The 56,799-nt window shown below is 63.4% G+C and carries 52 protein-coding genes and 1 tRNA gene (1 of these 53 only partly in view); 19 read left to right on the top strand and 34 right to left on the bottom strand.

Going from position 1 to position 56,799, the window contains the following annotated elements:
* Both GBJ34_RS02585 and GBJ34_RS02580 read right to left on the bottom strand, forming a co-directional pair.
* Positions 1-165, bottom strand: the 5' end (the start) of a protein-coding gene (locus GBJ34_RS02585; RefSeq protein WP_151717695.1) for an alpha/beta fold hydrolase. 663 nt of this gene lie to the left of the window's left edge; 165 of the gene's 828 nt are visible here — the first part of the coding sequence; it begins with the start codon at positions 163-165; the stop codon falls past the left edge of the window.
* Positions 162-836 (bottom strand): haloacid dehalogenase type II, encoded by a 675-nt coding sequence (locus tag GBJ34_RS02580; RefSeq protein ID WP_151717694.1) that lies wholly within the window; start codon positions 834-836, stop codon positions 162-164. The genes GBJ34_RS02585 and GBJ34_RS02580 overlap by 4 nt, the downstream gene beginning before the upstream one ends.
* Positions 837-1,242: 406 nt before the next feature.
* Between GBJ34_RS02580 and GBJ34_RS02575 the strand changes: the two genes are divergently transcribed.
* From GBJ34_RS02575 to GBJ34_RS02560, 4 genes are all read left to right on the top strand, one after another.
* Positions 1,243-3,036: an ABC transporter transmembrane domain-containing protein gene (locus GBJ34_RS02575; RefSeq protein WP_192931086.1), complete on the top strand. Its 1,794-nt coding sequence runs from the start codon at positions 1,243-1,245 to the stop codon at positions 3,034-3,036.
* A 155-nt stretch (positions 3,037-3,191) separates the two neighbouring features.
* Complete coding sequence (gene lysM, locus GBJ34_RS02570; protein WP_151717693.1) at positions 3,192-3,647, top strand: peptidoglycan-binding protein LysM; 456 nt, start codon at positions 3,192-3,194, stop codon at positions 3,645-3,647.
* 313 nt (positions 3,648-3,960) lie between these two features.
* Positions 3,961-5,847, top strand: a complete 1,887-nt coding sequence (locus GBJ34_RS02565; protein WP_151717964.1) for an acyl-CoA synthetase — start codon at positions 3,961-3,963, stop codon at positions 5,845-5,847.
* 71 nt (positions 5,848-5,918) lie between these two features.
* A complete protein-coding gene (locus GBJ34_RS02560; protein WP_151717692.1) occupies positions 5,919-6,452 on the top strand; it encodes a hypothetical protein in 534 nt (177 codons plus the stop codon).
* 61 nt (positions 6,453-6,513) lie between these two features.
* On the opposite strand, the gene dtd is transcribed toward GBJ34_RS02560, so the two are convergent.
* The 3 genes from dtd to GBJ34_RS02545 all read right to left on the bottom strand — a co-directional run bounded on the left by dtd (position 6,514) and on the right by GBJ34_RS02545 (position 8,961).
* Positions 6,514-6,954 carry a D-aminoacyl-tRNA deacylase gene (dtd, locus tag GBJ34_RS02555; RefSeq protein ID WP_151717691.1) on the bottom strand — a complete coding sequence of 147 codons (441 nt, stop codon included), beginning with the start codon at positions 6,952-6,954 and terminating at the stop codon, positions 6,514-6,516.
* On the bottom strand, positions 6,951-7,874 hold the full coding sequence (locus GBJ34_RS02550) for a carbohydrate kinase family protein (RefSeq protein ID WP_151717690.1): 924 nt from the start codon (positions 7,872-7,874) through the stop codon (positions 6,951-6,953). The genes dtd and GBJ34_RS02550 overlap by 4 nt, the downstream gene beginning before the upstream one ends.
* A 118-nt stretch (positions 7,875-7,992) precedes the next feature.
* Positions 7,993-8,961, bottom strand: coding sequence for a phosphoribosylaminoimidazolesuccinocarboxamide synthase (locus tag GBJ34_RS02545; RefSeq protein ID WP_404811390.1), 969 nt, complete (start codon positions 8,959-8,961; stop codon positions 7,993-7,995).
* 423 nt (positions 8,962-9,384) lie between these two features.
* Between GBJ34_RS02545 and GBJ34_RS02540 the strand changes: the two genes are divergently transcribed.
* The gene (locus GBJ34_RS02540) at positions 9,385-10,503 is read left to right on the top strand and encodes an SPFH domain-containing protein (RefSeq protein WP_151717689.1); all 1,119 of its coding nucleotides are present in this window, start codon (positions 9,385-9,387) and stop codon (positions 10,501-10,503) included.
* Positions 10,504-10,651: 148 nt separating this feature from the next.
* Complete coding sequence (locus GBJ34_RS02535) at positions 10,652-11,755, top strand: primosomal protein N' (replication factor Y) - superfamily II helicase (protein WP_151717688.1); 1,104 nt, start codon at positions 10,652-10,654, stop codon at positions 11,753-11,755.
* A gap of 133 nt (positions 11,756-11,888) precedes the next feature.
* On the opposite strand, the gene GBJ34_RS02530 is transcribed toward GBJ34_RS02535, so the two are convergent.
* From GBJ34_RS02530 to GBJ34_RS02515, 4 genes are all read right to left on the bottom strand, one after another.
* Positions 11,889-12,848 carry a DUF2927 domain-containing protein gene (locus tag GBJ34_RS02530; protein ID WP_151717962.1) on the bottom strand — a complete coding sequence of 320 codons (960 nt, stop codon included), beginning with the start codon at positions 12,846-12,848 and terminating at the stop codon, positions 11,889-11,891.
* A gap of 9 nt (positions 12,849-12,857) precedes the next feature.
* The gene (locus GBJ34_RS02525; RefSeq protein ID WP_151717687.1) at positions 12,858-14,042 is read right to left on the bottom strand and encodes a toxic anion resistance protein; all 1,185 of its coding nucleotides are present in this window, start codon (positions 14,040-14,042) and stop codon (positions 12,858-12,860) included.
* Positions 14,043-14,113: 71 nt separating this feature from the next.
* Positions 14,114-15,037 carry a 5-bromo-4-chloroindolyl phosphate hydrolysis family protein gene (locus tag GBJ34_RS02520; RefSeq protein WP_151717686.1) on the bottom strand — a complete coding sequence of 308 codons (924 nt, stop codon included), beginning with the start codon at positions 15,035-15,037 and terminating at the stop codon, positions 14,114-14,116.
* A 349-nt stretch (positions 15,038-15,386) separates the two neighbouring features.
* A complete protein-coding gene (locus GBJ34_RS02515) occupies positions 15,387-16,766 on the bottom strand; it encodes a pseudouridine synthase (RefSeq protein WP_151717685.1) in 1,380 nt (459 codons plus the stop codon).
* A 143-nt stretch (positions 16,767-16,909) separates the two neighbouring features.
* Here GBJ34_RS02515 and GBJ34_RS02510 point away from each other — a divergent pair, with 143 nt between their 5' ends.
* The gene (locus tag GBJ34_RS02510; protein WP_151717961.1) at positions 16,910-17,347 is read left to right on the top strand and encodes a nucleoside deaminase; all 438 of its coding nucleotides are present in this window, start codon (positions 16,910-16,912) and stop codon (positions 17,345-17,347) included.
* A 172-nt stretch (positions 17,348-17,519) separates the two neighbouring features.
* Entirely contained in the window at positions 17,520-17,900 is a 381-nt protein-coding gene (locus tag GBJ34_RS02505; RefSeq protein ID WP_151717684.1) for a hypothetical protein, read from the top strand.
* On the opposite strand, the gene GBJ34_RS02500 is transcribed toward GBJ34_RS02505, so the two are convergent.
* Positions 17,897-18,805, bottom strand: a complete 909-nt coding sequence (locus tag GBJ34_RS02500) for a hydrogen peroxide-inducible genes activator (protein WP_151717683.1) — start codon at positions 18,803-18,805, stop codon at positions 17,897-17,899. The genes GBJ34_RS02505 and GBJ34_RS02500 overlap by 4 nt on opposite strands.
* Before the next feature lie 169 nt (positions 18,806-18,974).
* On the opposite strand from GBJ34_RS02500, the gene katG reads away from it, so the two are divergent.
* Complete coding sequence (gene katG, locus GBJ34_RS02495; protein WP_151717682.1) at positions 18,975-21,146, top strand: catalase/peroxidase HPI; 2,172 nt, start codon at positions 18,975-18,977, stop codon at positions 21,144-21,146.
* A gap of 159 nt (positions 21,147-21,305) precedes the next feature.
* Here katG and GBJ34_RS02490 read toward each other — a convergent pair.
* The 5 genes from GBJ34_RS02490 to GBJ34_RS02470 form a co-directional block, all read right to left on the bottom strand.
* A tRNA-Glu gene (locus tag GBJ34_RS02490) sits at positions 21,306-21,380 on the bottom strand.
* A gap of 114 nt (positions 21,381-21,494) precedes the next feature.
* On the bottom strand, positions 21,495-23,243 hold the full coding sequence (recJ, locus tag GBJ34_RS02485; protein ID WP_151717681.1) for a single-stranded-DNA-specific exonuclease RecJ: 1,749 nt from the start codon (positions 23,241-23,243) through the stop codon (positions 21,495-21,497).
* Positions 23,244-23,391: 148 nt separating this feature from the next.
* Positions 23,392-23,820: a VOC family protein gene (locus GBJ34_RS02480; RefSeq protein WP_151717680.1), complete on the bottom strand. Its 429-nt coding sequence runs from the start codon at positions 23,818-23,820 to the stop codon at positions 23,392-23,394.
* Between the two features lie 118 nt (positions 23,821-23,938).
* Complete coding sequence (locus GBJ34_RS02475; RefSeq protein WP_151717679.1) at positions 23,939-25,381, bottom strand: tetratricopeptide repeat protein; 1,443 nt, start codon at positions 25,379-25,381, stop codon at positions 23,939-23,941.
* Between the two features lie 40 nt (positions 25,382-25,421).
* Positions 25,422-26,381, bottom strand: coding sequence for a thymidylate synthase (locus GBJ34_RS02470; RefSeq protein ID WP_151717678.1), 960 nt, complete (start codon positions 26,379-26,381; stop codon positions 25,422-25,424).
* 247 nt (positions 26,382-26,628) lie between these two features.
* Here GBJ34_RS02470 and thyX point away from each other — a divergent pair, with 247 nt between their 5' ends.
* Both thyX and GBJ34_RS02460 read left to right on the top strand, forming a co-directional pair.
* The gene (thyX, locus tag GBJ34_RS02465; protein ID WP_151717677.1) at positions 26,629-27,549 is read left to right on the top strand and encodes an FAD-dependent thymidylate synthase; all 921 of its coding nucleotides are present in this window, start codon (positions 26,629-26,631) and stop codon (positions 27,547-27,549) included.
* A 55-nt stretch (positions 27,550-27,604) separates the two neighbouring features.
* Positions 27,605-27,934 (top strand): arsenate reductase family protein, encoded by a 330-nt coding sequence (locus GBJ34_RS02460; RefSeq protein ID WP_151717676.1) that lies wholly within the window; start codon positions 27,605-27,607, stop codon positions 27,932-27,934.
* Positions 27,935-28,001: 67 nt separating this feature from the next.
* Here GBJ34_RS02460 and GBJ34_RS02455 read toward each other — a convergent pair whose 3' ends face one another.
* Both GBJ34_RS02455 and thrS read right to left on the bottom strand, forming a co-directional pair.
* Positions 28,002-28,208 carry a cold-shock protein gene (locus tag GBJ34_RS02455; RefSeq protein WP_151717675.1) on the bottom strand — a complete coding sequence of 69 codons (207 nt, stop codon included), beginning with the start codon at positions 28,206-28,208 and terminating at the stop codon, positions 28,002-28,004.
* A gap of 207 nt (positions 28,209-28,415) precedes the next feature.
* Positions 28,416-30,368 (bottom strand): threonine--tRNA ligase, encoded by a 1,953-nt coding sequence (gene thrS, locus GBJ34_RS02450; protein WP_151717674.1) that lies wholly within the window; start codon positions 30,366-30,368, stop codon positions 28,416-28,418.
* A gap of 179 nt (positions 30,369-30,547) precedes the next feature.
* Between thrS and GBJ34_RS02445 the strand changes: the two genes are divergently transcribed.
* From GBJ34_RS02445 to GBJ34_RS02435, 3 genes are all read left to right on the top strand, one after another.
* Complete coding sequence (locus GBJ34_RS02445; protein WP_151717673.1) at positions 30,548-31,216, top strand: DNA-3-methyladenine glycosylase I; 669 nt, start codon at positions 30,548-30,550, stop codon at positions 31,214-31,216.
* Between the two features lie 58 nt (positions 31,217-31,274).
* A complete protein-coding gene (locus GBJ34_RS02440) occupies positions 31,275-32,030 on the top strand; it encodes an alpha/beta fold hydrolase (RefSeq protein WP_151717672.1) in 756 nt (251 codons plus the stop codon).
* 248 nt (positions 32,031-32,278) lie between these two features.
* Positions 32,279-32,980, top strand: a complete 702-nt coding sequence (locus GBJ34_RS02435; protein ID WP_151717671.1) for an alpha/beta fold hydrolase — start codon at positions 32,279-32,281, stop codon at positions 32,978-32,980.
* Here GBJ34_RS02435 and phaZ read toward each other — a convergent pair whose 3' ends face one another.
* The gene (gene phaZ / locus GBJ34_RS02430) at positions 32,981-34,279 is read right to left on the bottom strand and encodes a polyhydroxyalkanoate depolymerase (RefSeq protein ID WP_151717670.1); all 1,299 of its coding nucleotides are present in this window, start codon (positions 34,277-34,279) and stop codon (positions 32,981-32,983) included.
* Positions 34,280-34,389: 110 nt separating this feature from the next.
* Here phaZ and phaC point away from each other — a divergent pair, with 110 nt between their 5' ends.
* From phaC to GBJ34_RS02410, 4 genes are all read left to right on the top strand, one after another.
* Positions 34,390-36,183 (top strand): class I poly(R)-hydroxyalkanoic acid synthase, encoded by a 1,794-nt coding sequence (phaC, locus tag GBJ34_RS02425; protein ID WP_151717669.1) that lies wholly within the window; start codon positions 34,390-34,392, stop codon positions 36,181-36,183.
* Positions 36,184-36,333: 150 nt separating this feature from the next.
* The gene (locus GBJ34_RS02420; protein ID WP_151717668.1) at positions 36,334-36,783 is read left to right on the top strand and encodes a Phasin; all 450 of its coding nucleotides are present in this window, start codon (positions 36,334-36,336) and stop codon (positions 36,781-36,783) included.
* Positions 36,784-36,936: 153 nt separating this feature from the next.
* Positions 36,937-37,497 (top strand): polyhydroxyalkanoate synthesis repressor PhaR, encoded by a 561-nt coding sequence (phaR, locus tag GBJ34_RS02415; protein ID WP_151717667.1) that lies wholly within the window; start codon positions 36,937-36,939, stop codon positions 37,495-37,497.
* Positions 37,498-37,500: 3 nt separating this feature from the next.
* Positions 37,501-38,451, top strand: coding sequence for a LysR family transcriptional regulator (locus GBJ34_RS02410; protein ID WP_151717666.1), 951 nt, complete (start codon positions 37,501-37,503; stop codon positions 38,449-38,451).
* Between the two features lie 15 nt (positions 38,452-38,466).
* Here the strand turns inward: GBJ34_RS02410 and GBJ34_RS02405 are convergent, their stop codons facing one another.
* From GBJ34_RS02405 to GBJ34_RS02330, 16 genes are all read right to left on the bottom strand, one after another.
* Positions 38,467-39,654, bottom strand: coding sequence for a DegT/DnrJ/EryC1/StrS family aminotransferase (locus GBJ34_RS02405; RefSeq protein WP_151717665.1), 1,188 nt, complete (start codon positions 39,652-39,654; stop codon positions 38,467-38,469).
* Between the two features lie 175 nt (positions 39,655-39,829).
* Positions 39,830-41,128, bottom strand: a complete 1,299-nt coding sequence (locus GBJ34_RS02400) for an NAD(P)/FAD-dependent oxidoreductase (RefSeq protein ID WP_151717664.1) — start codon at positions 41,126-41,128, stop codon at positions 39,830-39,832.
* A gap of 7 nt (positions 41,129-41,135) precedes the next feature.
* The gene (locus GBJ34_RS02395) at positions 41,136-42,491 is read right to left on the bottom strand and encodes a glutamine synthetase family protein (protein WP_151717663.1); all 1,356 of its coding nucleotides are present in this window, start codon (positions 42,489-42,491) and stop codon (positions 41,136-41,138) included.
* Positions 42,492-42,521: 30 nt separating this feature from the next.
* Positions 42,522-43,208, bottom strand: coding sequence for a type 1 glutamine amidotransferase (locus tag GBJ34_RS02390; protein ID WP_151717662.1), 687 nt, complete (start codon positions 43,206-43,208; stop codon positions 42,522-42,524).
* 121 nt (positions 43,209-43,329) lie between these two features.
* Positions 43,330-44,664, bottom strand: coding sequence for a glutamine synthetase family protein (locus tag GBJ34_RS02385; RefSeq protein ID WP_151717661.1), 1,335 nt, complete (start codon positions 44,662-44,664; stop codon positions 43,330-43,332).
* A gap of 223 nt (positions 44,665-44,887) precedes the next feature.
* Positions 44,888-45,715, bottom strand: coding sequence for an ABC transporter permease (locus tag GBJ34_RS02380; protein WP_151717660.1), 828 nt, complete (start codon positions 45,713-45,715; stop codon positions 44,888-44,890).
* Positions 45,712-46,593, bottom strand: coding sequence for an ABC transporter permease (locus tag GBJ34_RS02375; RefSeq protein ID WP_151717659.1), 882 nt, complete (start codon positions 46,591-46,593; stop codon positions 45,712-45,714). Before GBJ34_RS02375 ends, GBJ34_RS02380 begins: the two co-directional genes overlap by 4 nt.
* 63 nt (positions 46,594-46,656) lie before the next feature.
* The gene (locus GBJ34_RS02370; RefSeq protein ID WP_151717658.1) at positions 46,657-47,379 is read right to left on the bottom strand and encodes a transporter substrate-binding domain-containing protein; all 723 of its coding nucleotides are present in this window, start codon (positions 47,377-47,379) and stop codon (positions 46,657-46,659) included.
* A 45-nt stretch (positions 47,380-47,424) separates the two neighbouring features.
* Positions 47,425-48,210, bottom strand: a complete 786-nt coding sequence (locus tag GBJ34_RS02365) for an ABC transporter ATP-binding protein (protein ID WP_151717960.1) — start codon at positions 48,208-48,210, stop codon at positions 47,425-47,427.
* A 284-nt stretch (positions 48,211-48,494) separates the two neighbouring features.
* The gene (locus tag GBJ34_RS02360) at positions 48,495-48,944 is read right to left on the bottom strand and encodes a tellurite resistance TerB family protein (protein WP_151717657.1); all 450 of its coding nucleotides are present in this window, start codon (positions 48,942-48,944) and stop codon (positions 48,495-48,497) included.
* Positions 48,945-49,034: 90 nt separating this feature from the next.
* Positions 49,035-49,943 carry a PhzF family phenazine biosynthesis protein gene (locus GBJ34_RS02355; protein ID WP_226341018.1) on the bottom strand — a complete coding sequence of 303 codons (909 nt, stop codon included), beginning with the start codon at positions 49,941-49,943 and terminating at the stop codon, positions 49,035-49,037.
* Between the two features lie 11 nt (positions 49,944-49,954).
* Positions 49,955-50,734, bottom strand: coding sequence for a 23S rRNA (adenine(2030)-N(6))-methyltransferase RlmJ (gene rlmJ / locus GBJ34_RS02350; RefSeq protein ID WP_151717656.1), 780 nt, complete (start codon positions 50,732-50,734; stop codon positions 49,955-49,957).
* Between the two features lie 86 nt (positions 50,735-50,820).
* A protein-coding gene (locus tag GBJ34_RS02345; RefSeq protein ID WP_151717655.1) for an IS5 family transposase occupies positions 50,821-51,578 on the bottom strand; the annotation gives its coding sequence in 2 pieces (ribosomal slippage) (positions 50,821-51,260 and positions 51,260-51,578; 759 coding nt in all).
* Positions 51,579-51,704: 126 nt separating this feature from the next.
* The gene (locus GBJ34_RS02340) at positions 51,705-53,348 is read right to left on the bottom strand and encodes a CTP synthase (RefSeq protein WP_151717654.1); all 1,644 of its coding nucleotides are present in this window, start codon (positions 53,346-53,348) and stop codon (positions 51,705-51,707) included.
* A gap of 156 nt (positions 53,349-53,504) precedes the next feature.
* A complete protein-coding gene (secG, locus tag GBJ34_RS02335) occupies positions 53,505-53,951 on the bottom strand; it encodes a preprotein translocase subunit SecG (protein ID WP_151717653.1) in 447 nt (148 codons plus the stop codon).
* A 506-nt stretch (positions 53,952-54,457) separates the two neighbouring features.
* Positions 54,458-55,165 carry a pyridoxamine 5'-phosphate oxidase family protein gene (locus GBJ34_RS02330; RefSeq protein ID WP_151717652.1) on the bottom strand — a complete coding sequence of 236 codons (708 nt, stop codon included), beginning with the start codon at positions 55,163-55,165 and terminating at the stop codon, positions 54,458-54,460.
* A gap of 93 nt (positions 55,166-55,258) precedes the next feature.
* Here GBJ34_RS02330 and pdxR point away from each other — a divergent pair, with 93 nt between their 5' ends.
* Positions 55,259-56,716 (top strand): MocR-like pyridoxine biosynthesis transcription factor PdxR, encoded by a 1,458-nt coding sequence (pdxR, locus tag GBJ34_RS02325; RefSeq protein ID WP_151717651.1) that lies wholly within the window; start codon positions 55,259-55,261, stop codon positions 56,714-56,716.
* Positions 56,717-56,799: the final 83 nt, after the last annotated feature.

Below are 56,799 nucleotides of genomic sequence, written 5' to 3'. Positions count from 1 at the left end.
ATAATCCATGCGGATCAGTCGCAAGGGGGGCAGATGCGGTGCCAGATAGTCGAAATCCGCCATGGTGCGGGTCAGGCCCGAAAGGCAAAGCAGCGGCAGGCCCGCACCCTCGTCGCGGTAAGCCAGGCGGGCACCATCGGATGCGGTGAAGACTTGTGTGGTCATGGCAAAAGATCCGTCAGGCTGGAAAGGTCGGCGGCGATATGCTTCGGGCGATGGGGCAGGCGGTCCACAGGTGCTGCCCCGCGGTTGACCCAAAACGTGGTGAAGCCATTGGCCCCGGCCCCCGCAATGTCCCAGCCATTGGATGACACGAACAACACATCGGTGGGTGCCAGGGCAAAACGTTCCAGAACAAGGTCATAGACGCGCGGGGCGGGTTTGTAGGTGCCGACCACCTCAACCGAAATGACGGCGGCAAAGCGGTCTGCAATCCCGGCCGAGGTCAGGCTGCGCCCGATCATCGCGGGGCTTGCATTGGTCAGGATCGCCTTTTCCACCCCACGCGCCTCAAGCGTGTCCAGCAGGGCAGGCACTTCGGGGAACACGGGCAGCGCCTGATAAAGATCCAGCAGGCGGCGGCGCAGCGCCACATCTTCGATGCCCTGCGCCTCCAGAGCCCAGTCAAGGGAATCGGCGGTCAGATGTTCGAAATCCTCGTGCTGGCGCATGATGCTGCGCAGCCAGCTGTATTCCAGTTGTTTGCGCCGCCAGTCGGCCGCAAGGCGCGGCCAGCATTCAGCCAGAACCGGATGGCTGCGCCCGGCCTCTCGCGCGGCGGCCTCGACATCAAACAGCGTGCCATAGGCATCAAAGACCACCGTCCTGATTGTCACGCGCCGCACCCCCATGCCCGGACCCCATCGTGCCAAGCGTGGCACAGGCTGCGGCCGGATTGAACCCCCGACGATATCCGCCCCGACCGCGGCATGGAACTGGCCCGCATGAGTTGGTCTGTTTCTGGCTGCCACGTCTGGCGGCAGAACCATCGGCCTCAGGACAATCTGGGCCATGAAAATCTGCCTGCCGAACAGCCAAACCCAGAATGACTTGCCCAAGGCAGAACGGCCGGGCCCGGCACCAGACCCGTTGCGCGACTGTGGTCAAAGACCCGGTGGCGGCCACAAGACCAAGCGCCCCGACCAATACCCCCGACCAAGGCAGCAGCATCGCGGCGTTCCGTCACGCTTGCCCGAAAGCGCCGCTGCGCCTAAACCCCGGATGCGAGACAGGAGACCCGCCATGGCCAGAGCCCCCGGAATGACCGATCTGCAAGGTGATCGTGCCGCCTCGAGAAAGGTGGGGGCGCTGCGCAGCCTTGGCCCGTTCCTTGCGCCTTACCGGGCGATGGTTCTGGGGGCCCTGGCTGCCTTGACGCTGACGGCGGCAGTCAGTCTGATGCTGCCACTTGCGGTGCGCCGCGTCGTGGATGGCTTCAACAGCGATACGATTGCGCTGCTGGACCAGTATTTCGGGGCGGCCTTGGCGATTGCCGCCGCCCTCGCGCTTGGCACGGGCCTGCGCTACTATCTTGTCACCCGGCTGGGCGAACGGGTCGTGGCCGATATCCGCCGCGCGCTGTTTGATCGGGTTTTGGGGCAATCGCCTGCTTTCTATGAGAAAATCCTGACGGGTGAGGTGCTGTCGCGCCTGACCACCGACACCACGCTGATCCTGTCGGTCATCGGGTCTTCCGTCTCGGTCGCGCTGCGCAACGTGCTGCTGCTGATCGGCGGCATGGGGTTCCTGCTTTGGACCTCGCCCAAGCTGACCGGGCTGGTATTGCTGATCGTGCCGGTGGTGATCGTGCCGATCATCGTGATGGGGCGGCGGCTGCGCCGGCTCAGCCGCGACAATCAGGACTGGATCGCGGCGTCGTCCGGCACGGCGGCCGAGGCGCTGCAGGCGGCGCAGACCGTGCAGGCCTTCACCCATGAGACGCGCACCCGGGCGGCCTTTGCCGATGTGACCGAGAAATCCTACATCTCTGCCAAACAGCGCATCGCAACCCGGGCGCTGATGACGATCATCGTGATTTTCCTCGTCTTTGCGGGGATTGTCGGCGTCTTGTGGATCGGCGCACATGATGTGCGCGATGGGGCGATGTCGCCGGGGGAGCTGGTGCAATTCGTCATCTATGCCGTGATGGTCGCAGGTGCCGTCGGCGCTTTGTCCGAGATCTGGGGCGAGCTGCAACGCGCGGCAGGCGCGACGGAGCGGCTGGTGGAACTGCTGGAGACCCGCGACGCCATCGAGGATCCTGTAGCCCCGCGCACCCTGCCGCGTCCGGTGCGGGGCGAGATCAGCTTTGAAGGTCTGGCCTTCACCTATCCGGCGCGCCCCGACCGTTCGGCGCTGGCCGGGGTGGATCTGCGCCTGCGCCCGGGCGAAACGGTGGCACTGGTCGGGCCGTCAGGGGCGGGCAAGACCACGATGCTGCAACTCTTGATGCGGTTCTATGATCCGCAGGCGGGGCGCATCACGCTGGACGGGATCGACCTTCGCGAGATGACGCGCGATGAATTCCGCAGCGCGCTGGCGCTGGTGCCACAGGATCCGGTGATCTTCGCGACCTCGGCGCGCGAAAACATCCGCTTTGGCCGCCCGGATGCCAGCGATGCCGAGGTGGAGGCCGCCGCCCGCGCCGCCGCCGCGCATGATTTCCTGACCGCGCTGCCCGAGGGCTATGACACCTTCCTGGGGGAGCGCGGGGTGATGCTGTCGGGCGGGCAGAAACAGCGCGTGGCGATTGCCCGCGCCATCCTGCGCGACGCGCCCGTGCTGTTGCTGGATGAAGCAACCTCGGCGCTGGATGCCGAAAGCGAGCGCGCGGTGCAGCAGGCGGTCGAACGTCTGGGTGAGGGGCGCACGGTTCTGGTGGTGGCGCATCGTCTGGCGACGGTGAAGCGCGCCGACCGGATCGTGGTCTTCGATCAGGGCCGGATCGTGGCGCAGGGCCGGCATGAGGATCTGGTGGCAGAGGGCGGGCTTTATGCGCGGCTGGCGCGCCTGCAATTCACGGATGGCAATATCTGACATCCACCTCCGAAGGCGGCATCGGCCATATCCCGCGCCTGCGCGCAGGGGAATTTTGCCGCATATCTTTCACTGGACCCGGGCGGCCATCCCGGCCATTCTGCCCCCGTTACGGGCAGGGCAACGGGCTCTGTCCGCCAGTATGGGAGATTGCCATGGGTGTTTGGTCCTTCGTGAAAGATGCAGGTTCATCGCTGTTCGGTTCCAAGGCCGAGGCGGCAGAGGTCGAAACCACCACGCAGGTGCGTGCACAGGTCGAGGCGCTGCAGAAGGAAATCGACAAGCTGGGTCTTGACGCCAAGGGCGTCGAGGTGAAGGTCGAAGGCGATACGGTGAAACTCGCAGGCTCGGCCGCGACGCCGGAAGAGCAGGAAAAGGTCATCCTGGCCGTCGGCAATGTCGCCGGTGTCGCCAAGGTCGAGGCCGAGATGCCCGCAGGCGTCGAGCCTGTGTTCTACACCGTGAAAAAGGGCGACAACCTGTCGGCCATTGCCAAGGCCACGCTGGGCAATGCCAATCGCTATAACGAGATCTTCGAGGCCAACAAGCCGATGCTGAAGCATCCCGACAAGATCTATCCGGGCCAGAACCTGCGCATCCCGCAAAAGTGAGCGCCGGGTTGATGACGGGGATCGGGGGGCTTTGCGCCCCCCGGGCTCTTTCAGAGCCCGCCCCCCGCAGGATATTTTTCAACAGGTGAAAGAGGATCGGACCCCTTCTTCACCTGTTTCCAAATATCCTCGGGGGTGAATTGCGCCGCAGGCGCAAGAGGGGGCGCGAGCGCCCCATTTCTGTTTGACGCGGCGCGTCGGTCCCCGCAACGTCACGACACATGCGTGATCCTTCCTTGCAGGAAGCCAATACAATCCGCATCTTGAAGGGCAGGAGGCATCCCGGCGAACCGGGGGCAGGGAGGAGTGCATGATGGGAAGTTTTGCCACGCTGGCCGATATTCGGGCCATCGAGTCCGAGATGACATGGGATGCCCGCGATCCGGCGCGCACCATCCATCAATTCCTGTCGCGCACCGCGGCCGCGCATGGGGATCGCCCGGCGGTATCCTACCAACTGACCTCGGGGCCGGGGGATGCGTCCGAGACCCAGAGCTGGAACGAATTGCTGGCCCGCGTTACCCAAAGCGCCAACCTGTTCCGCAGCCTCGGCGTGGGCGAGCGCGATGTGGTGGCCTTTGTGCTGCCCAATTGCAGCGAGACGGTGCATGTCCTGCTGGGCGGCATGGTTGCGGGCATCGTGAACCCGATCAATCCGCTGCTGGAACCCGAGCAGATCAGCGCCATCCTGCGCGAGACCGGGGCAAAGGTCGTGGTGACGCTGCGCGCCTTCCCCAAGACTGACCTCGCCGCCAAGGTGGCAGAGGCGGTGAAACATGCACCTGCGGTGAAAACCGTGCTGGAGATCGACCTTCTGCGCTATCTGAAGCCGCCGAAGAAATGGATCGCACATTTCCTGCGGCCAAAGACCAGCGTCACCCATACGGCCAATGTGCGCAGCTTCCGCAGCGCCCTGCGTGAACATCCGTCCGACCGGCTGACCTTCACCGATACGCCGGTGGACCGGGTCGCGGCCTACTTCCATACCGGCGGCACCACGGGAATGCCGAAGGTCGCGCAGCACAAGGTCTCGGGCATGGTCTATAATGGCTGGCTCGGCCATCGCCTGCTGTTCCGCGAGACCGATACCGTCATGTGCCCCTTGCCGATGTTCCATGTCTTCGCGGTCTATCCGATCCTGATGTCGATGATCGCAAGCGGTGGACATGTCGTGTTCCCGACGCCTGCGGGCTATCGCGGCGAGGGGGTGTTCGACAACCTGTGGAAGCTGATCGAACGCTGGAAGGTGACCTATCTGATCACCGTGCCGACGGCGCTTGCGGCGCTGATGCAGCGCCCGGTCAATGCCGATGTCAGCACCCTTCGTGGTGCCTTCTCCGGCTCGGCCCCGTTGCCGATCGAGCTGTTCAATCGGTTTGAGAAAGCCACCGGCGTCCAGATCATCGAAGGTTATGGTCTGACCGAATGCACCTGTCTGGTGTCCTGCAACCCGCCTTCGGGGGCCAAGAAGAGCGGCTCGGTCGGCATTCCCTTCCCCTATACCCATGTGCGCATCCTGCAAACCGACCGGGCGGGGGGCTTTCGCGAATGCGGGCCCGATGAGGTGGGCGAGATCTGCGTGGCAAATCCGGGCGTCTTTGAAGGATCGACCTATACCGAGGCCGACAAGAACAGGTCGCTGTTTGCCGAAGGGCGGTTTCTGCGCACCGGCGATCTGGGCCGGATCGACCCGGAGGGCTATCTGTTCATCACCGGTCGGGCCAAGGACCTGATCATCCGGGGTGGCCACAATATCGACCCGGCGGTGATCGAAGAGGCGTTGATGGGGCATGAGGCCGTGGGCTTTGTCGGGGCCATCGGCCAGCCCGACAGCCATGCGGGCGAGCTGCCCTGCGCCTATGTCGAACTGGTGAAAGGTGCCACAGCCACGGTGGAACAGCTGATGGACTATGCCAAATCGCATATCCATGAGCGCGCCGCCGTGCCCAAGCATATCGAAATTCTGCACGAGTTGCCGAAAACGGCGGTCGGCAAGGTGTTCAAGCCCGATCTGCGCCGCCTGGCGATCCGCCGGGTCTATGATACGGCTCTGGCCGGGGAGGGGCTCAATGCCCGCGTCGTCGAGGTGGTCGAGGACAAGAAGCGGGGCCTTGTCGCGCTGCTGGCCCCGCGCATAGACGAGGCGAAGGTGGCCGATCTGTTGGGGAATTTCACCAATCCCTGGGACTGGAAGCCCTGACCCCGCGCTTTCCTCTTGTGGGAATCACGCAGCTCAAGAAAAGTTGAACCCTGATTTGGGGGAGACTTTTCATGGCGCTGCGGGGTTTGGCGGGTGCTGTAATGGTGGCGGGTCTGTTTTTGGCCCTTCCGGCGGCGGCAGAGCCGCAATCGGAGCGTATCCTGACCCACAAGAACTGGATGGTGGAGATCGTGGGCTTTGACGATGGCTCCATTTCCTGCGTGGCGCAGGTGGTGGATGGTGGCAATACCTTCTCGATCTGGGCCGATCCGTGGAACGCGGTAAAGCTGCAATTCTACTCGACCGGCTGGAACTTTTCCGAAGGGGGGGCCGCCGATCTGCAGGTGCAGGTCGACCGCCGTTCGCCCTGGTCACTGACCAATGCGGAACTTTACCAGAATTCGGTGCTGTTCAATCTGCCCGGCGGTGACGCAGCGACCCGCTTCCTGATGGAAGTGGTGGAGGGGCGCAATCTGCATCTTGGCAATGACAGCGGCAGCCATGTGCAAAGCTATTCACTGGCAGGGTCTTCTGCCTCGATCAATGCGCTGATCGAATGCGTGAACGTGCTGGAGGATGACAGCGACGGCAATCCGTTCAACTGATCTGCGCCCTTTGGGGGAAATGGCCGTCCACATGGGCGGCCTTTTCCTTTCGGCAGGCGGCTCAGGTCGCGGTATCCATCCATATGGTCACCGGCCCCTGATTGACCAGTTCCACATCCATATCCGCGCCGAAGATGCCATTTGCCGTGGGCAGGCCTTCTTCCCGCAGGCGGGCGGTGAAATATTCGTAAAGCCGTTGCGCTTCGGTGGGCGGGGCGGCGGTGGAAAAGCCGGGGCGGTTGCCGCGCAGATCCGCCGCAAGGGTAAACTGGCTGACCACCAGACAGGCACCGCCGATGTCGCGCACCGACAGGTTCATCTTGTCGGCATCATCCTTGAAGATGCGCAGCTTGGCGATCTTGGCCGCCAATTGATCGGCCTGCGTCTCGGAATCGCCCTGCATGGCGCAAATCAGGATCATCAGGCCTGCGCCGATCTCGCCGGTCACCTGACCATCCACCGTCACCTTCGCGTGCGTGACGCGCTGGACAACCGCCCTCACAGCTCGTGCCGCCAGGGCGGATTGGCGCCTGCACGGCTGACCGTCACGGCGGCGGCCCGCGTGCCAAGGCTGAGGGCTGCATCCAGAACCGCATCGGACAGGGTGCCCAGGGCGGCCTTGGTCAGCACCCCCGCCTCATGGAGCGCGGCCAGCACACCCGCATTGAACGTGTCGCCTGCGCCCACGGTATCCGCCACCGTGACCTTGGTCGCCGCGACAAAGCGGTTTTGCGTGGCGGTCACGGCACGCGCGCCATCGGCCCCTTCGGTGATAAAGACCAGCTTCGGCCCCTTGGCCAGCAGTCTGCGCGCCAGATCCACCACATCGCCCGCACCCAGCAGCCAATGCAGATCCTCATCCGACAGTTTCACGATATCGGCGCGGGCGATCATCCGCTCCACCCTTGCGCGGTATTCAGCCTCTTTGCCTGCGATGAAGCCGGGGCGGATATTGGGATCGATCATGGTCACGCGGGCAGCCGCCTCGCGCGCCTGCAACGCCTCATAGGTGGAGGCAGCAGGATCATTCACCAGGCTGATGCCACCCAGAAACAGCGTATCGACCTCTGCCGGCAGATCGGGCAGTTGATCCTGGGACAGCATCCGCCCGGCGGTGCCCTCATCATAGAAGGCGTAGGTCGCCTGACCCTCCACCAGCTTCACGAAGGCCACAGTGGTCGGGCGGGCGGAGCGCGCCAGATGCTGGATATCGACCTTTGACGCCGACAAAGTCTCGGCCAGAATCTCGCCCAGCATGTCGGTGGAGACGCCCGAGAAGAAGGCCGACGGTGCCCCCAAACGGCCAAGCGCAATGGCGGTGTTGAAGACGGCCCCGCCCGCATAGGGCGCAAAACAGGCCTCGCCCGCCGTGCTTTGGCGCGGCAGCATGTCGATCAGGGCTTCTCCACAACTCAGAATCATTGCTCACCTCCCCGGCATTTGCTCAAGCCTATACGATTTCCGCGCCGTTAGCGCAAACATCACGCAAGACAATCTGCGCTCTCAACCGCTGGCGCGCCTGCAATCCAGGCGCATGAAGTCAGGCGGTGAAAAACGGTGCCAGATTGGCCCGCACCCGCGCAAGCGGCGTCTCGCCGGACTGATCGGGCACAAATTTCTCGCCGGTGATCGCCTCATAGGCCTGAATATAGACCTGTGCGGTCTGTTCGATCATCTCGGCCGGAATTTCCGGGATCGGATCGTGATAGGGATCGCAGCGCGCACCGACCCAGGACCGGATGACATCCTTGTCAAAGCTGGGCGGACGGCTGCCATCGCGCAAAGCCGCCTCATAGCCATCCAACAGCCAATAGCGGCTGCTGTCGGGGGTGTGGATCTCGTCAGCGATCAGGATATTGCCGTCCAGATCGGTACCAAACTCGTATTTCGTATCGACCAGGATCAGGCCGCGCTCAGCCGCCATGGCCTGCCCGCGGGCAAACAGGGCCAGTGCCTTGGCCGAAACCTCATCCCATTGCGCCTGGGTCAGCAGGCCCTGCGCCACGATCTCGGCTGCGGTCAGCGGCTCGTCATGGCCGCCGTCAAAGGCCTTGGAGGTGGGGGTGATGATCGCCTGCGGCAGCGCCTGATTGTCGCGCAAGCCGTCGGGCAGGACGTGGCCATACATCTGGCGCTGGCCCTGCTTGTAAAGCGTCAGCACCGAGGTGCCGGTGGTGCCCGCCAGATAGCCGCGCACCACGATCTCCACCGGCAGGATAGTCAGCCGCTTGCCGATCACCACATTGGCATCCGGATAGGCCAGCACATGATTGCCGCAAATGTCGCCAGTGCGATCAAACCACCAGCGCGCCAGCTGGGTCAGCACCTGCCCCTTATAGGGAATGGCCGCCAGGATCCGGTCAAAGGCCGAAATCCGGTCCGAGGAAATCAGGATGCGCCGCCCCTCGGGCACCTCGACCGTCGGGGGAAGGTCATAGCAATCGCGCACCTTGCCGAAATAGGGATTGGGCAATTCTGGGATACGGGCTTCGGGAAGAACGCGCATCATGGCCTCCACAGGCAAGGGGCTGGTTGCACGCCTCATCGCGCAGGCGGGGGCGGGAGTCAATGAAGCCGATTCTGCAACGGTGACGGTTCAGCAAGTCCGTCCAGGCAGCAACGGGTTGATCTATGCCCCGCGTTGCCGGGGGGCTGTCTGCCCCCCACGGAGCCTGCGGCTCCTCCCCCCGAGGATATTTATGAACAGATGAAGACGGGCACACATCTCATTCATCTGTTCATAAATATCCTCGGGGGGTGAGGCCGAAGGCCGAGGGGGCGCGAGCGCCCCCTTCAAACCCTTCGGAGAAGGGTTTGGCGCGGCTTTGGGCAAATGCGCGCGCGTGCCGGTCTTTCCCCCTTCAAACCGGCGCGGCCTGCGTTATGTTCAGCACGAGTGCGGGCAGTTCCGCGATAGCGAAAGGCATTCTCGATGGTCTTCGATTTCCTCAAGGGCGAATTCATCGACGTCATCTCCTGGCTGGACGATACGCGCGACACCATGGTCTGGCGCTTTGAGCGGCGCGGGCAGGCGATCAAATACGGTGCAAAGCTGACGGTCCGCGAGGGCCAGGCAGCGGTCTTTGTGCATGAGGGGCAGCTGGCCGATGTCTTCGGCCCCGGTCTCTACATGCTCGAGACCAACAACATGCCGATCCTGACCACGCTGCAGCATTGGGATCATGGCTTCAACTCGCCGTTCAAATCCGAGGTCTATTTCGTCAATACCACCCGGTTCAACGATCTGAAATGGGGCACCAAGAACCCGATCATGTGCCGTGACCCGGAATTCGGGCCGGTGCGGCTGCGCGCCTTTGGCACCTATTCGATGCGGGTTTCGGACCCCGCCGTCTTCCTGAAGGAGATCGTGGGGACGGATGGTGAATTCACCGCTGATGAGATCTCGAACCAGACCCGCAATGTGATCGTGCAGGAGATGAGCCGGGTTCTGGCCGGCTCCGGCATCCCGGTGCTGGATATGGCCGCCAATACCGGCGATCTGGCCAAGCTGATCGCCACCGCCATCGCGCCGAAGATCGCGGAATATGGTCTGATCCTGCCGGAATTCTATATCGAGAATATCAGCCTTCCCGAAGAGGTGGAGAAGGTGCTGGACAAGCGCACCTCGATGGGGATCGTGGGCGATCTGAACAAATACATGCAGTTCAACGCGGCCGAGGCCCTGTCCCAGCCCGGCAATGGCGCAGGCGCGATGATGGGCGCGGGCATGGCCGCAGGCATGGGCATGGGTTTTGGTCAGGCGATGACGGGGCAAGGCGTTGCTGGCCCCTGGGGTGCGGCCCCTGCGGCAGCGCCTGCTGCCCCGCCGCCCCCGCCCGCGGCGGCCGTGCAATGGCATCTGGCCGAAAACGGTGTGACCAAAGGGCCCTATTCCGAGGCGGAACTGGCGGCGATGGTGCAAGCGGCCACGCTGACCCGCGCAACGATGGTCTGGTCGGCGGGGATGGAGGGCTGGAAGCCCGCCTCCGACACGGCCTTGTCAAAACTTTTCGCCATGGTGCCGCCACCCCCGCCGCCGGCTGCGGGCTGATCCGGGACTGATGCTGATGACGGAACCGGCGGGCACCGCCGGTTCTGGTGATAGTGTCCCAGTTATCCGTGTGCCGCGCGCATGTTGCGCAGATCGAGACGACGCCAGACACTGACGCCAAACACTGACGAATGCAGGATCATCTCCCGTGACAGCCCAGACGGCAGAGCGCCATTTCCCTTGCGAATCCTGCGGCGCCGATCTGCGCTTTGCCCCCGGCCAGACCCATCTGCGCTGTGATCATTGTGGGCATGAGCAGGATATCCCTGCCGCGCCCGAGGCGCGCGATCTGGCGCTTGGCGAACATGATCTGCACCGCGCCTTGCGCGATGCGCTGCCCCCCGGCGCGATGGAAGAGGTGCGCACCACGCGTTGTCCTTCTTGTGGATCGCTGGTGGAGTTTCAGGGCGCACAGCACGCAACCGAATGCCCGTTTTGCGCAACCCCGGTTGTCGCAGGCACCGGCACCAACCGGCAGATCAAGCCGCAGGCGGTGTTGCCGTTCTTTCTGGATGAGCGCACCGCGCGCCAATCCATGACCAACTGGCTTGGCGGCCTGTGGTTCGCGCCCAATGGCCTTGTCGAATATGCCCGCAAGGGTCGGGCGCTGAACGGGCTTTATGTGCCTTACTGGACCTATGACGCCGCCACCCGATCCGCCTATCAGGGGGAACGCGGCGATCATTACTATGTCACCGAGACCGTGATTGTGGATGGGAAGCAGCGCCAGCAACAGGTCCAGAAGATCCGCTGGTCCGGGCGGCGCGGCTGGGTATCGCGTGTGTTCGATGATGTGCTGGTTCTGGCCTCGGAATCCTTGCCGCGCCGCTATACCGATGCGCTGGCCCCCTGGGATCTGGCAGCCCTGCAGCCTTACCGCGAGGATTACCTTTCGGGCTTCACCGCCGAGGGTTACACGGTCGGGCTGGAAGAGGGCTGGGCGCGGGCACAAGAGGTGATGGCGCAGGTGATCCATCAGGATGTGCGTCGCGATATCGGCGGCGATGTGCAGCGCGTGCATCGGGTTGATACCGAATATTCCGCCGAGACCTTCAAGCATATCCTGCTGCCGGTCTGGATGGCGGCCTATAAATACAATGGCAAAAGTTATCGCTTCATCGTCAACGGCCAGACCGGCCGCGTGCAGGGCGAACGGCCATGGAGCGTGTGGAAGATCACCTTCGCGGTGCTCGGCGCGGTGGCCGTCGGGTTGGGCCTGTTCTATCTGCGCCAAAAGGGCGTGATCGGCTGAGCCTGATCGGTTCGTGCAGGAGTTGTGTCAGTTCGGTTGAGGCGGTTCGGTTGAGGCGGTGCGCAGGCGGCAGAAATGCGCGCCGCAGGGCCGGCCTATCTGACCTGCCACTGTCACCCCATGCCGTCCGGCCCTATTGGCTGCCCATCAACTGTGCTGCAATCTCGCGCACGATGGGGCGCGCCTCGTTCGCCAACATCCCCGGTCGCAGGCGGCGATCATACAGGATGCGCAGCATCAGCTCGTCCTGACGGGTCAGCAGCGCAAATTCCTCGTCATCATTGAAGATCGAAGGGCGCGCCAGCGGGCTGTCATTGGCAAGACCAAGCCCTTGGGCGATTTCTTCATGCAGGCAGGACAGGCGCAGAAGATCGGGATGTTCGGCCCGGATCACCGCGAAAGCCGCGCTGTAACTGGCCGAGCTGCCCTCGGACAACGCATAGACGATGCAATAGGTCGAGCGCGGCAGATTGGTCAACCCGCTGACCTCTGCCGGGCTGAGATCGGGCAGGGTGCGCGAGATCAGCGGCCCGAGCGCGCGGCGCTCATCCTCGTTGACGATTTGGATGTGGAAGTTTCCGCCGCCTTCGACCAAGGAAATCGGATGCCCGGTCAGCGCAGACAGCCGCCCCAGATAGGACCGGATCCGCGCCCGATCAGTGGCCTGGCGATCGGGAGGAACCGAGGCACCAAAGCTTACATCGACCCGCACAGGCACCTGCCAGCGTCGCAAGCGGCTTTGGGTCTCGCGCGCGACCAACCCGCCTGCGCCCCGGGCATATTCGTCAAACAGCGCGATGCGGATAAAATTCTCGGTCAGCATCGTATCGGTAAAGGGCGTATCCGCCCCGCCACCATCGGTGCGCAGCAGCCCTTGGATCAGCAGATCCGCTTGCACCTGTGCGTAATACTGGCTCAGGGCCTGACTTTCCGCCGATGCGACCGGCGGTTGCGCCGGGCGCGGCGCCACAGGGGCGGGCCGCGCCATGGGCGTGGGCGAGATGGCGGGGGCCGTGCTCGAACAGCCCAGCAGCAATGCCGCAAGACCCATGGCACCGAAGTGCCGCGCGAAGCGGAACGTTCCCCCCACCATCATTCCCCGTCAGACGGCCGAGCCGGTGGCGGTGCCAAGCCCGTCCTTGCGGGCCTTGGCCGAGGCCAGCGTATCGCGCAGCTCTGCCTCCATCTTTTGCAGGTCCTGCTCGGCCGCCGCGCGCTTGGCCTTGCCCTCATCGGCGATGGCCAGGCTTTCGTTGATCGTGGCGATCAGCGTGGCGTTTGCGGTCTTCACGGCCTCGATGTCGAAAACGCCGCGCTCCATCTCGGTGCGGACAACGCGGTTGGTTTCCTGCAGGTTCTTGGCGTTGGAGGTCAGCAGCTCATTGGTCAGGTCATTGGCGGCCTTGATCGATTCAGCGGCCTCGCGCGTGCGCTGGATGGTTACGGCCTGCGCCAGCTGGGTCTCCCAGAGCGGGACGGTGTTGACCAGCGTGGAGTTGATTTTGGTGACCAGCGACTTGTCGTTTTCCTGCACCAGACGGATCGAGGGCAGCGATTGCATGGTGACCTGACGGGTCAGCTTCAGGTCATGCACCCGGCGCTCCAGATCGTCGCGGGCGGCGCGCAGATCGCGCAGCTCCTGCGCGCGCAGCACCTTGTCATCTTCTGCCGCAGCCGTCACAGCGGCTTCCAGTGCGGGAATGTCCTTGGCATCGAGATCGGCAAGCTTGGCCTCGCCCGCCGCGATGTAAATCGCCAGCTCATTGTAGAAATCCAGCGTCTTGGCATAAAGCTGGTCGAGCGATTTGATATCCTTCAGCAGCGTATGGGCATGTTGGTCAAGATTGGCGGTGACGCGGTCGATCTGCGCCTGCACTTCCTCGTATTTTGCCACAAATTTGGAATAGGGGGCGGCGCGCCCCAGAAGCCGTTCCCACCACGAGCGTTGCCGGCGCACGTCGAGTTCCGAGACCGAAAAGCCCTTGAGGGTCGAGACCATGTTGCGCAGTGAATCGCCTGCGGGGCCCACATCCTTGTTCTTCACATCCGCCAGCATCTGTTGGCTGATGACCTGCAATTCGCTTTGCGCGCCCGATCCGAAGGAGATGATCGATTGGGTATTGCCCATGTCGATTTCCGCCATGCGGGCACGGATCGCCTCGGCCTGCGGGGCGCTTGCAGCCTCCAGCGGCACGACCTCCTGACCCGGCTCAGGCAGGATCACGGCGTTGATCTGCTCGACCTCGGCCAAGGTTGCGGTGGCGGCGGCACGGACGGATTCGGACATGGGGCTTTCCCTTTGAAGGCCTTGCGGCGAAACGGGTTACTGCCTCGCCTTAGCAGGGCAGGGCGGGCTTCTCAATCACGGGCTTTGGGTGTCTCGTATTGCAGGCGTTCGCGCAGCACCTGGATTTCCACATCCAGCGCCTGCGCGTCATTGGTCAGCAGCCGGGCAGAGCGGTCGGCGAAATTGGTTTCCAGATCGGTCAGCAGCGCCTCGTAATCGGCGCGGGCCTGTGCATCGCGGTTCTGGCCGTAAAGATCGGCAAACTTGATCGTCGCGTCGCGCGCGCCCATCAGATAGATGCCCAGATATTTGCGCACCGCCGACAGATCGCCGGGATCCTCCTCGACCCGGCGGAACAGCTGGCGGGCGGCCACGGCAAAACGATCCACCCGGTTTTCCAGTGCGCGGTCGCGGGCGCGCAGGATGGCGTCCTTCATTGCCCCAAGATGGGTTTCGGCCTCGTCCACGGCGCGTGCCACACGATCGGCCTGGAAAGCATCGATCCCTTCAGCCCCCTTGTCGCGCAGCGGATCCAGCCCGAAGGCCCCCAGATGCAAGGCCCCCCCAAGCAGACCAATCAGCCCGGCATGGACGGGCGATCCGGTGGCGGCCATGGCCCCCATGCCGATGCCAAGCCCACCCAGCACCGCGCCAAAGATCTTGCGCGGGATGGCGGGCCGTTTCGCCACTTTGCGCAGGTCATAGGCCCCTTCGGCGCGCAGGCCTTCCCGGGTCAGCCAGGCACCGGCCAATATCAGCCCCCCCGCCGCCATGTTCATCAGCATCCCGCCGGCGGGCGAGATGAAGCCTTTGGCCACAAAGACGAAGGGCAGCAGAAACAGGATATTGGAACGCGCCCCTGCACGGGCGGGCCGCTTGCCATTGTAAAGGTTCGGCATCGGCTGGTTTTGGCCCGCCCCCGACCCCGCCTCCGGCGCATGGTCACGGGTGACGGAACCGTCGGGCGAATATTTGCCGCCGAAACGCTGTGCCATGGGTCACATCCCCCCGCCAAATGCGGTGTAAAGCGTGAGTGCGAGCAGCAGCAGGAAGCTGATATTCTGCAGGGCGGGTGCGGACATCGGGCCTCCGGAACATGGCAGAGCGATGGGGCATCGCAGCCCCGGACATAACATGGCAGGGGCCACAGCCCACAAAGCTCAAGACAACTATAGGTGAGCGTCGCGCGCCCTGCCAGTGCCCGCGCCCGCGAAAGGGGCGGGAAAATGCAAGCGGGCTTCCCCGCGCCTGCGCCTTGCGCAGATTTGGGCCGATGCGACACGGGCGGATGCCAGGGTGGTTGGGGCAGGGGGCCGATCCCTCCGTGAAGGATCGGCCTTGGTGTCAGCGGCTGCGCGGCCCGCTGCCCTTGCCGGGCCGGGATGCGGTAGGGCGTCCGGGCTTGGTCGGGCCACGATCCCGCGGCGAAGGATCACGACCGGCTTTGCTCCGCGATGCAGTGGGCTCGGGCGGGCGCGGGCTGCTGGCGCTGCGGCGGGGCTTGGCCTCGACATTGTCAAGGAAACGATCGGCCGAGGCGCGCAGCTTTGCGCCCGCCGTGCCGCGCGCAGGCGGGGCACCGGCCGTCGCACGGGCAGTCTTGCTGCGGGCGGGCGCGGTCTCATCGCCTGCCGCCGGACGCGGCTTCGCGCCGCTGCGGGTGACGGTGATGCGCCCGGGTTTTGCTGTGGCGTCAGCTTTTCCTCGCGCGGCCCGCTCACCCGTGCCCGGGCGCGCACCAGCCGCGGCACGTTCCCCCGCGACCGGGCGCGGCGCGCGTCCACGCGCTGCGGGGCGATCTTCCTCATCCGGGCGGGTCTTGCCGCTGCGGCTCAACGTGCGGACCCTTTCGCCGGGCCTGGCGGCCTTGGCGGGGGGCGGTGGCTCTTCGTCGCCATTGGGATCAAAGCCCAACTGGTCTTTCAGCACACGGGGGCGGATCTCCTCCACCTCGCCGGGCTGCAACTCGTTCAGCCGGAACGGACCATAGCTGATGCGGATCAGCCGGTTCACCGTCAGTCCGATTTCAGACATGGCGCGGCGGATCTCGCGGTTCTTGCCTTCGCGCAGACCGATTGTCAGCCAGGCATTGGCGCCTTGCACCCGATCCAGCACGACCTGCATCGGCTGGAACCGTTCGCCATCAACCTCGATCCCCTTGCGCAAGGGCTCCAGATCCGGGTCGGTCGGATTGCCATGCACCCGCACCCGGTATTTGCGCAGCCAGCCGGTCGAGGGCAGCTCCAGCTGCCGCTTCAACCCGCCATCATTGGTCAACAGCAGCAGGCCTTCGGAATTGAGGTCAAGCCGGCCCACCGACATCACGCGCGGCATGTCTTCCGGCAGGCTGTCGAATACGGTCTGCCGGCCCTTTTCATCCGAGGCAGAAGTCACCAGCCCCTCGGGCTTGTAATACAGCCAGACCCGGACCGGCTCTTTCGCGGCCAGTGGCTGGCCGCTGACGGTGATGCGGTCGCGTTCGGTCACATTCAGCGCGGGCGAGGTGATGATCTTGCCATTCACCCGCACTTCACCGGCCTCGATCAGCCGCTCGGCCTCGCGGCGCGAAGCCACGCCCGCCCGTGACAGCACCTTGGCGATACGCTCACCCTCGGGCGTATCGGCGGATTTGACAGGCTCGGGCTTTGCGGGCTGCCGCGCCGCCGCAGGTTTCGGTCGCGCGGGTTTCGGGTGGGCCGGTTTCGGCTTGTCTTGTTCTGGCATGGCTTTCCCGGCATGTTTGCGGGGAAAGCGGGCGGCGGTCGGTTGGGCGATCCGCGCGCCCCGGCCCCCGAGGATATTCAGCAACGGGAAAGATACGCCTTGCGTCAGAAAAGGGCAATCGGGTGAGCGGGTTTCGCTCCTTCATGGATCTCGCGCTTGATGAGGCGCGGGCGGCTGCCCTGCGCGGCGAGGTGCCGGTGGGGGCGGTGATCGTGGCGCCGGGTGGCGCGGTGCTGGCGCAGGCGGGCAACCGCACCCGCGAATTGAACGACCCGACCGCACATGCCGAGATCCTGGCCATTCGTGCGGCCTGCGCGGCCTTGGGGCAGGAAAGACTTGCGGGTTACGATCTCTATGTGACGCTGGAGCCATGCCCGATGTGCGCTGCAGCCATCTCGGCCGCCAGAATCGCCCGGCTTTACTATGGTGCGGCCGATCCCAAATCAGGCGGCGTGGCCTTTGGCGCGCGCGTCTTCACCCATGCGCAATGCCACCATAGCCCGGAAGTTTATGACGGGTTGGCCGAAGCGGACGCCGCCGCCCTGCTGCGCGGGTTTTTCGCTGGCCGCAGGGGGGCTTGACTTCGCCTTTGGCCGGGCGTTCCCTTGAGAAAACCAGCATTGGTCGCAGGCCTTTTACCCCTCAGCCCTCCTTGCCGCGCGACCGCGGTTCCGACGGCAGGGGCGGGGCGTCAGGCCATCGTCGCCGGTTATTGCCCATGCTTCCTGTCGAGGTTCCGCCATGTGCCGCCTGATGCCCGCCTCCCTGATCGCCATCGCGCTGCTGGCCTCATGCGGGACGCCCGAATACCGCGCCGAGCGCAGCCTTTGCGCAGCCGAATGGACCGAGAAGATCCCGCCGCGCTATGGCCAGCGCATCGTGGAACGGGTCAAGTATATCCGCATCCCCACCGGCGGCACGGTCTGTCATGGCAAGGGCGACAAGGTGCAATGCTTCCCTCAATACCGCACGGAAGACATTCCCTATACGACGTTGGAAACCTATGACGTGAACAAGGCCGAACGGGACGTGCAGATCCGCGCCTGTGCGGTGAAGGCCTGTTCGGTGAAATTCGGCAATGCGGAATGCAAGGCCCCGATGGCCACCCAGACCGGCACAAAGACTCCGGGTTAAGGCATCGGGGCGTTCCCCACCGGGATCACGGCGCGGATCACATCGGCAATGCCGGTGAACTGTGCGGCCAGCGGATTGGTGCGCCGCCAGACCAGCCCGATCCGGCGTTTCGGACGCGGCTCTGGCAGGCGGAAGACGGCGACGGCGGCCGATCGCGTCTCGATCGGCACCGCCATTTGCGGGATCAGCGTGACGCCGATCCCTGCGCCGACCATCTGCACCAGCGTGGCCAATGTGCTGCCCTCCATCAGATCGCGGGGCGGGGCCGAGGTCATGTTGCAAAAGGACAGCGCCTGATCGCGGAAGCAATGGCCTTCCTCCAGCAGCAAGAGCCGCATGGTGCGCAGCGAATCCGGGTTGGGCACTGGCTTTGCTGCATCCGAGATCGGGCGCACCAGCACGAATTCCTCGTCAAACAGCGGATGTTCGGCCAAAGCGGGCTCTGACACCGGCAGGGCGACGACGGCGAAATCCAGCCGCCCTTCGGTCAGATCATCGACCAGCTTGCGCGTCACCGCCTCACGCGGGCGCAGATCGAGTTGTGGAAAGCTCTGTGACAGGGTCTGGATGATCGCAGGCAACAGATAGGGCGCAATCGTCGGAATGACCCCGATGCGCAATTGCCCGGCCAGGGGCCCTTGCGCGGCGCGGGCAAGCGCCCCCAGTTCATCGACGGCGCGCAGGATATCACGGGCACGCAGCGCAAAGGCCTCGCCCAACTGGGTCAAACGGATCTGCCTTGTGGCGCGTTCGATCAGCGGCGCGCCGAGGATCTCTTCCAGCTCTTTCATCTGCAAGGACAGCGCGGGTTGCGAAATGGCACTGGCCGTCGCCGCGCGCCCGAAATGGCCGTGCTGGGCCAGCGCCTCGAAATAGCGCAGATGCTTCAGGGTGATTTGTATCATAAGAATTTCATATAATGATGATTGGAAAATGCAAATTCCAATTATCAAATACGCCTGCTAGAACGATTCCAGATTTGAGCGATGCTCTGCGCGCGCTGCGGTTTCCGACTGCGGCTGTGACGGGTCAGCCGCTCCTCTCAAGCAAATCGAGCCAGATGTGGAGGACGATATGGACGGAAATGATGTGAAATCGGGTGGAAAATGCCCGGTCATGCATGGTGGCAGCACCAATCTGGCGACCAGCGTGATGGATTGGTGGCCGAACGCCCTGAACCTCGACATCCTGCATCAGCACGATACCAAGACCAATCCGTTGAAGGGCTTTGACTATCAGGAAGCCCTGAAGGATCTGGATGTCGAGGCGCTGAAGGCCGATCTGCGCGCGCTGATGACCGAAAGCCAGGACTGGTGGCCCGCCGATTGGGGCAGCTATGTCGGCATGTTCGCCCGTGTGGCCTGGCACGCTGCGGGATCTTACCGCACCTCGGATGGCCGGGGCGGCTCCAACACCGGCAACCAGCGTTTTGCGCCGCTGAACAGCTGGCCGGACAATGTGAACACCGACAAGGGCCGCCGCCTGCTGTGGCCGATCAAGAAGAAATACGGCAACAAGATCTCCTGGGCCGACCTCATCGTGCTGTCGGGCACCGTGGCCTATGAGGTTGCCGGTCTGAAAACCTATGGCTTCGCTTTTGGCCGCGAAGACATCTGGGCCCCGGAAAAGGACACCTATTGGGGTGACGAGAAAGAATGGCTCGCCCCCTCCGACACCCGCTATGCGGATGTGAAACACCCCGAGACGCTGGCAAACCCGCTGGCCGCTGTGCAGATGGGCCTGATCTATGTGAACCCCGAAGGGGTGAACGGCAAATCCGATCCGCTGGCGACCGCCGCAATGATGCGCGAGACCTTCGCCCGCATGGGCATGGATGACGCCGAAACCGTCGCGCTGACCGCAGGGGGCCACACCATCGGCAAGGCGCATGGCAACGGCAATCCCGGCGATCTGAGCCCCGACCCAGAGGCCGCAGGCCCTGAATATCAGGGCATCGGCTGGATCAACACCAAGGGCCGCGGCATTGGCCGGGACACCGTGGTCTCGGGGATCGAGGGGGCCTGGACCACCAACCCGACCGTCTGGGATAACGGTTTCTTCGAGATGCTCTTCAAGCATGAATGGACACTGACCCATAGCCCGGCGGGTGCCTCGCAATGGGTGCCGATCAGCATCGACGATGCCGACAAGCCGGTCGATGTCGAAGACGCCTCGATCCGTGTCATGCCGATGATGACGGATGCCGATATGGCGCTGAAGGTGGACCCGGTCTATCGCGCGATTTCCGAGCGGTTCATGAATGATTTCGAGGCCTTCTCGGATGCCTTTGCCCGCGCCTGGTTCAAGCTGACCCACCGCGATATGGGGCCGAAATCGCGCTATCGCGGGCCCTATGTTCCGGCTGAGGATCTGATCTGGCAGGATCCGATTCCGGCAGGCAGCACCGGCTATGACGTGGCGGCGGTGAAAGCGGCGATTGCGGCATCGGGCCTGTCGGGCTCTGATATGGTCGCCACCGCATGGGACAGCGCGCGGACCTTCCGCCGTTCCGACTATCGCGGCGGGGCCAATGGTGCGCGCATCCGTCTGGCACCGCAAAAGGACTGGGAAGGCAATGAGCCCGCCCGTCTGGCCCGCGTGCTGACGGTGCTGGAACCCATCGCGGCGGCGCATGGCGCATCGGTGGCCGATGTGATCGTGCTGGCGGGCAATCTGGGGGTGGAGCAGGCGGCGAAGGCCGCGGGCTTTGACATCACCGTGCCCTTCGCGCCGGGCCGGGGCGACGCCTCGGATGCACAGACCGATGCGGCCAGCTTTGACGTGCTGGAGCCGCTGGCAGATGGCTTCCGCAACTGGCAAAAGGCAGATTACGTCGTCTCTCCCGAAGAAATGCTGCTGGATCGCAGCCAGCTTCTGGGCCTGAGCGCGCCGGAACTGACCTGCCTGATCGGCGGGATGCGGGTTCTGGGCACCAACCATGGCGGCACCGCGCATGGCGTGTTCACCGACCGTGTCGGCGCGCTGACCCCGGACTTCTTCGTGAACCTGACCGATATGGCCTATCGTTGGGTGCCGAAGGGCAAGAACCTCTACGACATCGTGGATCGTCGTTCGGGCGCTGCCAAATGGACGGCGACGCGGGTGGATCTGGTGATCGGCTCCAACTCGATCCTGCGCGCCTATGCCGAAGTCTATGCCCAGGACGACAATGCCGGAAAGTTCGTGCAGGACTTCGTTGCTGCCTGGACCAAGGTGATGAACGCCGACCGTTTCGATCTGGCCTGAGGTCTGATCCTGACACAACAAGGCCCTTTCCGGTCACCACCGGGAAGGGCTTTTCTTTTGGGCTGATGCAGGGCTGCACGCCGCAAGGCATGTGCCGAAATACCGAAAACCCCGCGTGAAGCACGCCGGGCAAGATCTTGAATTTTCAGGGATAACCAGTGGCAGTCCGTAGGGGAGTCGAACCCCTCTTCCCAGGTTGAAAACCTGGTGTCCTAACCGATAGACGAACGGACCGCGCTTGGTGAGGGGGTATTTAGCGATCCCGCTCCCGCGCCGCAAGAGGAAAAATGCGCCACCGTCACAACATCTTTGCCCGATCTTTGCAGGGCTGTGACGGTGGGGCTTTTGTCATCCGGCGCGGGCGGCATCCTCCAGCCGCAGTTGCACCTTGGTGCGCCCGCCATAGCTGTTCAGTTCCAGCTTGCCTGCAAGGTGGAACCGTTGATGGCCGGGATTGTCCAACGCAGGCCCAAGCGGGCTGTCAAAGGCCCCAAAGGCAATCGCCTCGATCTTGGCCCCCATGCCATCGGTGAAGCTGAGCCGCAGATGCTGATCGCCGATGCGGCGCGATTGCACCGCGACATCGGCAAAGGCAAAGCGCGGCGCGGGCGAGGATGCCCCGTAAGGCCCGGCCGATTCGAGGTTTTCCACCAGATCAAGGCTGGCAGCCCCGGGGGCAAGCAACCCCGTCAACCGCAGATCGGCAGGTCCGCCAAGACCTGCCCCCTGTCGTGCCAGCAATTCGCCAAGCCGCGCCATCGCCGCTTCCAGGTGATCCTCGGCCACCGTCAGGCCTGCCGCCATCTTGTGACCGCCGCCCTTCAGCAGCAGCCCCTCAGACGCCACGCGCTGCACCGCAGCCCCCAGATCGACGCCGGTGACAGAGCGGGCAGAGCCCTTGCCGATGCCATCCTCCAGCCCGATCACCACGGCGGGGCGGTTGGTCGCCTCTTTCAGCCGGGCGGCAACGATGCCGACCACGCCGGGATGCCAGCCCTTGCCCGCCGCCCAGACCAGCGGACCGTCCAGCCCGCGTTCCTCCGCCTGTGCCAGCGCGGCGGCGCGGACCGCCGCCTCGATATCGCGACGCTCAGAGTTCAGCTCGTCCAGCCTTTGGGCCAGGGCCTGCGCCTCGGCCTCGTCGGCTGTGGCCAGCAGTCGCGCGCCGAGATCGGCCTGTCCGATACGCCCGCCCGCATTGACGCGCGGCCCCAGCAGGAAGCCAAGCGCATAGGGGGTGGGGGCCTGATCCATGCGCGCCACATCGGCCAAGGCGCGCAGCCCGACGCGGTCGCGCCGCGCCATGACCTTCAGCCCCTGCCGCACGAAGGCGCGGTTCACCCCGATCAGCGGCGCGACATCGGCCACGGTGGCCAGCGCCACCAGATCCAGCAGGCCCATCAGATCCGGCCCCTTGATGCCATCCAGCCGCAAGCGGCGGTTCACATCGACCAGCATGAGGAACACGACGGATGCGGCACAAAGATGGGCCAGACTGCCATCCTCGTCCTGCCGGTTCGGGTTCACCACGGCCAGCGCCTTAGGCAGCGTCTCGCCGCCAAGGTGGTGATCCAGCACGATCACATCGGCGCCTTGCGCGGCGGCAATGGGCTCATGGCTCAGCGTGCCGCAATCGACGCAGATGATCAGGTCATGGGCGGCGGCCAGCGCCTGCATCGCCGGAACATTCGGGCCATAGCCCTCGTCGATGCGGTCGGGAATATAAAGCGTTGCCCGATGGCCCATTTCGCGCAGCCAGACCAGCAGCAGCGCGGCGGAAGATCCGCCATCGACATCGTAATCGGCAAAGATCGCGATGCGTTCGCGCCGGGTGAGGGCGGTGATGAAACGTTGCGCCGCAGGCTCCATATCGCGCAGGCCCATCGGATCGGGCAGCAGATCGCGCAGGGCAGGGGCCAGATAGGCACTGGCGGTATCGGGCGTGACACCACGCGTCACCAGCACCTCGCAAAGTGCAAGCGGCAGGCGGGTAGTCTGGGCCATGGCCTCGGACAGACGGACGGTCTCGGGCTCGGGTCCAACCCAGCGGCGTCCGGTCAGGGATGCCTCGACATTCAGGAAAGCACGTTCATTCATGCCAATGTCCTGCACCGCGACGGGCTGCGTTTCAAGGCCCGTCCGCAAGGCGAGGGGCCGCAAGCGGCCCCTCGGGATTTGGTCCAGCTTTCACCTGTGGCGCGGCCCGGCGGATGGCCCGGCCTTGCCATTGGTGCAGCGGAGCGCCTTACCAATGTCCGGTATTACCCATCGAGGCCCAGGGCTCTGCCGGGGCAAGCGAGCCGCCCTTCTGGATCAGTTCCACCGACACATTGTCAGGCGAACGGATGAAGGCCATATGGCCGTCGCGCGGCGGGCGGTTGATGACCACGCCATTGGCCTGCAGATGGGCGCACATCGCATAGATGTCATCCACCGCATAAGCGAGATGGCCGAAATGGCGGCTGTCCGAGGGCAGGCCCGCATCGCCGTCCCAGTTATAGGTCAGCTCCACCGGGCATTCCGGCTGATCCTTGGGGGCCATGAAGACCAGCGTGAAGCGGCCCTGTTCATTGTCGATCCGGCGGGTCTCTTCCAGCCCCAGCAGGGCGAAGAAACGCATGGATGCCTCAAGATCCAGCACGCGGACCATGGTGTGCAGATAGCGGATTGTCATGATGTCGGTCTCCTTCCGGGGGCAGCATAGCCTGCACCGCGCGGGATGCCAGCCCGGTGCCGCGAAATGCGCGGGCGGATGCCCACCCGGCCGACCGGAGACCCAGGTGGTGCGGGTTTCAGAACTGCGATTTCAGGCCGAAAAGGATGCCGGTTTCGGTGCTGTCAAAGCGCGAGATATTGCTGTCGGTGCGGCTGATGCGCAGCGTCATTTCCGGTGCGAAGCCGGCCCAGCTGACCTCCTTGAAGCCAACAGAGACCTGACCAAAGACCGAACTGTCCTGTCGCCCGCCATCGGGGGCAATGAAGCCCACGCGGTAATCGGGGTAGCGCGTGACACCCGCACCAAGCGCGCCGCTCAGATCAAACGGGCCGATGCTGCTTGCGGGCGTGTAGCTGACCTGTGCCACGCCGCCATGCCGGGCGCGCTGGCCGCTGGGGCTTTGCACTTCATAGGCTGAGATCGACAGGCCAAGCGAGGCACCGTTTTCCAATCGCTGGCTCAGCCCCATCCAGAGTCGGGGGATCCGTTGCAAGGCGTCGGTGCCGCTCACGGTTTCATCCAGCGTCCATTCGGCCCCGAAACTGAGCCGGGTGCTTTCACTCAGCCGTTGGATCCGGTCAACCGACAGGCTGAGGCTACGCCCGGTGTCATTGCTGTCATCCGAAAGGCCAAGCGTCGCGCCATAGCTCCAGGCCCCGCGCCCCGAGGCATCGGCGCGCAGATGCTCCACCCCCAGGCCAATGGCGCTGCGAGCAAAATCGCTGCCGCTGAGGGTGACGGCCTGTTTGCGGGCACTGTCACTTAGCCGGGTGCGTTGCAGATCAAGATCGAAGGTCAGCCGGGTCTGGGCACGGGCGCTGCGATTCAGCATATAGGACGTATCGACGCCAAGCCGCGCCTCGACCCCGGACAAGGCACGGGCATCGCCATCCAACATGCCCACCTCCGGGCGGCCGTCGATGACGTTGTAGGGCCGGTCCGATCCGCCATTCACATTGTCCGACGGGCTGACGGAAAAGCGTAGCCGCGTCTCCCATGGCGAGGCATCGCGCACGGTGTTCAGCGCAGATACTGCCAGGGCACGTTCCTGCTGCGTCGGGCTGTTCTCGCCTGCTTGCCGCAGCCAGTAGCGCAGCGCGAGGCCGCGCCCCTGTTCGGCGGCGATGATGGCGGCAAGTTTCGCGGCCTCATGCCGCTGGCGATCGGTCTGCGCCGCGCCATAGGCCCGCCGCACCGCCACGCGTGCAGTGTCCAGTTCGCCTGTATTCAGGGCGGCGGTGGCAAGGATCTGCTGCGCCAGGGCATCCTTGGGGTCACGCGCAATCAGGCGCTGCGCGATGGTGATCGCGGCCCCCATATCGCCGGACTGCACCGCCTGGATGGCGAGGCTGCGTGCGCTTGTCAGATCGATTTCCACCTCGTCCGCCACGGCGGCACCCAGCGAAAACCCGCCAGTCATCAGCCCGGCAATCAGGCCCCCCGCGATCAAGGCCCGGCCAAACGGACCATGAACGCGGCGGGGCGATGCGCGCAGGCCCGGCGGCAGACCGTCCGTCAAGGTCGCGGCCTTGCCCGGGCCACCGCTGCGGCTGCGGGGCTCAGTTGCGCGGCGCAACCTGGTCACAGACCGCAGCCGATTTGGGCTGGCCACATTTCGTCAGCACGAAGACGCCGTGTTCCTGCTCTTTCTTCATGTCGTCGTCGAACTGTTCCAGATGCACGAGGCCTGCAACACTGGTGGAGCCTTTGCCGCCGAAGACGCCGCCGTAATTGCCGGTGATCGTGTCGACCTCATCATTGATGGCCTCGGCATCGCCCAGGAAGGTGCCCTGTTCGGTGATCTCGGTCGGCGCGAGGATGATGCGCTCCAGCCGTTCGCCGGTGCCGACGACACGGCGGTTATAGACCGTGCCATTTACCACATTGTCGGCAAAGTTCGCGTTGATGAAGACATCGCCCTTCACCCGGCGCGGCTGGCGCGGCACCAGCCCGGGTTCGGTGCCCGGCTTCACCGGAAGCGCATCCGGGCTGCCATCCTGTTCGACATTCTGCACCGCGCCGTAGCGCCCGGCATAGGTGACCTGGCCGGTGCCGCCTTGCGAGCTTTTGATATTGGGGCGGCTGAAGGCCCCCGTGCGCTCGTAATAGCCGCCGCCGAAGTAATATGCGAACTGGCCGCCATCGGCCACGGTGACCGCGCGGGTCTTGCCATCCGGGGCCTCGGCGGCAAGCGCCACGAACATGCGATCGAGCGAGTCTTCCTGGATCTTGAAGGCGTGGTAGCCCGGCACGTCCAGCTTGGCGTAACGTTCATAGGTGACAAGCTGGGGCGTCGAATCGATGCCGGTGATCGCGACGCGCAGCTGATCTGCCTTCTTGTCATATTTCACGCCGGTGACATTGACCGCGAGGCTTTCGGGAACCGTGATCGTCTCGCTGCCGCCGCCATCGCCGCCATCACCATCGCCGCCATCATCGGTGCCGTCACCGGGAAACGGGCTGGGGCCGCCACAAGCAGCAAGCAGCAGCAGCGCCGCAATCGTCAATCTCGCATCCATGATAACCTGCTCAATCTTGATTTTTGCGATAAATCTCCGCGCTTGAGGGCTGCAAGTCAACGTGATCCTTGCAGAATTCGCGCATCGCGTGGCCTATCTGCCGCGCGTGTCGCAGGGGCCTGCTGCATATCGCCGCGTGCGGTTTTTCGTGCGCAAGATATAGTCCCGTGCTAAAGGCTGTGATCTACCGTTTTCGCAGGCCGAAACGCGGACCTGCCGCTGCTGCGATTCTCCAAGGATGCCCGATATGCCGCTTACCCCCGATCAGATCGCTGAAATCGAAGCCCTGCGCGCCACGCCGCGTCCGACCCTGCGCGCGGTCTCCGAAGGGGCGGAGGCGCATCTTTACCGCGCCCATGAAGTGCTCGATCACGGCTTCATTCGGGTGATCGACTATATGGGCAATGATGCGGCCATCGTGCAGGCGGCGCGGGTCAGCTATGGCGCGGGCACCAAAAAGGTGAATGATGACAGCGGCTTGATCCGCTATCTGATGCGACACTGGCATTCGACCCCCTTCGAGATGTGCGAGTTGAAGCTGCATGTGAAGTTGCCGATCTTTGTGGCGCGGCAATGGATCCGCCACCGCACTGCCAATGTGAACGAATATTCCGCCCGTTATTCGATCATGGATCGCGAATTCTATATCCCGCAGCCCGAGCAACTGGCCGCGCAATCGACGGTGAACAATCAGGGCCGTGGCGCGATCCTTGAGGGAGCCGAGGCCGCGCGCGTGCTGGAGATCCTGAAATCCGATGCCGCGCGCAGCTATGACCATTATGAGGAAATGCTGAGCCAGACCCAGCCTGATGGAAGCCCCCAGCAGGGTCTGGCGCGCGAACTGGCCCGGATGAACCTGCCTGCAAACATCTACACGCAATGGTATTGGAAGGTGGATCTGCACAATCTGTTCCACTTCCTTTACCTGCGCGCCGATCCACATGCGCAATACGAGATCCGCGTCTATGCCGATGCAATCGCCAAGGTGGTTGCGGATTGGGTGCCGGTGGCCTTTGGTGCGTTTGAGGATTACCGGATGGGCGGCACCACATTATCGGCCAAGGCGATTGCGGTGCTCAAACGCCGCCTCGCCGGCGAGACGGTGGGCCAGGATGACAGCGGCATGTCGAAGGGCGAATGGCGCGAATTCGTGGCGGTCTGGGGCTGAGGCCCCATTCTTGCATCATCAGAAAGTCTTGCCGCATCAGAAAGGGCGAAAGACAATGATCCTTTATGGCATCCCGACCTGCGACACCTGCAAGAAGGCGATCAAGGCGCTGGAAGGGGCGGGGCAGAGCGTCACCTTCCGCGATATCCGCAAGGATCCGCTGACCGAGGCCGAAATCGGGCAGCTTGTCGCCGAATTCGGGGACCGGCTGATCAACAAATCCTCCACCACCTATCGCGGCTTCAGCGATTTCCTGCGGGAATCAGAAGCCGAGGCGCAGATTGCGGCGCAACCCACGGTGATGAAACGTCCGGTGATTCAGGATGATGCGGGCAAGCTGTGGCTGGGTTGGGACGCAAGCGTCCAAGGGGCGTTGCTGGCCTGATTTGGGGGCATCGCGCAAATGAAAAGCGGCCCCCGCCGCCGGGGGCCGCTTCCCCGAAATCTGAAGATCAGAGCAGTTTCAGATCGCTGGCAGAGGCGCGGCCATCACGACCGGACTGAAGCTCGAATGCGATTTTCTGATTGTCGTTCAGACCTTTAAGGCCTGCGCGCTCAACAGCCGAGATATGGACGAACACGTCCTTGCCACCGTCATCGGGGGCAATGAAGCCAAAGCCCTTGGTGGCGTTGAACCATTTCACGGTGCCAGTCGGCATTCCGCTTCTCCTTTGTCAGACATCCCGGGGCGAGATTGCCGCGGGCCGTGCAGCCAGGTCTTCCAATTCTCCGGCTGCCTGCTGGCAGAAGGCGGTCGAAAGTCTGTCGTCACTGGCCAAAGGATGACATGGATCGGAAAAAACGCAATAATTTTTGCTTGGATGCCCTGCGACATCCAAGCAAATGGGCAATTGCCCGTTTTTCCATCAAGGCATCTGCGCGGCTTGTGCCAGATCGGCCAGAATGGCTTCAAGGCTGGCGGTTTCGGTGCGGTTTTCACCAAGGCGGCGCACGGAAACGGTGCGTTCCTCCACCTCTTTCATGCCAATGGCAAGGATGACCGGCACCTTGCCCACGGAATGCTCGCGCACCTTGTAATTGATCTTCTCGTTGCGGGTATCGGCCTCGGCCCGAATGCCCGCTTTCTTCAAAAGATCAACGACTTCCAGCACATAGTCATCGGCATCCGACACGATGGAGGCCACGACAACCTGGCGTGGTGCCAGCCAGAACGGCAGCTTGCCCGCATAGTTCTCGATCAGGATGCCGATGAAACGCTCGAAACTGCCCAGAATTGCGCGGTGCAGCATATAGGGGCGATGCTTGCCGCCATCTTCACCGACATATTCCGCGCCAAGGCGCTCCGGCAGGTTGGGGTCCACCTGGAAGGTGCCACATTGCCATTCGCGCCCGATCGCATCGGTCAGCTTGAAGTCGAGCTTCGGCCCGTAGAATGCGCCGTCGCCGGGGTTGATCTCATAGGGCAGGCCAAGTTTCTTGATCGCATTTTCCAGCGCGCCTTCGACCCGATCCCATTGTTCTTCGGTGCCGATGCGCACCTCGGGGCGGGTTGACAGCTTGATGTCGAACTTCTCGAAGCCAAGGTCCTTGTAGACGCTGGACAAGAGCGCGATGAAGCTCGCGCATTCGGCCTCGATCTGCTCCATGGTGCAGAAGATATGCGCATCATCCTGCGTGAAGCCGCGCACCCGCATCAGGCCATGCATGGAGCCCGAGGATTCGTAACGGTGGCAAGCGCCGAACTCTGCCAGCCGCAACGGCAGGTCGCGATAGGATTTCAGACCCTGATTGTAGACCTGCACATGGCAGGGGCAGTTCATCGGTTTCAGCGCATTGATGCGCTTTTCCTTCGCCCCTTCCTCGTCGACCTCCACGATAAACATGTTCTCGCGGTAAGCCTCCCAATGGCCCGACTTTTCCCAAAGGATCCGGTCCACCACCTGCGGCGTCTTGATTTCCTTGTAATCGGCCTGGCGCAGCCGCTTGCGCATGTAATCTTCCAGCGTGCGGTAAACCGTCCAGCCATTCGGATGCCAGAATACCATACCCGGCGCTTCTTCCTGCAGATGGAACAGGTCCATCTCGCGACCCAGGCGGCGGTGGTCGCGCTTGGCGGCCTCTTCCAGCATGGTCATATGCGCCTTCAGGTCATCGCGGTTCTTGAAGGCCAGGCCATAGATGCGCTGCAACATCGGGCGCGTCGCATCGCCCAGCCAATAGGCCCCCGCGACATGGGTCAGCTTGAAGGCATCGGCGGGCACTTGGCCCGTGTGCTGAAGATGCGGGCCCCGGCACAGATCCTGCCAGTTGCCATGCCAATACATGCGGATGTCCTGATCGGCGGGGATCCGGTCCAGAAGTTCGATTTTGAAAGGTTCGCCGCGCTCTTCATAGTATTTGCGTGTGCGCTCGCGGTCCCAAAGTTCGGTTTTGATGGGTTCGCGGGCATTGATGATCTGCTTCATCCGCGCTTCGATAGCCCCCAGATCCTCGGGGGTGAACGGCTCGGCCCGGTCGAAATCGTAGAACCACCCATGGTCACGCACCGGCCCGATCGTGACCTTCACTTCGGGCCAGATCTCCTGCACGGCGCGGGCCATGATATGGGCAAGGTCATGCCGGATCAGTTCCAGCGCCTGCGCATCGTCCTGCATCGTGTGGATGGCGATGCTGGCATCGGCCGGGATCGGCCATTGCAGATCCCAATGCGCGCCGTTCACCGTGGCACTGATCGCCTTTTTCGCAAGGCTGGTCGAAATGGCGGCCGCCACATCGCCGGGCGTCACGCCGGCTGCAAAATCGCGCGTGTTGCCATCGGGGAATGTCAGCGTGATTTGATTGGGGGAAATCTGGCTCATGGCCATGCTCCTCGTCGGTTTGGCGCCCACGGAACGCCCGGTTGCGGGTGATATATGCCCGGCGTTTTGCGCTTTTGAGCCGGGCAGGTCAAGCGGATGATCGGGCCAATTGATATGGGTGGGTGATCTTGCCCGGCCGCCCGGCTTCTGCCACGCTTCGACGCAAACAGGGGGGCTTTATGCGCAGCTTTGACGAAATCCTGGCGATCAGCGCCGCGCGCAAGGGCGGAGCAGAGAAGGTATTGGCAGGGGCCATGATGCCGAAATCCGCATCCGAACTGGCGCAGATCCCGGCGGATCGCTGGCTTGCCCAGATGGCGCGCGGCATCTTTCAGGCCGGGATCAGCTGGCAGGTGGTCGAGGCGAAATGGCCAGGCATCGCGGCAGCCTTTCAGGATTTCGCCATTGGCCCCAATTCCATGATGGATGATGCGTCTTTCGACGCGCTGCTTGCCGACCCACGGGTGATCCGCAGCGGGGCAAAGATTGCGGCCATCCGCGACAATGCCGCCTTCATCCGCCGGGAAGAGGAGGCGGGCGGCTTTGCCCGCCGCATCGCCGATTGGCCCGGCGATGATTTTGCGGGCCTGCTGGACTGGCTGTCGAAGAACGGCAGCCGTCTGGGTGGCAATACCGGGGCCTATATGCTGCGCCAGATGGGGCGCGATGGCTATCTTCTGTCGAAGGACGTGGTGGCGCGGCTGGTGGCGGAAGGGGTGATCGCGGGCGCGCCGTCGTCGCGCAAGGCGATGGCGGCGGTGCAGGCGGCCTTCAACCAGTGGCAGGCGCAAAGCGGGCAAAGCCTGAATGCGATCAGCCGGGTTCTTGCCCAAAGCATTGATGGCTGAGGGCTGACAGCGCCCCGCTGTGCCGCTACACCGGGGCGCAGCCATGAGGAGTTCTATCATGCCGGATTTCCTGACCACCGAAGCCGGGCGTCGCATCGCCTATCACCGCACAGCCGGAACAGGCCCGGGCGTGGTGTTCCTGGGTGGCTTCAAATCCGACATGACGGGAACCAAGGCCATGCATCTGCAAGCCTGGGCCGAGGCAGAGGGCCGAGCCTTTCTGCGCTTTGACTATTCCGGTCACGGGGCCTCGTCCGGCGCGTTTCTGGATGGCGCGATCGGCGATTGGGCACAGGATGCGATGGCCGCAATTCGCGACCTGACCTCGGGGCCGCAGATCCTTGTCGGATCGTCCATGGGCGGCTGGATGGCGCTGCTGGTGGCCCGCGCCATGCCGGAACGGGTCGCAGGGCTGGTGGGTGTTGCTGCCGCGCCGGATTTTACCGAAGACCTGATGTGGGCGAGCTTTACCGAAACAGAGCGCGCGGCGCTGGCCGCAGGCCGGGTAGAGCAACCCTCGGATTACAGCGATGAGCCCTATGTGATCACCAAGCGGCTCATCGAGGACGGGCGGGAAAATCTGGTGCTGCGTAGCCCGCTGCCGCTGCCCTTCCCGGTGCGGCTGCTGCAGGGCACGGCAGATGTCGATGTGCCGCCCAGCGTGGCGCTGCGGCTGATGGATCATGCAGACAGCCCCGACCTGCGGCTGACGCTGGTGAAGGGGGCGGATCACCGCTTTTCCACCCCGGACTGTCTGGATCTGATCTCTGGTGCCGTAGTTGAGATCAGCACCCGGATTTCCAATACCGAATAATTCGGCACTTGCGCATATAGCTGCCATGCGCTGAATGAGGTTCGATTCCGTGCACTTGTCGGGCATGGTTCATCAGATAGCCGCCCATCGAAATTGCAAAATTCGTATATTCTGTGGCCGAAATACCCGCGTAGGCCATATGACCGGGCTATGGGGCTGGTCGGGTTCCCGGGGGCTGTGTAGACTGCTGCAAAACCATCCGCCCATGACAAAAGGGGCGGAGACGAGGCACGAGAGACAACCCGACCATGACGGAACAGGTCATCCTCCTTCCGGGGCTGCTATGCGATTCCCGGGTCTGGGCGCATCAATTGCTGCATTTGACCGAACATCGCCCGGTCACGCTGGTGCAGCCCTGCGGTGCCACGGTGGAGGAAATGTCGAACCATGTCCTTGCCGCCGCCCCCGCGAGATTTGCGCTGGTGGGGCTGGGGATGGGGGGCGGCATCGCGCTGGATATCGTGCGCCGTATGCCCGAACGCGTCAGCCGTCTGGTGCTGATCTCCACCGATCCGCTGCCGGAGCCGCCCGCCGTCGCTGCGATCCGCGAGGCGCGCATGGTGGCCGCGCGGGCCGGGCGGCTGTGGCAGGCGCTGGCCGAGGAATACCCGGTTGCAGATATGGGCGCGCGTGGCCCGGAGGTTCAGGCGCGGCTGCGCGAGATGGCGGAACATCTGGGTGAGGGGGTCTATCTGGCGCAATCGCGTGCGATGCAGCGCCGCCCCGATCAGCAAAAGGCGCTGCGCAAGGCAACCATGCCGACGCTGATCCTTGGCGGGGCGCGCGACACCTTGGTGCCGCCGCGCCGGCACGAATTTACTGCCAAGCTGATGCCCGCCGGCCGGTTGCGCATTCTGGAAGGGGTGGGGCACCTCTTGCCGCTGGAAGCGCCAGAGGTGGTGACGACCGCGCTGGAAACCTTCCTGCGCGGTCCGATGCTGTTGAAGTGATTACTTCGCGGCTGTTGCGGCCTTGACCGCCTTGAGCGGGGTCTTGGCGGCGGGGGGCGCAGCTGCTGTGCCGGAATTGGCGTCGATGAAGTTCAACACCAGCGGCCGGATGTTCAAGCGCCAGCTCTTGCCCGCAAAGATGCCATAATGGCCAGCGCCGGGTTCAAGATGGCTGAGTTTCTTGGCATCCGGCAGGTTGGTCAGCAGCGGCAGCGCCGCAAGGCATTGGCCGGGGGCCGAGATATCGTCATTCTCGCCTTCCACGATCATCACCGCCACATCGGTGACTGCGCCGAGATCCACCTTCTTCCCGGCCACGACAAAGCTGTTCGTCGCGATTTCACGGTTCTTGAAGATGCGTTCCACCGTTGACAGGTAGAACTCGGCCGTCATGTCCATGACGGCCAGATATTCGTCATAGAAGCGGTTATGTGCATCATGGTCGCTGGCCTCGCCGCGCGCGACGCGGAACACCTGATCGGCAAAGGCCTTGCTGTGGCGCTCGCCATTCATCGACATGAAGCCGGCAAGCTGCATCAGGCCGGGATAGACCAGACGGCCCGCGCCCTTGTATTTGAAGCCGACGCGCTGAATGGCCAGCTGTTCCAGTTGCCCCATGGTGACGCGGCGGCCGAAATCGGTCACCTCGGTCGCGGCAGCATCGGGGTCGACCGGCCCACCCATCAGGGTCAGCGAACGCGGTTGCGCAGCCGGATCCTCGGCCGCGAGATAGGCGGTGGCGGCCAGCGTCAGGGGCACCGGCTGACACACGGCGACGACATGGGTGTCAGGGCCGAGATGGCGCATGAAATCGACCAGATAGAGGACATAATCCTCCACGTCGAATTTGCCGGCCGAGACCGGAATGTCGCGGGCATTGTGCCAATCAGTGACATAGACATCGGCATCGGGCAGCAGCGAGGCCACGGTCGGGCGCAACAGCGTCGCATAATGGCCCGACATCGGGGTGACGACAAGGATCTGGCGCGCCATCTTTTCGCGCCGCCGCACCGCGAATTTGATGAGATTGCCGAAGTCGCCTTCAACGACGGGGGTGATATCGACCAGATGGTCCGTGCCATCCGGCCCGACGATGGAGCGGATGCCCCAATCGGGTTTGGTGACCATGCGCGAGAAGCTGCGTTCGGTCACCTCGCCCCAGGCGGCGGTCAGTTGCAGGAGCGGGTTCGTGGTGAGGGCAAAGACCGGATATGATGCCATGGCACGGGCGGTGGCACCCAGCCACTCATTCGTGTTGCGGGCTGTTTCCATCAGGTCATAAGTGGCCATATACTTCATACACGTCTCCTTGCCCGCCGGGCCGTGGCCATGCCTCGGTCCCCGACGGTCACTGGAGGAGGGAGGCGTAAATGCTGCATACGCGAAAAGTGTAGGGGGGATTTGTTAATATGACAACTGAGACGAAGGGCGAAGACGCAAGGCTGGACAGGCTGAACGCCAACCTGGCCCGGGTCGACGATCTGTCGAAACGTCTGGCCGCCGCCCTTTCCGCCCGCAAACAGGCTGATCCGGGGCTTTCGGGGCCCTCACAGGAGCTTTATGTGAAGGCCGCTGCCGCTTATGTGGCGGAAATGATGCATAACCCCTCGAAACTCATCGAGCAGCAGGTGAGCTACTGGGGCAAGACGCTGAAACACTATGTCGAGGCCCAAGAGGCGCTTGGAACCGGCGAATTGCGGGCCCCGCAGGATCCTGGCCCCAAGGATCGCCGATTCGCCAACCCGCTGTGGGACAGTCACCCGTTTTTCAATTTTCTGAAGCAGCAATACCAGTTCAATGCCGAGGCGCTGACTTCGGCTGTTTCCGGGCTGGACAATATGGATGCGCTGGACAAGCGCCGGGCGGAGTATTTCACCCGCCAGATGGTCGACATGATGGCGCCGACCAATTTTCTTGGCACCAACCCGGATGCGCTGGAACGGGCGGTGGCGACCGATGGCGAAAGCCTCGTGCAAGGTCTCGAAAATCTGGTCCGCGATATCGAAAGCAACCATGGGGATCTGCTGGTCACGCTGGCGGATCGCGAGGCGTTTCATGTCGGAGAGAATATCGGCACGACGCCCGGCTCGGTCGTGTTCCGCAATGACATGCTGGAGCTGATCCAGTATGCGCCGACCACCGACAAGGTGCACCAGACCCCGCTGCTGATCTTTCCGCCCTGGATCAACAAGTTCTACATCCTGGATCTGAAGCCCGCGAACAGCCTGATCAAATGGATCGTCGATCAGGGCTTCACGCTGTTTGTGGTCAGCTGGGTGAACCCGGATGCCCGCTACCGCGATGTCGGCATGGATGATTATGTCCGGGACGGCTATTATGCTGCGATCGCCGAGGTCAAGCGCATCACCGGCGAAAAGCAGATCAACGCCGTCGGCTATTGCATCGCGGGCACCACGCTGAGCCTGACACTGGGCCATATGAGCCAGACCGGCGACAAATCGGTGAAATCGGCCACGCTTTTCACCACGTTGACCGATTTCAGCGATCCGGGTGAGGTGGGGGTGTTCCTGACCGATGATTTTGTCGACGGGATCGAACGGCAGGTGCAGCAGGACGGTGTGCTGGACAAGTTCTTCATGAGCCGGACCTTCTCTTTCCTGCGCTCCAATGACCTGATCTATCAGCCGGCCATCAAAAGCTACATGATGGGCGAGGCGCCGCCCGCCTTTGATTTGCTGTTCTGGAATGGCGATGGCACCAATCTGCCCGCCAAGATGGCCATCGAATATCTGCGCGGGCTGTGCCAGCAGGACCGTTTTGCGCAGGGGGGCTTTCCGGTTCTGGGGCGGACGGTCAGCATCGCCGATGTGAAGGTGCCGCTTTGCGCCATCGCCTGCGAGACTGATCATATTGCGGCCTGGAAAAGCAGCTTCAACGGCGTGCGGCAGATGGGATCGAAGGACAAGACCTTCATCGTCTCGGAAAGCGGCCATATTGCGGGGATCGTCAATCCGCCCTCCAAGGGGAAATATGGCCATTACACTAATGCCGGTCCGATGACCTCTGCCGAGGACTGGATGGCGGGGGCAGAGTTCACCAAGGGCAGCTGGTGGCCCCGCTGGGGTGAATGGCTGGCAGGGCGTTCCGGCAAGATGGTCGCGGCGCGGATGCCGGGTGATTCCACCAATCCCGTTCTGGCCCCTGCACCGGGCACCTATGTGTCTGCCATCCCGGAGGTCTGACTTTCCAAGCACTTGTGCGGCGATGCTTGCGATCTCGTTGCTTCATGCTGCACCGCAGAAAATAAACTTGATTTTCTGCAGTGCAGCATCTATATCCTTGAGACAGGAAACGGGCATCGGCGATTGCCACCCGAGCAACGGAGATTGAAGATGACCACCAAGACCCCGGATTTCACCAAAGCCTTCCAGGACGTTCTGGCTGCTTTCCCGGTTGACGCGACCGCCTTCCAGAATGCGTTCAAGACCCAGGCTGCCGTCGGCGAGAAGCTGACCAAGGTCGCTCTGGAAGCTGCCGAGAAATCGACCGAGATCTCGTCGAAATGGGCCAAGGACACCATCGCCAAACTGGGCGAGACCACCAAGGCCAAGACCGACGCCACCGAATATTCCAAAGCCGTGACCGATTTCGCCTCGGCCGCTGCTGAACTGGCCGCCGAAAACCTGGCCGCTTTCGCCGAAGTCGCGAAAAAGGTGCAGATGGAAACCGTCGAACTGATGATGGCTGCCGGCAAGGACGCGTCTGAAGAAGCGCAGGCTGTCGTCAAGAAAGCCACGACTGAAGCAAGCGCTGCCGTGAAGAAAGCGACTGCTGCGAAGTAATCTTCGCGCATCCCTCCCGATCTCCTCCTCCTCCCTCCTGGGACGGGATGCATGGGGCGAGCCTTTGGCTCGCCCCTTTCTTTTGCTTTGCTCTTTTTTCTGCGGCCCCATAGACTTTCTCTGCAAGCGCATAAAGACCGGGGAGGTGCCACAATGGCGAACACCGAAAAACCATTGCTCATCAAACGATACGCCAGCCGCCGCCTCTACAATACCGAAACCAGCGATTATGTGACGCTGGAAGATATCGCAGGCTTCATCCGCGCGGGCCGCGAGGTCCAGATCATCGACCTGAAATCCGGCGATGATCTGACCCGGCAATATCTGCTGCAGATCGTGGCCGAACATGAAAGCAAGGGTGAGAATGTCCTGCCGGTGAATGTGCTCAATGATCTCGTGCGTTCCTATACGACGGGGATGCATTCGGTGGTGCCACAGTTCCTAGCGGCCTCGTTCGACATGCTGCGCGACGGCCAGTCCAAGATGATGGAAAACATGTCGCAGTTTCCCAATCCATTGGCGGCGATGCCGGGCTTTGATGCGATGCGCAAGCAGCAGGAAGCCTTCATGAAAACCATGATGGGGGGAATGCCCGGCTGGGGGTCGACCGGCCCCGCGCCAGATGACGCTGAAAAGCCCAGTCCCGATGGCGACGAGATTGCCGCGATCCGCAAGCAGCTTGCGGAGCTTCAGGCCAAACTCTCGAAGCTCTGATCGATGGTTGAGGCCGCAGGCCGGGTCACGCTGCGCGGGATCGAGATTTTTCTGGCCGTAGCCGAGGCGCGCTCGCTTTCGGCGGCGGCCCGGCACTTGGGGGCCAGCACCTCTTCTGTCAGCCAGCAACTGGCGGGCTTGGAGGCGGTTCTGGACAGCCAACTGTTTGATCGCGGCACCAGGCCGATGCAGATGACGCCTGCGGGCCAGATCCTGCATCGCCATGCCCAGACCATTGTGAATGCCGCGCGCACGGCACAGGCAGAGCTTGCGATGGCAGAGCTGTCGGGCCTGACCACGCTGCGCATTGGCGTCATCGAGGATCTGGATGCCGATGTGACGCCGCATCTTCTGGCCGGGCTTGCGGGTGAGCTGCGCAATTGCAGCTTTCTGCTGGAGACCGGGCCGAGCCACCGCTTGCGCAACCAGTTGGAGGCGCGGGCGCTGGATCTGGTCGTGGCGGCGGATCTGGGCGCAACCCAGCCCGCAGGTGCCGGGCTTGAAATCCATCCCCTCTTGGCCGATCCCTTTATCGCGGTGGCCCCGATCGGGGCTGGGTCGGTCGCGGGCCTGCCCTATATCCGCTATTCGGCGCGTCACTATATGGGGCGGCAGATCGACGCCCATCTGGCGCGGCGCAATGAAAGTCTGCCCAGCCGGTTCGAGCTGGACAGCTATCACGCTATTCTGGCCATGGTCGCGGCGGGGCAGGGCTGGTCGATCCTGACGCCGCTTGCGCTGCATCATGTTGCGCGCTTTCGCAGTGCGGTCGCGGTGCTGCCGATGCCCTTTGGTCCGCTGGAGCGGCAGATCATGCTTTGCGCCCGGGCGGGCGTGCTGCAATCCATGCCTAGCGCGGTGGCGGCCCGCCTTCGCGGGCTGCTTGAGGCGCAGGTGGTGGCCCCGGCCTTGACTGCCTGGCCCTGGCTTGCCGGCCAGTTCCGCCTGCTTTAGCCGGCCCGCCTGGCTTTAGCCGCGCACTTCTTCTGCAGCCGCGATCAGCGCATTGGCGATGAAATCCAGCTCGGATTCGGTCAGCCGGGTGGGCAGGCGCACATCACAGGCCCGCATCAGCATGGCGCGGGTCTTGGGCAATTCGGGTGCATCGCCAAGGAACTGCCAGTTCCAGAAGGCACGGGCATTGTCTTCGCTCAGGCCAAAGATCTGCACCGAGACACCGCGCGCCTTGGCCGCGGATTGAAACGCCTTGGCCTGCGCATCGCTTTCAAAGCCCAGCAGGTTGAACTGGATCGAATCCGGCGCGCGCTGTTCGGGGGCAAGGGCTGCGGGCACCTCGAAATAGGGGCTGGCGTTCAGCTGATCCGCGACATGATCATGGTTGAAACGGCCCTGGGCCACACGGCGTGCAAGCTCTGGCAGTTGCGGGCGGATCACGGCGGCGGACAGGTTCTGCATCCGCATATTGTAAAGCGGCAGGCGGTTTTGCCATAGCATATAGCTGTTTTGCAGCCCGTGATGCTTTTTCCAGTTATGTTCATAGGCACCCGACATGATGACGGCGCGGGCTGCAAGCTCCGGGTCATCGGTGACCAGGATGCCGCCTTCGCCCGCATTGATCATCTTGTAGGACTGAAAGCTGAAACAGCCGATCTTGCCGATGGTGCCGATCTTGCGGCCATGCCATTCGGTGCCCAGACTATGCGCCGCATCCTCCAGAACCGGGATGCCGCGCGCATCGCACAGCGCCATGATCGCATCCATATCGGAGGTATGGCCGCGCATATGGCTGATGAGCACCGCCTGGGCATCCGCCAGCTTGGCCTCGAAATCCGCCATATCGACGCGGTAATTCTCGCCCACCTCAACCAGCACCGGGATACAATCGGCGTGCACCACCGCGGATGGCACGGCGGCAAAGGTAAAGGCGGGGATCAGCACGCGGGCATTGCGCGGCAGATCCAGCGCCTTCAGCGACAGGAACAGCGCGGCCGAGCAGGAGGAGACCGCAAGCGCGTAGCGGCTGCCCAACAGGGTCGCGAACTCTTCCTCCAGCAGCGCCACCGGCGCGCCTTCGGGGGCGGTGTAGCGAAACAGATCGCCCGAGGTCAGCAGCCGCTCGATCTCGGCGCGGGCGGCCTCGGGGATCGGTTCGGCATCATAGACATTGGGGGCTTGCAACGTACCATCCGCGGCCATGTTCGGCTTTCCTGAAACTGTTGTTCAGGAAAGCTGTATGCTCTGCTGCCCCCCATTTCCAGCAACAAGTTTTTGACAAAGCCGCGTTTCGGAGAAAATCCGCCTGTTGCGGCTCCCAGTTACGGCACCGGCTCCGCCGCCCGTCTGGGCCGCGATTTTTCGTCGAAAAATCGTGTCACCAGCCCAGACGGTCGCGCATCGAAAACCAGGTCATCGCCAGAACCAGCAGCGGCCAGCGCATCGCGACCCCGCCGGGGAAACGCGGCTGCGGCAGGGCGGCCATCAGATCAAATCGTTCGGATTGTCCGCGCAGCGCCTCGGCCATCAGCTTGCCCGCCAGCGTGGCCAATGCCACGCCATGGCCGGAATAGCCCGAGGCCGACATGACATTGGGCGCGACGCGCGTGAAGCAGGGCAGGCGATTCATGGTTATGGCCAGCGTGCCGCCCCAAGCATAGTCGATCCGGGTGCCTTTCAGTTGCGGATAGACCTCCAGCATCGGTTTGGAGACCGTTTTGACGATATCGGGGAATTTCCAGCCATAGCTTTCGCCGCCACCGAACAGCATCCGGTTGTCCTCGGACAGTCGCCAGTAATTCACCACGAACTTGGTGTCATGCACCGCAATCGGGCGCGACAGCACCGCAGATGGATCGGCCAGCGGTTCAGTCGCCACGATGAAATTGTTGATCGGCATGACCTTGGCCGCGATTTTCGGCTCCAGCCCACCGAGATAGCCGTTGCAGGCCAGAATGACCTGATCGGCAATGACCCGGCCTTGCTCGGTCACCACGGTGGCCTTGGCACCATGATCGATCCGGGTCACGGGGCTGCGTTCATGGATCAGCGCGCCTGCATCCAGCGCCGCCCTGGCCAGCCCGATCGCAAAATTCAGCGGATGGACATGTCCCGCGCCGTGATCGATCTCGCCGCCCTTATAGGCCGAGGATCCGATCAGCGCGCGGATGCCTGCCTGATCCAGCGGTTCCAGCTGGTCATAGCCATACTCGCGTTGCAGCTTTTCGGCGTAAGTATGGGTGTCGCGCAGCTCGCTGTCATGCCAGCAGGCATGGGCGATGCCGGGATGGAAGGTGACAGGCATCGCATGATCCACGATCAGGCTGCGCACCAGTGCCTTGGCCTCTTGCGCCAGGTCCCAGTAGCGACGGGCATTTTCACGCCCGGCGATCCGCTCCATCTCGATCTGATCCAAGCGCTGGCCGGAACCCACCTGTCCGCCATTGCGCCCCGAGGCCCCAAAGCCCACGCGATGCGCCTCCAGCACCACGACGCGGCGGCCGGCCTGCGCCAGATGCAGCGCGGCAGAAAGCCCGGTATAGCCCGCGCCGATGATACAGATATCGGCGCGCAGCTCGCCCTGCAGGGCGGGCTGCTGCGCCAGATCGCTGCGCGTGGCCGCGTAAAAGCTGGCCGGGTATTCGCCCGGCCGGTCATTGGCAAAGAGCAGGTCCATGCGTGCCTCAGACGTTCAGCAGCAGGTGCTCACGCTCCCACGGGCTGATGACTTGCAGGAACTCTTTGTATTCGTTGCGCTTCACGCTGTCATAGACGGTGCAGAATTCCAGCCCCAGGACCTCGCGCAGCGCGGCGTCCTCTTCCAGAACATCCAGCGCATCGCCCAGATTGGTGGGAATGTCGTCGCTGTCGATATAGGCAGAGCCCGCAAATTCCGGGCGCGGCATCTTCTTTTCCATCAGCCCGAGATAGCCGCAGGCAAGGCTGGCGGCGATGCCGAGATAGGGGTTGCAATCCATCCCCGGCAGGCGGTTTTCGATCCGCCGCGCCTCGGGGCCGGAGATCGGCACGCGCAGGCCGGTGGTGCGGTTGTCGCGCCCCCATTCCAGATTGATCGGGGCCGCGAAATCCGGGACATAGCGGCGATAGCTGTTCACATAAGGTGCCATCAGGGCGATCGCCGCACTCATGTGGTTCTGCATCCCGGCGATGAAATGCAGGAAGGACTCGGTCTCGCCGCCCTCCGCATCGGAGAAGATGTTCTTGCCGGTCGCGATATCCACCACGGAATGGTGGATATGCATGGCGGATCCCGGCTCGCCCGCGATGGGTTTGGCCATGAAGGTCGCGAAACAATCATGCCTCAGCGCCGCCTCGCGGATCAGCCGCTTAAAGAAGAACACATCATCGGCCAGCCGCACCGGATCGCCATGGGCCAAGTTCAACTCGATCTGGCCCGCGCCGCCTTCTTGCAGGATGCCGTCGATCTCCAGGCCCTGCGCCTCGGCAAAGTCATAGATATCGTCGATCACCTTGCCATACTCATCGATGGCCGAAAGGCTATAGGCCTGCTTCTGCGCGGCGCGCCGCCCCGTGCGGCCCATTGGTGGCTCAACCGGCATATTGGGGTCCGTGTTGCGCGCGGTCAGGAAGAATTCCATCTCCGGCGCCACGACCGGGCGCAGGCCCTGGGCCTCGAACAGCGCGATGATGCGACGCAACACGTTGCGCGGGCTGAAGGGCACCGGGCGGCCCTGCTGGTCTTCGGCATCATGGATCACCTGCAGCGTCACATCCGCCGTCCAGGGCGAGGCGGTGGCGGTGCTGAAATCCGGGACAAGGATCATGTCCGGTTCCGTGAAGGCATCAAACGGGTTATCGGCCCATTCGCCGGTGATGGTCTGCAAAAAGATCGAATTTGGCAGGAAATAGCTGGTTTGCTTGCCGAATTTCGCGGCAGGCATCGCCTTGCCGCGCGCCACACCGGCAATATCGCCGATGATGCACTCCACCTCGTCCACGCGGCGGTCGGCAATAAAGTTACGGGCTGCCTCTGGCAGCTTGCTTGTCCAGTCGGACATGGGTCACTCTCTTGGTTTGGCGGCAGGGCCTCAGGCGGCCTGACGCGGGGCCTTGAAGAAATCTGCGATGCGGCGCGCAAGGATCTGGTCGTCAATCGGCTGATCGAGGCGCGCGCCTGCGGCCTCCATCAACGGGTCAGGGACAAGCCCCTTTCCCCTGGTCTTCATCAGCCCGTCGACGAACTCGGTCTTGAATTCGGGATGGGCCTGCACCGTGAAGATGCGGTCGCCGTAAATCAGCGCCGCATTCTCGCAAAAGCCGCTGCTGGCGGCGACCTCGGCCATGTCTGGTCGCGTCACCACCTGATCCTGATGCCAGGCATTCAGGCGCAGGTTTTCGCCGTTGAAGTTGTAATCGGTCGGGCCAACGGACCAGCCGCCTGGGAATTTCTGCACCTTGCCACCAAGCGCCTGCGCGATGATCTGGTGGCCAAAGCAGATCCCCACCATTGGCACCGCCGCCGCATATGCGTTGCGGATGAAATCTTCCAGCGGCGGGATGAAGGCGTGATCCTCATAGGCCCCAAAGCGCGAGCCGGTGATCAGCCAGCCATCGCATTCGGTGATGCTGGCGGGAAATTCCATATCCAGCACACGATAGGTGCGGAAGGTCAGATCCTGCCCGGCCAGCAGGCGCTGGAACATATCTGGATAATCGCCCGAAGTCGGGGCGAGGGCGTCCGGGGCCTGTCCGGTTTGCAGAATGCCGATCAGCATGATGGGTCCGTTTGCGCGATAGGGAAAGTGTAGCAACTGTGCCCCGCGCCCGGCAAGGGGGAAGCACGCGGGTTGCGGGTTCCGTGACGCGCATCGGAACATGCGCATCACGGAGAAGTCATCACACAGTATCGAGATAAAGTTCGACCTGTTCTTCGGGCGACAGTTCGGCGATGTAATGCAGCTCCTGCCGTTTGGTCTGCACCATGTTGCGGATCAGCTCCTTCGGCAAGAAGCGATAAAGCGTATCGCTATGCTCAAAGGCGTCAATCGCGGCCTCCCATGTATCCGGGATCTGCGGCAGGTCCATCGCATAGGCATTGCCCGAAACCGGCGCCGGCGGTTCCAGCCCGTCTTCGATGCCGCAAAGCGCGGCCCCCAGAATGGCGGCCAGCATCAGATAGGGGTTCACGTCGCCACCGGCCACGCGATGCTCGATCCGCCGCGCCGAAGGGCTGCCCGCCGGAATGCGAATGGCCGCCGTGCGGTTCTCATAGCCCCAGCCGATCGAGGTCGGCGCGTGTTTGCCCGGCACCAGGCGGTCATAGCTGTTCTGATGCGGTGCGAAGATCAACGTCGAATCCGCCATCGCATTCAGGCAGCCCGCCACCGCATGGCGCAGCATCGCGGTGCCCTTGGGGCCGCCGCTGTCAAAGACGTTCTCGCCCTTTTCGTCGATCACCGAGAAATGCGTATGCAGGCCAGAGCCGGAATATTCGGGATAGGGTTTCGCCATGAAGCTGGCGGCAAAGCCGTGGCGGCGCGCCAGGCCCTTCACCAGCATCTTGAACAGCCACGCATCATCGGCGGCGCGCAGCGGATCGTCGCAATGCATCAGATTGACCTCGAACTGGCCAAGCCCGGTTTCCGATGTGGTGGTATCGGCGGGAATGTCCATCGCCTCGCAGGCGTCATAAAGGTCGGTGAAGAAGGTATCAAAGGCGTCGAGCGCGCGGATCGACAGCGTTTCCGCCGCCTTGCGGCGCCGGCCCGAACGGGGCGAGGCGGGAACCTGCATGGTCTTGCCGCTGTCGTCGATCAGGAAAAATTCCAGCTCCATCGCGCAGACGGGGGTAAGGCCACGCGCCTTGTAGCGTTGCACCACGGCATTCAGCGCGTGGCGCGGGTCGCCCTCATAGGGGGTGCCGTTCTCGCGGAACATCCAGATCGGCAGCAATGCCGTCGGTGCCTCCAGCCAGGGCATCGGCATGAAGCCGCGCTCGGTCGGTTTCAGAACGCCATCCTGATCGCCCTGTTCAAATACCAGCGGGCTATCATCAATATCCTCGCCCCAGATGTCGAGGTTCAGCACCGAGAAGGGAAAGCGTGTGCCGCTTTTCACCACACTCTCGGCAAAACGCGCGGGAACCCGTTTGCCCCGCGCCTGACCATTCAAATCCACCGCAGCCACACGGATCGTGCGGACTTCCGGGTGTTTGCGAAGCCAATCCTTCATGCTCATCGTGTCATTCAAGACCGAGGGCGTGCCGGTTCACCGCAACGTGGGCCCTTGCGCCCGCCGGGGTGAGAGCCATGCCCTTGGCCCTTTCTCCCTTGTTCGATCCTTGCCATCCGCAGCCCCTGCGGGCCTTGCCGCCCATCGGGGCGGGGGACGCCATGCCCCCGTCAAGTGGCACGGTTCGGGCGACGGCCCGAAGAATTTGATCAAATATAGGCTACTACCGGATCAGCTGCGGACGCAAGCGAATTCTGCTGCGCGTGTTGGATGGCAGATGCCGATTGAGGCGTTTGTTCACCAGGCCGAACAGCCCGATCAGGGCGAAGGTCAACAGGATGAAATAAAAGGCGACGATCGGATAGGGCACGAAGGGGTTGAAGGTCTTGTCGGCAAAGTAATTGGCGTAATAGAGCGCGTCCCCGCGCTGCTGGAACGCCGGAAAGCCGGAAAAGAACACCAGCGTCGTGGCATGGAACAGGAAGATCGCCTCATTGGTATAGGCGGGCCAGGCCAGCCGCAGCATGGTGGGCCACTGGATGCGGCGAAAGCGCGACCAGCCGGACAGGCCATAGGCATCGGCGGCTTCCAGATCGCCCTTGGGCACCGACATCAGTGCACCATAGAAGATCTCGGCCGCATAGGCAGAGGTATTGAGGAACAGCACGAAGGCCGCCCCCGCCCAGGCGGATGTCATCCAGGAGGTGTTCAGGTGGATGCCAAGGATATCGATCCCGCCACGCGGCAGCATGACCAGCGCCGAATAGGCGATGAAGAACTGGATGAACAGCGGCGAGCCGCGGAAGACAAAGATGAACCATTCCGCAGGCTTGCGCAGCCATCGACTGTGCGAGGCCTTGGCCAGCGCAAGCGCCGTGGCCAGGAAAAACCCAAAGGCCAGGGCAATCACGCCGAAATAGACGTTCCAGATCAGCCCCGATCCGATCAGGGTGAATTGCTGGCACAGATCGAAATCGCTGCGCGGCAGCATCTTCTCGCCATAGCCCAACGAGCGGAAGGCATAGGCCTGAACGGTTTCCCAGCAGGTCATTGTGCCGCCCTCCGCATCGCTTCACCGGCGGCGGTCGCCTGACCGTGGTTCAGCCTTGCGGCCAGTTTCTTCAACACAATCTCGGAGACGCGGGTCATGCAGAGATAGGCCACCAGCAGGAACAGGAAATACCACAGCCGCCAGTCGGGATGCGGATAGGCATAGGCCTGGGTCTTGGCGCTGCCCAACTCGCGCGCCCAATAGACGATATCCTTGACGCCCAGCAGGAACAGCAGGGGGGTTGCCTTGATCAAGATCATCCAAAGGTTCGACAGGCCGGGCAGGGCATAGGTCCACATTTGCGGCACGAGGATGCGACGGAAGACCTGACCATGGCTCATGCCATAGCTTTCGGCGGTTTCCAGCTGCGCGCGCGGCACCGCATTCATCGCGCCATACAGCACATTGGCGGCAAAGGCGCCAAAGACGATGGCAAAGGTAAAGACCGCCAGCGCAAAGCCATAAAGCTGGTGCCAGATCTGCGGGCTGGTGCCCAGCGGCACCTTGGCCTGCGGGCAGACGCGGAACTCAAGCCCCTGACGGACCGGCTCTGTCCAGTCGGGGCAGACGATCTGATGCTTCATCCATTCGATGCCCTGATCGAGCGCAATCACGAAGAACAGGAAGAAGACGATATCGGGCACCCCCCGCACCATGGCGGTGTAGATCTTGCCAAACCATCGCAGCGGCAAGAAATGGCTGCGCGCAGCCACCGCCCCGCCAAAACCGAAAGCCAGCGCGGTCGGTGCGGTGACCACCAGCAGGATCAGCACCGTCAGGAACGACCAGTAAAAGTCGATATGCTTGCCCGAGGTCAGATAGCATATAAGCCAGCTGAAGCCCTCAAGGCTTTTGGGGTCGGCGCAGGAGCTGAACATGGGGGGATCGGTCGGGCTGAGGGAAAAAGGGTGCCCCCGCCGGAATGGCGGGGGCAGCAGTCATCAAAAGACTTTGGCGTCGGGGCCGAAATGCTTTTTGATCAGCGGGTTCAGCGTGCCGTCATCCTTCATCGACTGGATCGCGGCATCGAATTTCCCGCGCAGCTCGTCATCGCTCTGACGGAAGGCCATGCCGACGCCGCCGCCCAGCGGCACGTCTTCGCCGACGAACATCAGCGCGCCGTTCGATTCGTTTACATAGGGAACGAGATAGTCCTTGTCGGCAAAGACCGCGACGGCCTCGCCATTGCGGACGGCAGCCACGGTTTCATCGGGGGTCGGAAATTCGAGCAGCGTCGCGCCCGATTCGGCGACATGGGCCGCCTGAATGGTGCCGACCTGGGCCGAAACCACACCGCCGGTGATGTCTGCATCCGCGCTGCCCGCCGCATAGGCGCTGGCGGCCGGCGGCACATAGTTCATCGAGAAATCGACGACCTGCGCGCGCTCGTCGGTGATCGACATGCCGGCGATGATGACGTCATAATTGCCCGATTGCAGGTTCGGGATGATGCTGTCCCAGTCGGTGGTGACCCACTCGCAGGTCAGGCCAGCGCGCTTGCACAGCTCGTCGCCCAGCTCGCGCTCGAAGCCCGCGACATTGCCCGAGTCATCGATGAAGTTGAAGGGCGGGTAGGCGCCCTCGGTGCCCAGACGCACGGTCTGTGCGGCGGCGACACCGCCGGTCAGCGCCAGAAGCGCGGTGGCAAGCAGAAGTTTCTTCATAGTTTACTCCCCATAGGTAAGAACTGGCATTTCCTTGACGGATTCTTAAGCCATTGTCGCAGAAAGGAAACCCCTCAGACGCTCGGTCTGTGGATTGCCGAAAAGCTGATCGGGAGGGCCTTCCTCCTCGATCCGGCCTTGATGCAGGAAAATGGTGTGGTCCGAGACATCGGCCGCCATCCTCATGTCATGGGTCACGATGATCATGGTGCGGCCTTCCTCGGCCAGCGCCTTGATGACCTTCACCACCTCCTGTTCCAGCTCGGGGTCGAGCGCCGAGGTCGGCTCATCGAACAGCAGGGCGCGCGGCTCCATGCACAGCGCGCGCGCGATGGCGGCGCGTTGTTGCTGGCCGCCCGAAAGCTGTGCGGGCCAGGCATCGGCCTTTTCGGCAATGCCCACCTTGGCCAGATATTCGCGCGCCTTCGCCTCGACCTCTTTCGGGTCGCGCTTCAGCACGGTGACCGGCGCCTCCATCACGTTTTGCAGGATGGTCATATGGGCCCAGAGATTGAATTGCTGGAACACCATCGACAGGTTGGTGCGGATGCGCAGCACCTGTGCCTTGTCGGCGGGATGGCGGTTCAGGCCGGTGCCTTTCCATTGCACCGCTTCGCCCTCGAACAGAATCTCGCCCTGCTGGCTGTCTTCCAGCAGGTTGCAGCAGCGCAGCAAGGTGGATTTTCCAGACCCCGAAGATCCGATCAGCGACAGCACATGGCCTTTTGGCGCGCGCAGATCCACGCCTTTCAGGACCTCAAGCTGGCCGTAGCTTTTGTGCAGGTCACGGATTTCAATGACCGGCACGTCGCGTGCCGGCGCGGTGTTCATCTGGTTGGCAGTCACGGTTTCTCGCTTATCGTTGGCCATTCGGCTCCCCTGAAGGCCAAGTAGGGCGGAAATTTGGACACCTTGCAACGTTATTTGTGGTGCAATGAACCGATTTGCCGACGCTTTGGGCAATCTGCCTTTGCGGAATGGTCAATGCCTGTGCGTGTTCCCGTTCCAAAGGCGCAAGGTTCAGGCACGGGTCGGGTGCCGATCCAGCACAAGCTGCCATGCTTTGACGTATTGCCAGATGGCAACGGACTATCAGCTTGTGACGAATTGCGAGTTCATGACGGGCCGCCGGTCTGCGCTGCGCGGTGGCGGGCTTCGGCCGAATCCCGATCCGTCAGCCCGAGCAGGGAGGCGGTCAGCCGGATCACCTGGTCCTCGCCCTCATCCCGGCCGCCATCGGCCAGTGCGACGGCCCAAAGGCCTTCAAGAAGGGCCGCGCGGTCCTCCATCGCGACGCTGTCTTTCAGGGCGCGGGTGAAGCGGACGGTATCGGGGGCTTCGCGCTCCAGCACCTCGGCGCGGGCGCGCAGGTCGCTGGCCTCAAAGGGGGAAAGCCCGTGCAGCCGGATCAGCACGCGGTCGATGTGACCGGCCTCGACATCCGTATAGCTGCCATCGGCCCGCGCCACACGCACCAGAAGGGCAGCCAGCGCAAGCTGACCCTCCGGGCGTGGCAGGGGGGCAGGGGCTGGGGCAAGCAGACGGCGCAGAAGCTGATCGAGCATCATGTCTCCTTAAAAGCACCAGTGACTCTAAAAGGGGGACCGGGCTGCTGTCCAATCACGAGGGCGAGGGAGGGAGGCGGCGAGGGGGCGTCACACGCCCTCAGGCACACGGATGCGGCCTTCGCTGATCGGCACCGCAGCCCCCCGGATGCGGATCGCGGTCAGCCCTTCGGGGCCAAGATCGACGGTCAGCGCCAGATCCGAGGCGCGGCCCATCTCCACCCCCTGCCGGATGTGGAAACTTTGCACACCCTGCCGCAGATCGCGGGCCGCGCGCAGCTGCGCCGCGAAGATCGCGGTTGCCGATCCGGTGGCAGGGTCTTCGGGGATACCCGCATTGGGCGAGAACATCCTGGCGCGGAAATCGCAATCCTGACCGGGCGTGTAGATCCATGCACTGTCGACCCCGGCATGGTCGATCAGTTCGGACCAATGGGGTTCGATCGGGCGGGCCTTGGCCAGCGCCTCCAGATCGCGCAGCGGCACATAAAGGAAGGCGGGACCACCCTGCCAGAGACCGGGGGCATGGTTGCCAAAACCGATCTGGTCCGGCGCAAGGTCCAGTGCCTTGCCCACCAGATCCAGCGGCGTGCGGCCCGGAGCGGCAAAAGGCAGGACGGGGGCGGTAAATTCGGCCTCGATCCGCCCGGATTTGCGGGTGACGCGGACCGGCACCAGACCGGCCTCTTCCTCCAGCACCAGATCGGCGGTGAAGTCTCCCTCCGGGTGTTGCTGGCTGGCCAGCAGGATGGCGCAGCCGATGGTCGGATGGCCGGCAAAGGGGATTTCGGCGGTCGGGAAGAAGATCCGCACCCGCGCGGTATGGGCGGGATTGGCGGGCGGCATGACGAAGATCGTCTCCGACAGGTTGAACTCCCGCGCGATGGTCTGCATCTGCGCCACCGACAGCGCGCCCGCACCCAGGACCACGGCCAGCGGATTGCCGGTATAGGCCTGCGCGGTGAAGACATCGAGGGTGTGGAAATCCAGCATGGTCATATCCGGTATCCTCAGCGCAGCTTGCGGAACAATTGGTCTATCTCGGCGATGGCGGCCTCGGTCCCGTAGGGCGGGTTCACGATGAACATGCCCGATCCGATCATGCGATGGCCTTCGCGCACCGGCGGAAAGCGGACCTCATGGCGCAGGTGATCGGGATGATTGGCGACCAGCGTCTCAAGCATCTCCTGATGCGCGCCCGAGGTCAGGATCGGATACCACAGCATCAGGATGCCGACATTCCACTTGCGGGCGATGGCGGCAAAATGATGCGGGATCGTCTCGTAATCGGTCTTCACCTCGTAGGCCGGATCGCAGAGCAGAAGGCCGCGCCGCGGCATGGGCGGCGTCAGCGACAGGGCGCGCTGAAAGCCGTCTTCCTTGCGGAAATAGACCGGGAAATCATGCAGGCTCTGGCGCAATGCCTCGTATTCCTGCGGGTGCAGCTCTGACAAGTGCTGGCTGTCGGTGTCGCGCAATGTCAGCGCCGCAATAAGGGGCGATCCGGGATAGGCCGCAGCGCCAAAGCGCGCCCGCACCTCGGCCAAACGCTGGCGGTAAGGGTGATCCTTGCGCAGATGCGGCTCCAGCAGGGCGATGCCGCTTGCGGCCTCGCCGGTCTTCAGGGCCTCGTCGCTGCCCAGATCATAAAGCCCGCGCCCGGCATGGGTTTCAATATAGGAAAGCGGCTTGTCCTTCTGGGTCAGATAGTCAAGCACATGGGCCAGCAGCATGTGCTTTTGCACATCGGCCAGATTTCCTGCGTGGTAGATGTGTTGGTATGACAGCATAGGCAAGGCGTAGCTTGCGGGGCGGCCACGGGCAAGGGGTGGTGATGGTGGCGAAGCCCCATCCTTAGGCTCCAGCCTCATTAACTTTAGAGCCAGAAGAGTACGGTTGCCGCGAGAGCTATGGCCGAGAGGAAGACGATTGGGCACCTGTCGTATCGGGTTGCAACCCGCCGCCAGTCTTTGAGCCTGCCGAACATGATCTCGATACGGTTGCGGCGCTTGTAGCGGCGCTTGTCGTGCCTGATGGTTTTCTTCCTGCCCTTCCGGCCGGGGATGCACGCCTTTATCCCCTTGTCTTTCAAAGCCTCTCTGAACCAGTCGGCATCATAGCCCCGGTCGGCCAGCATCCATTCCGCCTGCGGCAGGCTGCTCAGCATGGCAGCTGCACCGGTGTAGTCGCTGACGGGACCTGCGGTGACGAACATGCGGATCGGGCGGCCCTGCGCATCGGCAACAGCATGAAGCTTTGTGTTCATGCCGCCCTTCGTTCGCCCGATCAGCCTGCCACGCCCCCCTTTTTCACCCACAGACTGGAGGCCGTGCGATGGGCTTTCAGGTAGGTTGCATCAATCATGATCGTCTTCTCGTCAGCAGCCTCGGCGGCCAGGCCGGTCATGATGCGGGTGAACACGCCCATGCGGCTCCAGCGCTTCCACCGATTGTAGAGAGTCTTGGGCGGACCGTATTCGCGGGGAGCATCGCACAAGCGTAAGCCATTGTGATTGATAAAGATTATGCCGCTCAGCACACGACGATCATCGACGCGCGGCTTGCCATGGCTCTTGGGAAAGAACGGCTCAAGCCGCGCCATCTGCGCGTCTGTCAGCCAGAATAAATTGCTCATCAGAAAGGCCTCCTAGCACCTCCTGAATCACCGAACATGGCCATAATCAATGGGGCCTGACCCTAGGCTCTCTAGTTAAATATTGAGGCAAGAAGGCGGCGCGCCCTCCCGAAGCGCGCCATATCCTCACACCAACCGGCTGACATCCCGGGCCGCGCGCACGAAATCGGCGAATAGCGGGTGGGGTTCAAACGGTTTCGACTTCAGCTCCGGGTGGAATTGCACGCCGATATACCAGGGATGCCCCTTCACCTCGACGATCTCGGGCAGGCGGCCATCGGGTGACATGCCCGAGAAGACCAGACCGCAGCTTTCCAGCTTGTCCTTGAACTGGGTATCCACCTCGTAGCGGTGACGGTGGCGTTCCTCGATCCGGGTGGTGCCGTAGACCTCGGCGACTTTTGACCCCGGCACCAGGGCCGCATCATAGGCACCAAGCCGCATGGTGCCGCCCTTGTCATCGCCCAGCTTGCGCGCAACCACATGGTTGCCCTGCACCCATTCCTTCAGCAGATAGACGACCGGGGTAAAGCGCTTGGCCCCTGCCTCGTGGTCGAACTCCTCGGACCCCGCATCGCTGAGGCCAGCCAGATTGCGCGCGGCCTCGATCACCGCCATCTGCATTCCAAGGCAGATGCCCAGATAGGGGATCTGCTTTTCACGGGCATAGCGCGCGGCCTTGATCTTGCCCTCGGTGCCGCGCTCGCCAAAGCCGCCGGGCACCAGAATGGCCTGGAACCGCTCCAGATGCGGGGCGGGGTCTTCCTTCTCGAAGATCTCGCTGTCGATCCATTCGGCCCGCACCTTCACCCGGTTGGCCATGCCGCCATGGGTCAGCGCCTCGGCGATGGATTTATAGGCGTCTTCGAGCTGGGTATATTTGCCGACCACCGCCACGCGCACCTCACCCTCGGGGTTGGTGATGCGGTCCATCACGTCTTCCCAGCGGGTCAGGTTCGGCTTGGGTGCGGGCTCAATACCAAAGGCATTCAGCACGGCCTGATCCAGACCCGCGCGGTGATAGGCCAGCGGGGCCTCATAGATGGTTTTCAGATCATAGGCCGGGATCACCGCATCGGCGCGGACATTGCAGAACAGTGCGATCTTTTCGCGCTCACGTTCCGGGATCGGGTGTTCGCTGCGGCAGACCAGCACATCAGGGGCAAGGCCGATCGATTGCAGTTCCTTGACCGAATGCTGCGTCGGCTTGGTCTTCAATTCGCCCGAGGCCGCCAGATAGGGCAGCAAGGTCAGGTGCATCAGGATGCATTCGCCGCGCGGACGTTCATGGATGAACTGGCGGATCGCCTCAAAGAAGGGCAGGCCCTCGATATCGCCAACGGTGCCGCCGATCTCGCAGAGCATGAAATCCGTCTCCTCCTCGCCAATGCGCAGGAAGTCCTTGATTTCATTGGTTACATGCGGAACGACCTGAATGGTCTTGCCAAGGTAATCGCCGCGGCGCTCTTTCTCCAGCACATTGGAATAGATCCGGCCCGAGGAAATGGAATCGGTCTTGCGCGCCGAAACCCCCGTGAACCGTTCGTAATGGCCAAGATCCAGATCGGTCTCGGCGCCATCATCGGTGACGAAGACCTCACCATGTTCAAACGGCGACATCGTGCCCGGATCAACGTTCAGATAGGGATCGAGCTTGCGCAACCGCACCGAATAGCCGCGCGCCTGCAACAGCGCGCCCAAGGCCGCCGAGGCCAGACCCTTGCCCAAAGAGGACACCACACCGCCGGTGATGAAGATATATCGCGCCATGTGGGGCTCCCGTGAAAATCGTATTCGAGTGGGCGATTCCCTGTGAGGGAATCGCAGCATCACGGGAATCATGGCTTAGCCGCAAATCCGGCAAAGCGCAACAGCAGCCGCTAGATGCAGTCGATCAGCAGATCAGAAATGCTAGGGCTTGCAGGATCAGTTGGCGGGCGCGGTCGGCGTCGCCGGGGCTGCCGGCGTTACCGGGGCCGCAGGTGCCGCAGGCGTGGCAGGTGCGGTTGCGTCGGCCGGGGCTGCGTCCGGGCGCGGCGGTGCAAGCGGCGCGTCGCCGGAAACCGGCGGCAGCGTCAGGTCCGGATTGGCCGTGGGCGCAACCGGCGCCGGGATCGAGGTGCCGCCCAGCTGTTCGGTGACCGAACCGCCGACATTGCGTGCTGCCATGATGGTCAGTGTCAGCGAGGTGATGATGAAGCCGATCGCGAAGATCCAGGTCAGCTTGGTCATCGCATTGGCTGCGCCGCGGGCAGAGACCGCACCACCACCACCGCCCATGCCCAGCCCACCACCTTCGGAGCGCTGCAACAGCACGACGCCGATAAGCAGAAGCGCAAGGATCAGGTGGATGGTGAGGACGACGTTTTCCATGGGGAGCCCGATTTCATGCTGACGCGCCTATCTAGGCGGAAGGCGCGGCGCGCGCAACCCCTGTGGTCGTGCCGCTAGTGGCACCTGACATTCCGACCCCGATGCTTCACCGAAGGATCAGGGTGACGCCTTCCTGCTGATGCAAGCTTTGGATGAAACAGAAAAGGGGCCCCTGGTGTCCCCCGGGCCGCGATGCGGCCTATCCCCAAGGATATTTGTCAAATGAGCAACAGAAGGTGCTTTTCATCTGTTCACAAATATCCTCGGGGGGAGGGGCCGCAGGCCCCGCGGGGGGCAGACAGCCCCCCGGTCAGTCGCGTCATATGGGCGTCCAGGATGAACATCCGGTTGACGCGCGCGCGGGGCAGACACGGCCTCGATCTGGCACATCTGGAATGATCGCGGCCGGTTGATGCGCGCGGGGCAGACACCGCAGTCTTATATAATGCGGATGTGGATTGAACCCGGTTGATGCGCGCGGGGCAGACCGCGCCGCCTCTGCCCGGTCACTTCTGCAGGTCATAGATTGCCTGGGTCTCCAGCAGGGCATCATCCAGGCGCCGCCCTACAGCAAAGGGCGCAAGATGGGCGGGCAGGCTGATGCCCGGCATCAGCGCGGGCGAGGGGGCAGGGGTGCCGATCACCGTCTGCACCGGGATCACCCCGGCCCATACCGGATGGGAGCCATCTTCGTCATCATCGCCGACATTTACCGCACGGACCTTGGCCGATGCGGCCTCGATCTCCATTCGCACCACACTGGTCGCCTTGATCTCCTGGCTGGTCATCGCGCGCAGCTCGGCATTGCGGCCCGGCAGCAGCCGGTCGGTGATCGCCATCAGCGCCTGCGCCTTCTCCTCCGGTTCACGCACAAGCTCAGCCGTGCCGAAGATCATGGCAGAGCGGAAGTTGCAGGAATGGTTGAAGGCCGACCGCGCCAACACCAGCCCATCCAGGTGGGTGACTGTCAGGCAGACCCGCAGCCCTTCGGCCTGCGCGCGCAGCGCCCGGCTGGCCGAGGACCCGTGCCAATACAGTGTCTCGCCCTCGCGCCAGTGGATGGTCGGCGTGCAAAAGGGTTGCTCGTCAATGACATAGGCGACATGGCATAGCATGGCGGCATCCAGAATGCCGTGGATCTGCGCCCGGTCATAGACGGCGCGCTTGGGGTTGCGTTTCACACGGTTCAGCGGCGTGGTCGGGTAGTCGGTCATCATGGTCTTTCTGGCTGATATTCTGGCTTGCAGGGCTTGCATCTTGCATAGCAGGATGGATTGGCTGGAAAGAGATCCAATATGGCGCAAAGAATGCAGACCAATTTGCCGGCCAATCTCCCTGACTGGTCCGCCCTGATCCCGGTGCTGCCGTCTGACGGGCCAAGGGCCCGCGCGGTCTATGCTGCGCTGCGCGGTTTGATCGAGGCAGGTCGCCTGCCACCCGGCGCGAAACTGCCGCCCAGCCGGGATCTGGCGGCGCGCCTTGCCATCGCGCGCGGCGCGGTGGTCGCGGGCTACGAGATGCTGCTGGCGGACGGCTTTGCCGAGGCGCGGGTGGGGGCGGGCACCTATGTCGCGGGGGCCGTGCCGCGCCTTGGCCTTGCGCCATCACCACCGCCCGCCGGGGATTTTCAACCGAAGGATCTGCCCGGCGATCTGGGGCTGGCGCAACCCGATCCGCAAAGCCTTGAGGCTTTTCGGGTGCTGGTGAATAGCCATCTCGCCAAACCGCATCCCGGGCTCTTCCATTATGCCGATCCGCGCGGCGATGCGGGCTTGCGGGGCGAGGTTGCGGCCTATCTGCGGGTCGCGCGCGGGCTGCGACTGCACCCGGACCAGATTGTGATGACCGCGGGCACCCAGGGCGCACTGGACCTGATCGCCCGCGCGGTGCTTGCCCCCGGTGATGAGGTCTGGATGGAAGAGCCGGGCTATCCCTCCGGCAAGGCGGCCTTTGCCGCGCAGACCCTGGTTCCTGTGCCGGTCGATGGCGAAGGCCTGGATGTCGCGGCGGGCCGTCTGCGCGCGCCGCGCGCGCGCGCCGCCTATGTCACGCCCTCGCATCAGTTTCCGCTGGGTGTCACCATGTCCATGCGGCGCAGGCTTGCGCTGCTGGACTGGGCGCTGGAGGCCGGGGCCTGGATCATCGAGGATGATTATGACAGCGAGTTCCGCTATGCAGGCGCGCCGCTTGCCGCCCTGCAGGGCATGGATGGGGCGGGGCGGGTGATCTATGTCGGCACCTTTTCCAAGGCGCTGATGCCGGGGCTGCGCATGGGCTATCTGGTGCTGCCGGAACCGCTGATCGCCCCGGTTCTTGCGCTGCGGATGCGGAGCGATCGCGCGCCCTCGGGCCTGATCGAACCGGCGATGGCCGAGTTTCTGTCGGGCGGCGCCTTCGCCGCGCATCTGCGGCGCGCGCGCAAACGTTGCCGCACCGCACGCGATGCGCTGGTCGCGGTGCTGCAAGAGGCGGGGGCCGCCCTCACGGCACCCGATCAGGGTCTGCACCTGACGCTGCCCTTGCCGCAAGATTGCGATGATCGCGCATTGACAGCGCGGCTGCGGGCAGGCGGCCTTGGCGTTCGGGCATTGAGCACGATGTTTCTGGATCAGCCGCGCCCCGGCCTGGTCATCGGCTTTTCCGGCCATCCGCCGGATCAGTTGCAAGCCGCAGCCCGGGGCGGCGTCGTGCCGCTTGCTGCTGCGCTCGGTTCAATCCGGGCAGTTGACATGGCCTCTTGCCCGCCAAATCTCCTTGAGCCTTGAGCCTTGAGCCTTGAGCCTTGAGCCTTGAGCCTTGAGCCTTGAGCCTTGAGCCTTGAGCCTTGAGCCTTGAGCCTTGAGCCTTG

Origin of the sequence: Gemmobacter serpentinus, assembly GCF_008973825.1 — a bacterium.
Lineage (GTDB): Bacteria > Pseudomonadota > Alphaproteobacteria > Rhodobacterales > Rhodobacteraceae > Gemmobacter > Gemmobacter serpentinus.
The sequence above is the reverse complement of the archived record's forward strand: the minus strand, read 5'-3'. Positions and strand labels throughout refer to the sequence as shown.

Coding starts and splice junctions, on each gene's coding strand:
- phaR (WP_151717667.1), top strand. CDS start 36,937: ATGGCGAACACCGAAAAACCATTGCTCATCAAACGATACGCCAGCCGC.
- GBJ34_RS02505 (WP_151717684.1), top strand. CDS start 17,520: ATGCCCGCCTCCCTGATCGCCATCGCGCTGCTGGCCTCATGCGGGACG.
- GBJ34_RS02575 (WP_192931086.1), top strand. CDS start 1,243: ATGGCCAGAGCCCCCGGAATGACCGATCTGCAAGGTGATCGTGCCGCC.
- phaZ (WP_151717670.1), bottom strand. CDS start 34,279: ATGAAGTATATGGCCACTTATGACCTGATGGAAACAGCCCGCAACACG.
- GBJ34_RS02525 (WP_151717687.1), bottom strand. CDS start 14,042: ATGTCCGAATCCGTCCGTGCCGCCGCCACCGCAACCTTGGCCGAGGTC.
- GBJ34_RS02380 (WP_151717660.1), bottom strand. CDS start 45,715: ATGACCTGCTGGGAAACCGTTCAGGCCTATGCCTTCCGCTCGTTGGGC.
- GBJ34_RS02385 (WP_151717661.1), bottom strand. CDS start 44,664: ATGAAGGATTGGCTTCGCAAACACCCGGAAGTCCGCACGATCCGTGTG.
- secG (WP_151717653.1), bottom strand. CDS start 53,951: ATGGAAAACGTCGTCCTCACCATCCACCTGATCCTTGCGCTTCTGCTT.
- GBJ34_RS02355 (WP_226341018.1), bottom strand. CDS start 49,943: ATGACCATGCTGGATTTCCACACCCTCGATGTCTTCACCGCGCAGGCC.
- GBJ34_RS02470 (WP_151717678.1), bottom strand. CDS start 26,381: ATGGATGCGAGATTGACGATTGCGGCGCTGCTGCTGCTTGCTGCTTGT.
- recJ (WP_151717681.1), bottom strand. CDS start 23,243: ATGAATGAACGTGCTTTCCTGAATGTCGAGGCATCCCTGACCGGACGC.
- GBJ34_RS02435 (WP_151717671.1), top strand. CDS start 32,279: ATGACGGAACAGGTCATCCTCCTTCCGGGGCTGCTATGCGATTCCCGG.
- GBJ34_RS02400 (WP_151717664.1), bottom strand. CDS start 41,128: ATGGACCTGCTCTTTGCCAATGACCGGCCGGGCGAATACCCGGCCAGC.
- GBJ34_RS02565 (WP_151717964.1), top strand. CDS start 3,961: ATGGGAAGTTTTGCCACGCTGGCCGATATTCGGGCCATCGAGTCCGAG.
- rlmJ (WP_151717656.1), bottom strand. CDS start 50,734: ATGCTGTCATACCAACACATCTACCACGCAGGAAATCTGGCCGATGTG.
- GBJ34_RS02560 (WP_151717692.1), top strand. CDS start 5,919: ATGGCGCTGCGGGGTTTGGCGGGTGCTGTAATGGTGGCGGGTCTGTTT.
- thyX (WP_151717677.1), top strand. CDS start 26,629: ATGCCGCTTACCCCCGATCAGATCGCTGAAATCGAAGCCCTGCGCGCC.
- GBJ34_RS02530 (WP_151717962.1), bottom strand. CDS start 12,848: ATGGTGGGGGGAACGTTCCGCTTCGCGCGGCACTTCGGTGCCATGGGT.
- GBJ34_RS02460 (WP_151717676.1), top strand. CDS start 27,605: ATGATCCTTTATGGCATCCCGACCTGCGACACCTGCAAGAAGGCGATC.
- GBJ34_RS02515 (WP_151717685.1), bottom strand. CDS start 16,766: ATGCCAGAACAAGACAAGCCGAAACCGGCCCACCCGAAACCCGCGCGA.
- GBJ34_RS02550 (WP_151717690.1), bottom strand. CDS start 7,874: ATGATTCTGAGTTGTGGAGAAGCCCTGATCGACATGCTGCCGCGCCAA.
- pdxR (WP_151717651.1), top strand. CDS start 55,259: ATGCAGACCAATTTGCCGGCCAATCTCCCTGACTGGTCCGCCCTGATC.
- GBJ34_RS02500 (WP_151717683.1), bottom strand. CDS start 18,805: ATGATACAAATCACCCTGAAGCATCTGCGCTATTTCGAGGCGCTGGCC.
- GBJ34_RS02480 (WP_151717680.1), bottom strand. CDS start 23,820: ATGACAATCCGCTATCTGCACACCATGGTCCGCGTGCTGGATCTTGAG.
- GBJ34_RS02395 (WP_151717663.1), bottom strand. CDS start 42,491: ATGTCCGACTGGACAAGCAAGCTGCCAGAGGCAGCCCGTAACTTTATT.
- GBJ34_RS02365 (WP_151717960.1), bottom strand. CDS start 48,210: ATGAACACCGCGCCGGCACGCGACGTGCCGGTCATTGAAATCCGTGAC.
- GBJ34_RS02390 (WP_151717662.1), bottom strand. CDS start 43,208: ATGCTGATCGGCATTCTGCAAACCGGACAGGCCCCGGACGCCCTCGCC.
- GBJ34_RS02405 (WP_151717665.1), bottom strand. CDS start 39,654: ATGGCCGCGGATGGTACGTTGCAAGCCCCCAATGTCTATGATGCCGAA.
- GBJ34_RS02510 (WP_151717961.1), top strand. CDS start 16,910: ATGGATCTCGCGCTTGATGAGGCGCGGGCGGCTGCCCTGCGCGGCGAG.
- GBJ34_RS02375 (WP_151717659.1), bottom strand. CDS start 46,593: ATGTTCAGCTCCTGCGCCGACCCCAAAAGCCTTGAGGGCTTCAGCTGG.
- GBJ34_RS02445 (WP_151717673.1), top strand. CDS start 30,548: ATGCGCAGCTTTGACGAAATCCTGGCGATCAGCGCCGCGCGCAAGGGC.
- phaC (WP_151717669.1), top strand. CDS start 34,390: ATGACAACTGAGACGAAGGGCGAAGACGCAAGGCTGGACAGGCTGAAC.
- lysM (WP_151717693.1), top strand. CDS start 3,192: ATGGGTGTTTGGTCCTTCGTGAAAGATGCAGGTTCATCGCTGTTCGGT.
- GBJ34_RS02370 (WP_151717658.1), bottom strand. CDS start 47,379: ATGAAGAAACTTCTGCTTGCCACCGCGCTTCTGGCGCTGACCGGCGGT.
- GBJ34_RS02520 (WP_151717686.1), bottom strand. CDS start 15,037: ATGGCACAGCGTTTCGGCGGCAAATATTCGCCCGACGGTTCCGTCACC.
- GBJ34_RS02440 (WP_151717672.1), top strand. CDS start 31,275: ATGCCGGATTTCCTGACCACCGAAGCCGGGCGTCGCATCGCCTATCAC.
- GBJ34_RS02420 (WP_151717668.1), top strand. CDS start 36,334: ATGACCACCAAGACCCCGGATTTCACCAAAGCCTTCCAGGACGTTCTG.
- GBJ34_RS02455 (WP_151717675.1), bottom strand. CDS start 28,208: ATGCCGACTGGCACCGTGAAATGGTTCAACGCCACCAAGGGCTTTGGC.
- GBJ34_RS02540 (WP_151717689.1), top strand. CDS start 9,385: ATGGTCTTCGATTTCCTCAAGGGCGAATTCATCGACGTCATCTCCTGG.
- GBJ34_RS02410 (WP_151717666.1), top strand. CDS start 37,501: ATGGTTGAGGCCGCAGGCCGGGTCACGCTGCGCGGGATCGAGATTTTT.
- GBJ34_RS02545 (WP_404811390.1), bottom strand. CDS start 8,961: ATGATGCGCGTTCTTCCCGAAGCCCGTATCCCAGAATTGCCCAATCCC.
- GBJ34_RS02340 (WP_151717654.1), bottom strand. CDS start 53,348: ATGGCGCGATATATCTTCATCACCGGCGGTGTGGTGTCCTCTTTGGGC.
- thrS (WP_151717674.1), bottom strand. CDS start 30,368: ATGAGCCAGATTTCCCCCAATCAAATCACGCTGACATTCCCCGATGGC.
- GBJ34_RS02360 (WP_151717657.1), bottom strand. CDS start 48,944: ATGCTCGATCAGCTTCTGCGCCGTCTGCTTGCCCCAGCCCCTGCCCCC.
- GBJ34_RS02330 (WP_151717652.1), bottom strand. CDS start 55,165: ATGACCGACTACCCGACCACGCCGCTGAACCGTGTGAAACGCAACCCC.
- katG (WP_151717682.1), top strand. CDS start 18,975: ATGGACGGAAATGATGTGAAATCGGGTGGAAAATGCCCGGTCATGCAT.